The sequence below is a fragment of the Ruegeria sp. CDSC045 genome (assembly GCF_059610725.1).
This window is the reverse complement of sequence record NZ_JBXWOE010000007.1, coordinates 171,297-228,967: the sequence shown is the minus strand read 5'-3', so window position 1 is coordinate 228,967 and position 57,671 is coordinate 171,297. Positions and strand designations below refer to the sequence as shown.

The 57,671-nt window shown below is 55.4% G+C and carries 50 protein-coding genes and 1 tRNA gene (1 of these 51 only partly in view); 31 read left to right on the top strand and 20 right to left on the bottom strand.

Annotated features, from left to right (window positions below; translation table 11 throughout):
• The first annotated feature begins 69 nt into the window (after nt 1-69).
• Nucleotides 70-804, top strand: coding sequence for a helix-turn-helix transcriptional regulator (locus AC2FH6_RS14085; protein ID WP_496703219.1), 735 nt, complete (start codon nt 70-72; stop codon nt 802-804).
• Between the two features lie 74 nt (nt 805-878).
• Here the strand turns inward: AC2FH6_RS14085 and AC2FH6_RS14080 are convergent, their stop codons facing one another.
• Both AC2FH6_RS14080 and AC2FH6_RS14075 read right to left on the bottom strand, forming a co-directional pair.
• Complete coding sequence (locus AC2FH6_RS14080; RefSeq protein WP_496689313.1) at nt 879-1,226, bottom strand: hypothetical protein; 348 nt, start codon at nt 1,224-1,226, stop codon at nt 879-881.
• Nucleotides 1,227-1,236: 10 nt separating this feature from the next.
• Nucleotides 1,237-1,998 carry a DUF6478 family protein gene (locus AC2FH6_RS14075; RefSeq protein ID WP_496703217.1) on the bottom strand — a complete coding sequence of 254 codons (762 nt, stop codon included), beginning with the start codon at nt 1,996-1,998 and terminating at the stop codon, nt 1,237-1,239.
• A 246-nt stretch (nt 1,999-2,244) separates the two neighbouring features.
• Between AC2FH6_RS14075 and AC2FH6_RS14070 the strand changes: the two genes are divergently transcribed.
• Genes AC2FH6_RS14070 through AC2FH6_RS14055 form a run of 4 tightly spaced genes read left to right on the top strand, consistent with a single transcriptional unit; the run spans nt 2,245 to nt 8,480 of the window.
• Entirely contained in the window at nt 2,245-5,343 is a 3,099-nt protein-coding gene (locus tag AC2FH6_RS14070; protein WP_496703215.1) for an ABC transporter transmembrane domain-containing protein, read from the top strand.
• Complete coding sequence (locus AC2FH6_RS14065) at nt 5,336-6,232, top strand: CPBP family intramembrane glutamic endopeptidase (protein WP_496703213.1); 897 nt, start codon at nt 5,336-5,338, stop codon at nt 6,230-6,232. The genes AC2FH6_RS14070 and AC2FH6_RS14065 overlap by 8 nt, the downstream gene beginning before the upstream one ends.
• A 59-nt stretch (nt 6,233-6,291) precedes the next feature.
• Nucleotides 6,292-7,209, top strand: a complete 918-nt coding sequence (gene accD / locus AC2FH6_RS14060; protein WP_142636339.1) for an acetyl-CoA carboxylase, carboxyltransferase subunit beta — start codon at nt 6,292-6,294, stop codon at nt 7,207-7,209.
• A complete protein-coding gene (locus AC2FH6_RS14055; RefSeq protein WP_496703211.1) occupies nt 7,206-8,480 on the top strand; it encodes a bifunctional folylpolyglutamate synthase/dihydrofolate synthase in 1,275 nt (424 codons plus the stop codon). Before accD ends, AC2FH6_RS14055 begins: the two co-directional genes overlap by 4 nt.
• 59 nt (nt 8,481-8,539) lie before the next feature.
• On the opposite strand, the gene zapE is transcribed toward AC2FH6_RS14055, so the two are convergent.
• A complete protein-coding gene (gene zapE, locus AC2FH6_RS14050) occupies nt 8,540-9,598 on the bottom strand; it encodes a cell division protein ZapE (protein WP_496703209.1) in 1,059 nt (352 codons plus the stop codon).
• Nucleotides 9,599-9,744: 146 nt separating this feature from the next.
• On the opposite strand from zapE, the gene AC2FH6_RS14045 reads away from it, so the two are divergent.
• Entirely contained in the window at nt 9,745-10,983 is a 1,239-nt protein-coding gene (locus AC2FH6_RS14045; protein ID WP_496703207.1) for an MFS transporter, read from the top strand.
• 1 nt (nt 10,984) lies between these two features.
• Here AC2FH6_RS14045 and AC2FH6_RS14040 read toward each other — a convergent pair whose 3' ends face one another.
• The 5 genes from AC2FH6_RS14040 to AC2FH6_RS14020 form a co-directional block, all read right to left on the bottom strand.
• A complete protein-coding gene (locus AC2FH6_RS14040) occupies nt 10,985-11,605 on the bottom strand; it encodes an HAD family hydrolase (protein WP_496703206.1) in 621 nt (206 codons plus the stop codon).
• A 142-nt stretch (nt 11,606-11,747) separates the two neighbouring features.
• Nucleotides 11,748-12,203, bottom strand: a complete 456-nt coding sequence (locus AC2FH6_RS14035) for a YaiI/YqxD family protein (RefSeq protein WP_281972917.1) — start codon at nt 12,201-12,203, stop codon at nt 11,748-11,750.
• Nucleotides 12,200-13,648: a Si-specific NAD(P)(+) transhydrogenase gene (sthA, locus tag AC2FH6_RS14030; RefSeq protein WP_142636327.1), complete on the bottom strand. Its 1,449-nt coding sequence runs from the start codon at nt 13,646-13,648 to the stop codon at nt 12,200-12,202. Before sthA ends, AC2FH6_RS14035 begins: the two co-directional genes overlap by 4 nt.
• Before the next feature lie 3 nt (nt 13,649-13,651).
• Nucleotides 13,652-14,485, bottom strand: coding sequence for an S-formylglutathione hydrolase (gene fghA, locus AC2FH6_RS14025; RefSeq protein ID WP_142636325.1), 834 nt, complete (start codon nt 14,483-14,485; stop codon nt 13,652-13,654).
• A 103-nt stretch (nt 14,486-14,588) separates the two neighbouring features.
• Nucleotides 14,589-15,518, bottom strand: coding sequence for an AEC family transporter (locus AC2FH6_RS14020; protein WP_496703204.1), 930 nt, complete (start codon nt 15,516-15,518; stop codon nt 14,589-14,591).
• A gap of 193 nt (nt 15,519-15,711) precedes the next feature.
• On the opposite strand from AC2FH6_RS14020, the gene AC2FH6_RS14015 reads away from it, so the two are divergent.
• The 7 genes from AC2FH6_RS14015 (at nt 15,712) to AC2FH6_RS13985 (ending at nt 23,285) form a co-directional block, all read left to right on the top strand.
• Nucleotides 15,712-16,329 carry a TetR/AcrR family transcriptional regulator gene (locus AC2FH6_RS14015; RefSeq protein WP_142636321.1) on the top strand — a complete coding sequence of 206 codons (618 nt, stop codon included), beginning with the start codon at nt 15,712-15,714 and terminating at the stop codon, nt 16,327-16,329.
• Nucleotides 16,330-16,697: 368 nt separating this feature from the next.
• Nucleotides 16,698-18,281, top strand: a complete 1,584-nt coding sequence (locus tag AC2FH6_RS14010; protein ID WP_142636319.1) for an ABC transporter substrate-binding protein — start codon at nt 16,698-16,700, stop codon at nt 18,279-18,281.
• A gap of 65 nt (nt 18,282-18,346) precedes the next feature.
• Nucleotides 18,347-19,441 carry a M24 family metallopeptidase gene (locus tag AC2FH6_RS14005; RefSeq protein WP_496703202.1) on the top strand — a complete coding sequence of 365 codons (1,095 nt, stop codon included), beginning with the start codon at nt 18,347-18,349 and terminating at the stop codon, nt 19,439-19,441.
• Nucleotides 19,441-20,448 carry an ABC transporter permease subunit gene (locus AC2FH6_RS14000; protein WP_142636316.1) on the top strand — a complete coding sequence of 336 codons (1,008 nt, stop codon included), beginning with the start codon at nt 19,441-19,443 and terminating at the stop codon, nt 20,446-20,448. The genes AC2FH6_RS14005 and AC2FH6_RS14000 overlap by 1 nt, the downstream gene beginning before the upstream one ends.
• On the top strand, nt 20,448-21,350 hold the full coding sequence (locus AC2FH6_RS13995) for an ABC transporter permease subunit (RefSeq protein ID WP_185956667.1): 903 nt from the start codon (nt 20,448-20,450) through the stop codon (nt 21,348-21,350). The genes AC2FH6_RS14000 and AC2FH6_RS13995 overlap by 1 nt, the downstream gene beginning before the upstream one ends.
• Before the next feature lie 4 nt (nt 21,351-21,354).
• Nucleotides 21,355-22,332 (top strand): ABC transporter ATP-binding protein, encoded by a 978-nt coding sequence (locus AC2FH6_RS13990; protein ID WP_496701864.1) that lies wholly within the window; start codon nt 21,355-21,357, stop codon nt 22,330-22,332.
• On the top strand, nt 22,329-23,285 hold the full coding sequence (locus AC2FH6_RS13985) for an ABC transporter ATP-binding protein (protein ID WP_496703199.1): 957 nt from the start codon (nt 22,329-22,331) through the stop codon (nt 23,283-23,285). The genes AC2FH6_RS13990 and AC2FH6_RS13985 overlap by 4 nt, the downstream gene beginning before the upstream one ends.
• A 1-nt stretch (nt 23,286) precedes the next feature.
• Here AC2FH6_RS13985 and AC2FH6_RS13980 read toward each other — a convergent pair whose 3' ends face one another.
• Nucleotides 23,287-23,964 (bottom strand): GntR family transcriptional regulator, encoded by a 678-nt coding sequence (locus tag AC2FH6_RS13980; RefSeq protein WP_496701866.1) that lies wholly within the window; start codon nt 23,962-23,964, stop codon nt 23,287-23,289.
• Between the two features lie 157 nt (nt 23,965-24,121).
• Here AC2FH6_RS13980 and AC2FH6_RS13975 point away from each other — a divergent pair, with 157 nt between their 5' ends.
• Nucleotides 24,122-25,159 carry a GlxA family transcriptional regulator gene (locus AC2FH6_RS13975; RefSeq protein WP_246097212.1) on the top strand — a complete coding sequence of 346 codons (1,038 nt, stop codon included), beginning with the start codon at nt 24,122-24,124 and terminating at the stop codon, nt 25,157-25,159.
• A gap of 32 nt (nt 25,160-25,191) precedes the next feature.
• Here the strand turns inward: AC2FH6_RS13975 and AC2FH6_RS13970 are convergent, their stop codons facing one another.
• From AC2FH6_RS13970 to AC2FH6_RS13945, 6 genes are all read right to left on the bottom strand, one after another.
• Nucleotides 25,192-26,034, bottom strand: a complete 843-nt coding sequence (locus tag AC2FH6_RS13970; protein ID WP_496693755.1) for a fumarylacetoacetate hydrolase family protein — start codon at nt 26,032-26,034, stop codon at nt 25,192-25,194.
• A 19-nt stretch (nt 26,035-26,053) separates the two neighbouring features.
• Entirely contained in the window at nt 26,054-26,812 is a 759-nt protein-coding gene (locus AC2FH6_RS13965; RefSeq protein WP_496701870.1) for an SDR family oxidoreductase, read from the bottom strand.
• A gap of 84 nt (nt 26,813-26,896) precedes the next feature.
• The gene (locus AC2FH6_RS13960) at nt 26,897-27,727 is read right to left on the bottom strand and encodes an amidohydrolase family protein (RefSeq protein ID WP_496703197.1); all 831 of its coding nucleotides are present in this window, start codon (nt 27,725-27,727) and stop codon (nt 26,897-26,899) included.
• Nucleotides 27,724-28,152 carry an RbsD/FucU family protein gene (locus AC2FH6_RS13955; protein WP_142636301.1) on the bottom strand — a complete coding sequence of 143 codons (429 nt, stop codon included), beginning with the start codon at nt 28,150-28,152 and terminating at the stop codon, nt 27,724-27,726. The genes AC2FH6_RS13960 and AC2FH6_RS13955 overlap by 4 nt, the downstream gene beginning before the upstream one ends.
• Nucleotides 28,142-29,194 (bottom strand): aldo/keto reductase, encoded by a 1,053-nt coding sequence (locus tag AC2FH6_RS13950; protein WP_496703195.1) that lies wholly within the window; start codon nt 29,192-29,194, stop codon nt 28,142-28,144. The genes AC2FH6_RS13955 and AC2FH6_RS13950 overlap by 11 nt, the downstream gene beginning before the upstream one ends.
• Nucleotides 29,191-29,928, bottom strand: a complete 738-nt coding sequence (locus AC2FH6_RS13945) for a GntR family transcriptional regulator (protein ID WP_281995093.1) — start codon at nt 29,926-29,928, stop codon at nt 29,191-29,193. Before AC2FH6_RS13945 ends, AC2FH6_RS13950 begins: the two co-directional genes overlap by 4 nt.
• 83 nt (nt 29,929-30,011) lie before the next feature.
• Between AC2FH6_RS13945 and AC2FH6_RS13940 the strand changes: the two genes are divergently transcribed.
• The 6 genes from AC2FH6_RS13940 (at nt 30,012) to AC2FH6_RS13915 (ending at nt 37,785) form a co-directional block, all read left to right on the top strand.
• Complete coding sequence (locus tag AC2FH6_RS13940; RefSeq protein ID WP_496703234.1) at nt 30,012-31,565, top strand: UxaA family hydrolase; 1,554 nt, start codon at nt 30,012-30,014, stop codon at nt 31,563-31,565.
• Between the two features lie 40 nt (nt 31,566-31,605).
• Nucleotides 31,606-33,132, top strand: a complete 1,527-nt coding sequence (locus tag AC2FH6_RS13935) for a sugar ABC transporter ATP-binding protein (RefSeq protein WP_496703194.1) — start codon at nt 31,606-31,608, stop codon at nt 33,130-33,132.
• Nucleotides 33,129-34,136, top strand: a complete 1,008-nt coding sequence (locus tag AC2FH6_RS13930; protein WP_496697017.1) for an ABC transporter permease — start codon at nt 33,129-33,131, stop codon at nt 34,134-34,136. Before AC2FH6_RS13935 ends, AC2FH6_RS13930 begins: the two co-directional genes overlap by 4 nt.
• A gap of 48 nt (nt 34,137-34,184) precedes the next feature.
• Complete coding sequence (locus AC2FH6_RS13925; protein ID WP_271948847.1) at nt 34,185-35,129, top strand: ABC transporter substrate-binding protein; 945 nt, start codon at nt 34,185-34,187, stop codon at nt 35,127-35,129.
• 153 nt (nt 35,130-35,282) lie between these two features.
• Complete coding sequence (locus AC2FH6_RS13920; protein WP_246097210.1) at nt 35,283-35,930, top strand: GNAT family N-acetyltransferase; 648 nt, start codon at nt 35,283-35,285, stop codon at nt 35,928-35,930.
• Between the two features lie 85 nt (nt 35,931-36,015).
• Entirely contained in the window at nt 36,016-37,785 is a 1,770-nt protein-coding gene (locus AC2FH6_RS13915) for an adenylate/guanylate cyclase domain-containing protein (RefSeq protein ID WP_281286267.1), read from the top strand.
• A 52-nt stretch (nt 37,786-37,837) separates the two neighbouring features.
• Here the strand turns inward: AC2FH6_RS13915 and AC2FH6_RS13910 are convergent, their stop codons facing one another.
• The 5 genes from AC2FH6_RS13910 to AC2FH6_RS13890 form a co-directional block, all read right to left on the bottom strand.
• The gene (locus AC2FH6_RS13910) at nt 37,838-38,443 is read right to left on the bottom strand and encodes a hypothetical protein (protein WP_496691609.1); all 606 of its coding nucleotides are present in this window, start codon (nt 38,441-38,443) and stop codon (nt 37,838-37,840) included.
• Nucleotides 38,444-38,556: 113 nt separating this feature from the next.
• Complete coding sequence (locus tag AC2FH6_RS13905) at nt 38,557-39,852, bottom strand: gluzincin family metallopeptidase (RefSeq protein WP_496691610.1); 1,296 nt, start codon at nt 39,850-39,852, stop codon at nt 38,557-38,559.
• 44 nt (nt 39,853-39,896) lie between these two features.
• Entirely contained in the window at nt 39,897-41,219 is a 1,323-nt protein-coding gene (locus AC2FH6_RS13900; protein WP_496703192.1) for a TfuA-like protein, read from the bottom strand.
• Nucleotides 41,216-42,421, bottom strand: coding sequence for a YcaO-like family protein (locus AC2FH6_RS13895; RefSeq protein WP_496703190.1), 1,206 nt, complete (start codon nt 42,419-42,421; stop codon nt 41,216-41,218). The genes AC2FH6_RS13900 and AC2FH6_RS13895 overlap by 4 nt, the downstream gene beginning before the upstream one ends.
• 404 nt (nt 42,422-42,825) lie before the next feature.
• Nucleotides 42,826-42,910 (bottom strand) — tRNA-Leu (locus AC2FH6_RS13890).
• 664 nt (nt 42,911-43,574) lie between these two features.
• On the opposite strand from AC2FH6_RS13890, the gene AC2FH6_RS13885 reads away from it, so the two are divergent.
• The 11 genes from AC2FH6_RS13885 to AC2FH6_RS13835 form a co-directional block, all read left to right on the top strand.
• Entirely contained in the window at nt 43,575-44,057 is a 483-nt protein-coding gene (locus AC2FH6_RS13885) for a hypothetical protein (RefSeq protein WP_246097206.1), read from the top strand.
• Between the two features lie 2 nt (nt 44,058-44,059).
• The gene (locus AC2FH6_RS13880) at nt 44,060-46,072 is read left to right on the top strand and encodes a dynamin family protein (RefSeq protein ID WP_142636261.1); all 2,013 of its coding nucleotides are present in this window, start codon (nt 44,060-44,062) and stop codon (nt 46,070-46,072) included.
• Nucleotides 46,073-46,080: 8 nt separating this feature from the next.
• The gene (locus AC2FH6_RS13875; RefSeq protein ID WP_496703188.1) at nt 46,081-47,796 is read left to right on the top strand and encodes a dynamin family protein; all 1,716 of its coding nucleotides are present in this window, start codon (nt 46,081-46,083) and stop codon (nt 47,794-47,796) included.
• 30 nt (nt 47,797-47,826) lie between these two features.
• On the top strand, nt 47,827-48,228 hold the full coding sequence (locus AC2FH6_RS13870) for a hypothetical protein (protein ID WP_496691615.1): 402 nt from the start codon (nt 47,827-47,829) through the stop codon (nt 48,226-48,228).
• 22 nt (nt 48,229-48,250) lie between these two features.
• A complete protein-coding gene (locus tag AC2FH6_RS13865; RefSeq protein WP_496703186.1) occupies nt 48,251-49,123 on the top strand; it encodes a hypothetical protein in 873 nt (290 codons plus the stop codon).
• Nucleotides 49,124-49,190: 67 nt separating this feature from the next.
• Entirely contained in the window at nt 49,191-51,233 is a 2,043-nt protein-coding gene (locus AC2FH6_RS13860; RefSeq protein ID WP_496701886.1) for a dynamin family protein, read from the top strand.
• Nucleotides 51,230-52,516, top strand: a complete 1,287-nt coding sequence (locus tag AC2FH6_RS13855) for a dynamin family protein (RefSeq protein ID WP_271948831.1) — start codon at nt 51,230-51,232, stop codon at nt 52,514-52,516. Before AC2FH6_RS13860 ends, AC2FH6_RS13855 begins: the two co-directional genes overlap by 4 nt.
• Nucleotides 52,517-52,850: 334 nt before the next feature.
• Entirely contained in the window at nt 52,851-55,010 is a 2,160-nt protein-coding gene (locus AC2FH6_RS13850) for a serine/threonine protein kinase (protein WP_496703185.1), read from the top strand.
• A 202-nt stretch (nt 55,011-55,212) separates the two neighbouring features.
• Nucleotides 55,213-56,184, top strand: a complete 972-nt coding sequence (locus AC2FH6_RS13845; protein WP_496703183.1) for an FHA domain-containing protein — start codon at nt 55,213-55,215, stop codon at nt 56,182-56,184.
• A 3-nt stretch (nt 56,185-56,187) separates the two neighbouring features.
• Nucleotides 56,188-56,976 (top strand): PP2C family protein-serine/threonine phosphatase, encoded by a 789-nt coding sequence (locus AC2FH6_RS13840; RefSeq protein WP_281995081.1) that lies wholly within the window; start codon nt 56,188-56,190, stop codon nt 56,974-56,976.
• A 19-nt stretch (nt 56,977-56,995) separates the two neighbouring features.
• Nucleotides 56,996-57,671, top strand: partial view of a transporter substrate-binding domain-containing protein gene (locus AC2FH6_RS13835; protein WP_142636243.1) — the 5' portion only. Its footprint extends 566 nt past the window's final position; 676 of the gene's 1,242 nt are visible here — the first part of the coding sequence; its start codon is at nt 56,996-56,998; the stop codon falls past the right edge of the window.

Below are 57,671 nucleotides of genomic sequence, written 5' to 3'. Positions count from 1 at the left end.
GCGTCAGGCATTGGTTTCAGTGATCCAAGCTATATCGACTAATGTGCCATTTTATGTCTTATTTGATTCATGGCACGGGCTAATACACACAACAGACTGAGGCGATTGGAATTGCTTGCGGTTCAACTCAAGCAAGATGCCCATTGTACGGTTAGAGACTTGGCGCAACAGCATGGTGTCAGTATGCGCACGATAGCCCGCGACCTTGTGCTTATGCGGGACCAAGGCATGCAGATAGACGCTGATCGCGGTCGTGGAGGAGGTGTGCGCCTCGACCGCAACTGGGGCGTTGGTCGCATGAACCTGACATACGCTGAGGCGGTCGATCTGCTAATCAGCATTGCTGTCGCAGAGCAGATGAAATCACCAATGTTGCTTGCGAACTTGGCTTCGGTAAGGCGGCAGCTTGTGGCCTCGTTTTCACCCGAGAAACGCAACAAGGTGAACCAGCTCAAGTCCCGTATTATCATAGGCGTCACGGCTTCGACTTATGTTCAAGCCAGCGCGAGCGCCCCACCAAAAAGGATTGTGCAAGCGGTTCATCAGGCTTTCGTCGATCAGAAGGTCTTGGAGCTGCGATATCAAAGAGAAGACGGTGTTATTTCCAACCGGCAAATTGAGCCTCAGTATCTCTTGTTGAAGTATCCCATTTGGTACGTCGTTGCGATCGACCGTCTGAGAAACGAACCAAGGACATTTCGGTGCGACCGGATGCTTGGGGCCTCAATGGGCGAAATGCGCTTCAAGCTCCTGCCGAAAGAAAAATTTCAACCCTCATTGGTAATTGATGATTCTTCGATGTGATCGGGTCATGGCCAACAGTAAGCGGACAATGACACCTGAATTATAGGCACGCACTTCGTCCGCCCTTCTAACGCCTACTGAGACCGGCGAAAGACTCGTTTTAGCATATCAAGCTCTGCTCGCATCAGGTCCAGTTCGGCGCGCAGGTCATCGGCGGCGGCGTTTCCTGCAATGATCGAGAACCCGCCCAGTTTAAGCCCTGAAACGGAATCTGAGATTACAAAACTGTGGACCCCGTCAGACAGGGCCACATCAGGCACCTGTACACGAAGCTCCCATCCGGTGTCGGCTGGTGACAGGTGAACCTCATCCAGCGCGTCACCACGGTAGGACACGCTGATCTCGGGCTGCGTATCGGCCTGCAGGTGGCCCATCCAGGTACCATTTTCCAGGCCCAGAGATGTGAGTATCAGATCGGTCATGGCAGGGTTCTCATAAATCGGCGCGATGGTGACGACAGACGGTCAGGTCCTGCAACACTATCCGGTTCATCCAAGGATTATCCAGAATGATATCCAGCCAGACTTTGTCCATGCGGCGTTCATTCAGTGGTAAATGTGCAAGATCAAAATCCACGCTGTTTGAAGGACCAGTAGGATCAAGTTTGCGCAGAACCTGTTCGGCGTTTGGGCCGTGTCGAATATTGAGCCGCGCGAACAATTCCTGTGGGCGTTCGGCCTCAATATGGCAATCGACTCGGATCAGATGCTGCCGCGTCAGCCCTTGCACAGCCTCTTGTGGAAGCTCGATAGAGAGAGAGAGAAATGATCCCTCGAACCCGAAAACCTCGACCGCCAAGCTGAACGGTGACAAATCATGTTTGCGCGTGTTTCTGATCTGGCGCGTGCTGATTTCCTGGCGCGGACAGTCGTGAAACAGCGTTGCCTCATCGTTGATACGTGCTTTACGCGGGGCCGAGGCGACACCGGGGCGGGGCTGAGGATAGCGCCACAGCTCGGGCCTCCAGCTCCAGTCGGTGCCCAACGGTTTCGGAAAATGGGCTGATCCCGCCACAGGCCGTGTAAGGCGGCTGTTGGCCTGGAGAATCAGCGCATCGAGCTCGGATCGCAAGCGACGTGCATCATCACGCTGCAGCCGCAATTCAGAAAGCACAGCCTCGGGCGCTGCCCGGGCGTCCCGCTGCCAGCGCGTCAGTGCTTTGCGGTGAATATAGCGATCCAGTAGCTTGCCCATGATCCCAATCTATTGCTCCACACATCTTTTGTCGGATATCCACCCGAGGATAAAGCCGATTTGCATCATAGCGTCGGTAAATTACCGAAAATGTGAACACGCTTTTGGCTAGGCAGCAAAGTTGTGACCTGTTACGGAGGGCGCCGTTCTTGCAATCGACCCGGTCAGTGCGTACCGTCTGACACCTGATTGCAGTGGACCATCCGTTACAACCCTATAGCAATATTTCCGAGGCAAAGACGGGGCATGGAACCCACTCTATTCGCATTCATCTGGAAGCATTCCAAGAAACAGCAACTGGTATTGTTGCTGCTGACATTGTTTTCTTTTCCCTTCCTCTATGCATCATTGGAGCTGCCCAAGCAGATCATTAACGATGCGATTGGTGCTCCAGGCAGCTCGGTAACTTTCTTAGGAGTTACGGTGACGCAGGTGCAGTATTTGTTGATTCTGTGTCTGGCCTTTCTGGCGACGGTCATCGCCAGCGGTCTGATGAAAATGCGGATCAACACGATGAAAGGTGTGTTGGCCGAACGCATGTTACGCCGACTGAGGTACACGCTGATCCACCGAACTCTGCGGTTCCCGAAATCCTATTTTGCCACCACCAGTCAGGGCGAGTTGGTGTCAATGATCACGTCCGAGGCTGAACCGATGGGCGGCCTGATGGGAGATGCGATCGCACAACCCGTATTCCAGTTTGGTCAGATGATGACCATTGTGACGTTTCTGTTCATGCAAAGCGTGTGGTTTGGTCTTGCAAGTATTGCGCTGATCCCGCTGCAGGCTTGGTTGATCCCAAAATTGCAGCGCCAGATCAACCTGTTGAACAAAGACCGAATCCAGGAAGTTAGACGCTTGAGCTCAGAAATCGGCGAAAGCGCAGCCGGGATTAGTGATCTGCGCACCAACGGAGGCTGGCGGCACAGATTGGCCCAGTTCAGCCATCGTTTGGGAACTTTGTTCGAGATCCGATTCAAGATCTATAACAAAAAGTTCTTCATGAAGTTTCTCAACAATCTGATCACTCAGATGACCCCGTTTCTGTTTTATTCGGTGGGCGGATACCTGGCGATCACGGGCGAGGTAACAGTGGGCGCGCTGGTGGCGGCACTGGGAGCATATAAGGATCTTAGCGGACCTTGGAAGGATCTGCTGACCTATTACAATCAGGTTCAGGACATGTCGTTGCGGTGGGAAATCGTGACCGAACGCTTCGCACCCGACAACATGGTGCCCGAAGAGCTGTTCGAGGGCGAGCCTGATTCCATTCCGCATCTGACTGGCGAGATCAAGCTGCAGAATATTACCGTTCGGGATAACGATGGGAAAACTGTTCTCGAGGATATAGACCTCGTCATACCCAAAGGGGCCCGCGTGGCCATCAAATCCTCGAATGCGGCCGAAAGAGGGGCATTGGCTCAGCTGCTGACCCGCGAATTGCTGCCGGTTCAGGGCGACGTCACGATTGCCGGCCATGACATCCAATCTTTGCACCAATCCGTCATCGCGGCGCGGATCGGATATGCCTATTCTCGACCATATCTGTTTGATGGGTCGATTGGGGACAACTTGATGATGCCCCTGAAAACACGCCCTCAGCATGAAGCCGACGCCGCCAGGGCCCCTAGCCGCCGCCAGATCGAGGCCGCGCGAGCGGGGAACTCGGTGGATTCGCTGTCAGATGAATGGATTGATCCCGGTCTGGCCGGGCTCAACAACACTGACGACATCCAGGATTGGTGGTTCAAGCTGGTCGAGGCGATGGGAACGGATGAATTCATGTTCCGCCGCACCCTGCGCAGCCAGTTGAATCCGGATCAGCATCCCGAGTTTGTGCAAAATATCATCGACCTCCGTGGCCCCATCCATGACAAGTTGGTGGAAAAAGATCTGGACCGCTTTGTCTACCGGTTCGATCCGGACAGGTTCAACCCAACTGTGCCTTTGGGTGGCAACCTTCTTTATGCAGCACCGTCGCAGGAAATCTCGCCGGACATTCTGGCCGGCGATAATCGGTTCATGCAAATGCTGCGTACACATGAGCTTGATGACGACGCGCTGAGTATCTCAAGCGCTGTTCTGGAAACGCTGAGCCATGCTTTTGGGCGGGACGGAACCGACCATCCGCTGTTCCTGCGCCTGGGCTTGAGCAAGGATATGTTCCACCGGCTGCTGGCAATCGAAGACAAGCGCAAGGCAAAAGGAGTGGACGAGCTGTCGCAGCGCGAACACGCCTTTCTTCTGACCGTTCCGTTCCTGCTGACCGCCGAACAGATTGGCCCTGATTTCCCGGATGAATACAAACAGAAGATTCTGAAAATCCGCACTGAACAGGGCGAGAGGCTACGTGGAAGCCTGCAAGAGATATTTGTACCGGTCACACCGGACACATACATCGCGCGCATGACGGTTATGGAAAATGCGCTTTTCGGGCGGGTATCTGTGACTGCGGGAGCTCATGCTGACGAGATAGAGGATGTGGTTGCCGAAGTGATCAATGCCGCAGGTCTGCGCAGACAGGCAGCGGCCATCGTCTATGATCTGTCCGCAGGGCTGGGTGGGAACAATCTGACAACCGTCTTTCAGGAACGAATTGCCTTCTCGCGCGCCGGGATTAAACGGCCGGATTTGCTAATCCTGGATAAAGCGTTGGCCAGCCATGACTCTGAGAGCCGTTTACGCACCCGGTTGAAACTGCGCGAACTGCTGCCCGATTCCATCATGATTTTCATGGAGGACAGTTTCGCCCATCCCGAGGCCTATGATCTGTTTGTTGAAATCAAGGATGGCCGCATTGACGGTGTCTCGAAAACGCAGCTCGAACAAGAATCCGGCACCACCGCTGACCTCAGCCGCAAGCTGAAGATTATCTCATCAACTCCGCTTTTTGCCAATATCGACGGTCGCAACCAGAGATTGCTGGCGTTTTCGGCGCAGTGGTATGATGCTGCCGCTGGTCAGGTCATTTTCTCTCGTGGGCAGGCGCCGGATGCGGCCTATCTGTGCATTTCGGGTCATGCGAAGCTTATGTGGCACGAAGAAGACGGTTCGACCCGGTCCATATCTGTCATTGAACCCGGGCGCCTGATCGGTGACCTGTCTGTTATCACCGGTGAGACCAGGCAGTTGGATCTTGTGGCAGGCGAAAACTGTTCATTCCTGCGGATTGGTGCAGTGGAACTGCGCGCGGTGATCGAAAGCGATGCAAGCGTTGCGGTTCAGTTGCTTGAAACAGTTGCCGGATACCTGACAACCATTTCGGAAAAGATTAACGCCACCAAAGCATCGACCTTGTTCTTCGATGATGAGGACCAGGCCGAAAGTTCCCACCAGAATGTCTGAAATCCGCGCGCCCTCTTACGCCCCGCATGAGCAACTGGTCGCCGACGCACGCGACAAACCACAGCTGTGGCGTCTGCTGGCCGGCCTGGCAACGATCGTGGTCGTTGCAACCGTCTTCAATCTGATCCTGTTTGCAGTCGTAACCGTGGCCGGACCGCAGGAATGGGCCAGCGGGTTGATGAACGGCTCGACCCCGATCTCGATGGTGATCCTGCTGTCAAGCTTTGGGTTTGTCACATTTGGTGTGTGGACCGCAGCGCGACAGTTTCAGAAGCGGTCCCTGGGTTCTATTTTAGGGACTAGGGGCAAAGCGGCCAGACAGTTCTGGCTTGTGCTGCGCGCCCTGATGGTGCTTGGCGTGGTTATCGTAACCGTGCCGCACCTCATTATGGGCGCGCCGCTTGTTCAAAACCTGTCCTTTTCGGTTTGGCTGGTATTCCTGCCTCTGTCGCTATTGGCTGTGTTTGTCCAAATCAGTGCGGAGGAGCTGCTTTTCCGCGGATATATGCAGCAAAGCCTGGCGGCGCGATTCCGTTCTCCGATCATCTGGATGGGGGTACCGTCGCTTCTATTCGCGGTGGGGCACTATTCGCCCGATGCGGCGGGCGGCAATGCAGAGTTGCTGGTGCTGTGGACTGGTCTGTTTGGACTTTTGGCTGCGGATTTGACCGCGCGGGCGGGAACCCTGGGCCCGGCCATAGCGCTGCATTTTTTCAACAATGTCATAGCGCTCTTGTTTGTCTCGCTCCCTGACACCCTCAGCGGTCTTGCCTTATTTGTACTGCCCTTTGATATGACCGATACTCTGACATTGCGGCAATGGTTATATGTGGATTTTGCCGTGATGATTGTCAGCTGGTTTATCGCGCGCCTTGCGCTCAGGCGCTGATTGCAATTCTTTCCGTAGCGTCTTATGTGACGTCAACGCCGTACTAGCAAGGTTCCGACATGAACTGGATCACAAACTACGTCCGTCCCCGGATTAATTCGATCTTCTCACGCCGGGAAGTCCCGGAAAACCTTTGGCACAAGTGTGACGAATGCGGCACGATGCTGTTCCACCGCGAATTGGCGGAAAACCAGAATGTCTGCACCCAATGTGATCATCATATGGCGATCACTCCGCGCGACCGGTTCGGGCACCTGTTTGACGGTGGTATATTTACCGAGGTCGATGTTCCCGCTCCCAAAGATGATCCGCTGCAGTTCCGGGACCAGAAGAGATACCCCGACCGGATGAAAGCAGCGCAGAAGAAAACTGGCGAGCAAGAGGCGATGCTGGTCGCCAAAGGTGATATCGGACGTACGCCGATCGTGGCAGCAGCCCAAGATTTCTCGTTCATGGGCGGCTCGATGGGTATGTATGTCGGCAATGCCATCATTGCGGCGGCGCAAGAGGCAGTGAAGTTGAAACGCCCGCTGATCCTGTTCTCGGCAGCGGGTGGCGCTCGAATGCAGGAAGGCATCCTGAGCTTGATGCAGATGCCGCGAACCACCGTGGCGGTTGAGATGCTGAAAGAGGCAAAACTGCCCTATATCGTTGTACTCACCCATCCTACCACCGGAGGCGTGACCGCTTCTTATGCGATGCTGGGCGACGTCCATATCTCGGAACCCAATGCGCTAATCTGCTTTGCAGGCCCGCGCGTGATCGAACAGACCATTCGGGAAAAGCTGCCCGAAGGATTTCAGCGCGCAGAATACCTGCTGGACCACGGAATGCTGGACCGGGTAACGAAGCGTACCGAAATGCGTGACGAATTGATCACGATTACCCGCATGCTGATGAATCAGCCTCCTGCGGTCAAAGGTGATTTGCCCGCGCCCACCCCCGAAGCCCCAGAGAAAGACGCGGATCAGGAATGACTTCGCCATCGTCAGACGTCATCCTTGATCGGATGATGGCGCTGCATCCCAAGATCATTGACCTGACGCTGGATCGGGTGTGGCGTTTGCTTGCCACACTGGAAAGCCCTCAGACCAAATTGCCTCCGGTCGTGCATATCGCAGGGACAAACGGCAAGGGGTCTACGCAGGCCATGATCCGCGCCGGTATGGAAGGGGCGGGGAAAACGATTCACGCCTATACCTCTCCGCATCTTGCCCGGTTTCACGAGCGTATTCGGCTGGCAGGTGAGTTGATTTCGGAAGCCGAACTGACAAACGTCCTTGATGAGTGCTATGCCGCCAATGGTGGTGAGAACATCACGTATTTCGAGATTACGACCTGTGCGGCCCTGCTGGCCTTTGCTCGCAAACAGGCTGATTATACCTTGCTTGAGGTCGGCCTTGGCGGGCGCCTGGATGCAACAAACGTGGTGCACGAACCCGCCGTGACGGTTATCACGCCGGTTTCCATCGACCATGAACAGTTTCTAGGCGACACGTTGGGCAAGATCGCTGCCGAAAAAGCCGGGATCATCAAGCCGGGCGTCCCTTGTATCGTCGGCCCACAGCAGGACGAAGCGCTTGAGGTCATCGAATATACAGCGGCCCGTCTGGGCGCCCCATTGCTGGTACACGGTCAGCACTGGCATGTGACCGAGGAAAACGGACGTCTTGTGTATCAGGACGAAATCGGGCTGCGGGATCTGCCGCTGCCCAACCTGCTTGGCGCACATCAAGTTCAGAATGCCGGTGCGGCAATAGCGGTATTGCGCCATCTCGAACTTGGTGATCAGGCCTATGAGGCCGCCGTTACCAAGGCCGAGTGGCCAGCACGGATGCAGCGTCTGAAATCCGGCCCGCTTGTTGAACAGGCCGCACAGGCCGAGCTGTGGCTGGATGGTGGGCACAATGCCGCCGCGGGAATTGCGCTTGCTGAAGTGCTGAGAAAATTACCGCAATCTCCGACACATTTGATCTGCGGAATGCTCAACACCAAAGATGTCGCTGGCTATCTTGCACCGCTTGCCACGCAGGCTCAAAGCTTGACCGCAGTGTCGATACCGGGTGAGGCCGCGACGCTTAGCGCTGAAGATACGGCGCAGGCTGCTGACCAGGTTGGCATGAAAGCCGACACAGCAGAGAGTGTATCCGCGGCCCTGCAGAAAATCACAGACCAAGACCCTCAGGCCCGTATCCTGATTTGCGGATCACTCTATTTGGCGGGCAACATCCTACGCGAAAACGGATAGGTCTTCACCCGGCGGAAATACCCTGGGGGAGGCGCGCAAAACGTGACAGGGCAGCGCCCCTATGCCCCCCAATCCTCAGCCTGCATCTCGCGCAGTCGCGAGGCAGTGCGTTCGAACTCGAACGTCCCTTCACCCTCGACATACAACATCTCGGGCTCTGCTGCCGCCGAACAGATCAGGCGAACCCGCGCCTCATACAAGGCGTCAATCAACGTCACAAAGCGCTTGGCCTCATTGAAATTATTCCGGGAAAGGCGCGGGATGTCCTCCAGAACCAGAACTTTGACTGCCTCGGCAACGGCCAGATAATCTGCAGGGCCCAGCATCCGTCCGCACAGGTCATAAAAGCTTGCTCGGGCTATCCCGTTCCGAAAGGCCGGCAATTCGACAGCACGGCCATTCACCTGCAACATCAGCGGTTCCGCCGCACCGCCCGCGAGATCGTTCCAGACGGATCGGATATTCTGTCGAGCCTCGGGGCCGATCGGCGTGAAATAGACTGGCGCACCTTCAAGACGGTTCTGTCGGTAATCAGTGGGCGAGACCAGTTCCCATATCTGAAGTTGTTCCTTGATATGCGCGATGAATGGCAAAAAGAGCTGGCGGTTCAAGCCGTTCTTGTACAATTCGTCCGGGTGCCGGTTGGATGTGGTGATGACCACGACCCCGCCAGCATGCAAAAGATCAAACAACCGCCCGACGATCATCGCATCGGTGATATCGGTGATCTGCATCTCGTCAAATGCCAGCAGTTTTACGGATTTGACAACCGAGTCCGCGACCGGTGCAAGCGCATCCTCAACTCCGTCCTTACGAGCTTTGTGCATCCCCGCGTGGATTTCCTGCATGAAAGCATGAAAATGGACGCGACGGGCAGGGATGTCGCCAAGCGCGTCGACAAACATATCCATCAACATCGACTTGCCACGACCAACTCCGCCCCACAGATAAAGTCCCTGGGGCGGCGGGGGTGCCTTGCGAAAGAAACCACGCCTGACCGGGGTAGCCAAGGCCGCGCGAATGCGTTCGAAATGCGGAAGGACAGCCTCTTGCGCATCGTCCCGCGTCAAAGTGCCATCGGCGATGCGTGCCTCGTAAAGCGATATCAAATCTGACATATCCCGAGGGATACCTTCACCTCAGGGCGTTGAAAAGAAGGCATTTGGAAGATGCATCAATTTTGCTTATCCGCGGCGCCAAAACTCCTGAATTGACCACGGTACAAATTTGCGTACCGTCGCGGCTCGGCCATTCCGAGGATTCAATGCCCCAACACGCGCGCCTGCTAAACCCGATCTTGATCGTCGGCTGCATAATTATCGCCGTCAGTTTTGCCGTGCGGGCATCCTTTGGCGTGTTCCAGATCCCCATTGCGACTGAATTCGGCTGGCTGCGCACCGATTTTTCGATGGCGATTGCGATCCAGAATCTCGCTTGGGGAATTGGACAACCCATTTTTGCCGCCATCGCCGAGAAGGTGGGGGATCGCTGTGCGATTGTGCTCGGGGCATTGACCTATGCAGCGGGCATGGTGTTGTCGGCGTGGTCCGTTACCCCGTTCGAGCATCAGATGTACGCCTGGCTTGTGGGCTTTGGGATTGCCGGCACGGGGTTTGGTGTCGTGCTTGCCGTAGTTGGGCGGGCGTCCTCTGATCATAACCGCTCTATGTCTCTGGCCGTCGTGACAGCGGCAGGAAGCTTTGGCCAGGTTTTGGGTGCTCCAACGGCGGAATGGCTTTTGTCTTTTATGCCCTGGCAACAGGTTTTCATCGTGTTTGCCGTTGCCATCCTGGCACTGGTCATGACTCTGCCCTTCATGCGCGCGCCCCAAGCCGCAACCAAAGCCGAAATCGAAGAAAGCATGGGGCAAATTCTGGGCAAGGCCTTCCGGGACCCGTCTTATACCCTGATTTTCCTGGGATTTTTCAGCTGTGGTTATCAGCTTGGCTTTATCACAGCGCATTTTCCCGCTTTCGTTACCGAAATGTGCGGCCCGATTCAGCCGGGTGGAATACTGGATTCCATTGGTATAACGACAACTTCCGCATTAGGGGCTGTGTCGATTTCATTGATCGGGTTGGCCAATATCGGAGGGACATTGCTGGCGGGGTGGGCCGGAATGCACTTTCCCAAGAAATACCTTCTGGCCTCTATTTATGCCGCCCGCACGCTTACAGCGGCGGCTTTCATAATCCTGCCGATCACGCCAATCACGGTCGTTGTATTCTCATTGGTCATGGGTTCGCTCTGGCTTGCAACGGTTCCACTGACCTCGGGGCTCGTCGCACATTTGTATGGGTTGCGCTACATGGGTACGCTTTACGGCATCATCTTCTTCAGCCATCAGGTCGGCAGTTTTCTTGGCGTCTGGCTTGGCGGCCGCATGTATGACCAGTACGGAGATTACACCTTTGTCTGGTGGATCGGCGTGGCCATCGGCGCCTTCAGCGCCATCGTTCACCTTCCCATCCGCGAGAACCGGCCGCTACCCGTCGCAGCCTAATCTAGCGGGCCTCTTCGCGGGTCAAAAGCCCCTCTGCCACCAACCGGTCTGCCCATCCTAGCGGGCCCTCAAAATGATGCGTTTGCCAGCCTCGCGCCTGCGCCGTTTCGATATTGTCGATCCGGTCGTCGGTGAACAACAACGTCTCGGGCGCCAGACCACAATCGGCTTCGACCATCTCGTAAATCGGGACATGCGGTTTCACTGTCTGCATGCGACCTGAAACATACAGCCGGTCGAACTCGTTGAGGAATGGATAGACCGTGGTTGCATACTCAAAATTCTGCACCCCGAAATTTGTGAGCGCAAAGACCGAGATGCCTTTGGCGCGCAGCGCACGTTGCAGTCGTACCGAGTGGGGAATTTCTGGCGTGGCCAATTCGATCCATTTGTCGTGCCACATCCGAATTTCATCCCGCCATTGGGGATATTTATCAGCCCAGCCATAGATGGTGTCCGTGAAGTGATGCCCCTGATCAACCAGATCATTCATTCCATGCAGGTCAACCTCGGCAAACATGGCCCGGCGACGGTCTTCACCAATAACCGCGTCGTAGTACCGTTCTGGCTGCCATTCTATCAGGACATTCCCGATGTCGAAAACCACCGCTTCTATTGGCATGAACAAACCTTCTTAGAATCTCTGCTGGGGCTGACTGAATCAATCCTTGCTGCGCTTTTCAAGACAGGAACTGCAGCGCGCAGCGCTGCCCGGCCCAACCGGAGGGGACGCATCTCTGATGCGTCTGTGACGGGCGGGAGGGTCACGCCCTTAGTGCCGCCCGCAATTCCCGTTCCAACGCATCCAAAAACCGGGACCTATCGGCCTTGCCAAAAGGCTTGCCACCGCCCCCGGCGCCCAGAGGGTTTGCCGAACGCAGGTCTGCCATCAGGTCGCGCATCGCCAGTTGCTGACCAATATTGGCGGCGGTAAAGGCCTCGCCGTTGTGACGTAATACACGCGCACCTGCTTCAACACATTTCGCGGCTAAAGGAATGTCTGAGGTCACAACCACGTCCCCTGTACCACAACGCTCTGCGATCCATTTATCGGCCTCATCCGCACCTGCGGACACGATCACAACCTGTACCAGAGGATTGGCCGAAGGCCTCAGGCCACCGTTCGAAACCAGAGCCATCGGAATCTTATGTCGGGTCGCTACACGCTCGGCCTCGGCCTTCACTGGACAGGCATCTGCGTCTATGTACAGGGTTGTCACGCTTTCTTTGCCTGTTTCTCGGCAGGCTTCTTCTTGACCTTGAATTCCTCGGGGATGGGCATCCGGTTGAACGCATCCAGACCAGCGATCTTATAAGCCTCGGCCAAGGTCGGGTAGTTGAATGTGTTTTGAACGAAATAATCCACTGTGCCTTTCAGGTTCAATACAGCCTGTGCGATATGGATCAGCTCAGTCGCGCCTTCGCCTACGATCTGCACACCAAGAACCCGGCGGGTTTTCAGCGAAAACAGCATCTTCAACATGCCATGTTCCAACCCCATGATATGCCCGCGAGAAGTTTCGCGGAATCGCGCGACGCCAACCTCGTAAGGGATATCGCGCTCCTGTAACTCTTCTTCGGACATGCCGCAGGTGGATATCTCGGGCACCGAATAGATGCCGTAAGGGTACCAGGGGCTTTCCGGCAGGGTCGGGGTCTCCAACGCGTGACATGCCGCCACGCGCCCCTGCTGCAGCGAGGTTGATGCCAGCGAGGGATGTCCGATTACATCTCCGGTCGCATAGATATGCGGTACCGCTGTCTGATAGGTCTTGCGATCGACCTCAATCCGGTTGCGGTGATCGGTTGTCAGCCCGACCGCATCCAGATTCAAGGCCGAGGTCGCGCCCATCCGCCCGGCGGCAAACAGCAACATCTCGGCCCGGACATGTCGTCCATTCTCGAGCGTCACTTCTACGTGGCTACCTCCATCTTCGATCTTTTCAACGGCAGAGCCCAGCCGCAAATCCACGCCGTTTTCGCGGATTTGGTGGGTAAAGTCGTGGATCAGCCGGCTGTCGATGAAATCCAGAAACGTCTCGCGGGGTTCAATCAGGGTGACACGTACATCAAGCGCGGAAAACATCGTGGCATATTCCACACCGATTACACCGGCCCCGATCACGCATAGCGAACGCGGTATCTCGGCCATCTCCAGAAAATCATCGCCATCGACGATGGTCTTCCCGTTGAAGGGCACATAATCGGGACGATAGGTCTTGGTTCCGGTGGCGATCAGGAACTTTGCGGCGGACAGACGTGTGGTTTCGCCTGCGTCGGTTGCAACCTCAATCTCGTGGGGACCGACAAATCTTGCCAGACCATTTAAGGTTTCCACGTGGTTCCGGTTGAACTGATGTTCCAGCACGTCGACCTCATGGTCCAGCGTCATGTGCAACCGAGCCTTGAGGTCTTCGGCCCGGATCTGATCCTTTACCCGGTACGAGCGCCCGTAAAAGCTGCGCTCGCGCCAGCCAGACAGGTTCAGCACTGTCTCGCGGAGAGTTTTTGACGGGATGGTCCCGGTATGGACCGAGACCCCACCCAATCGATCCTTGCGGTCGATAACCAGCACCCGGCGTTTCAACTTGCCTGCCTGAATCGCCGCCGAACGACCGGAAGGGCCGGACCCGACAATGATCAGGTCATAGTCGTATTTGCTCATGCCTCAGTCTCCATACAGTGCTTCGGCGTGGAAAGTGATGTGGTCTTCCATGAAGGTCGACACAAAGAAGTAAGAATGGTCATAGCCGGGCTGCAGACGGAAAACTGCCTGTTGGCGACGTTCGGCTATCGCCTGGGCCAGCGCCTCGGGGCGCAACAGGTCGATGAACTGGTCATTGTCGCCGGTGTCGATCAGGACAGGGCCGTCGAAACCGGTGTTCTTCATCATCAGCGATGCGTCGTGCTTGGCCCATTGGGCCGCGTCATCGCCCAGATATGCCTTCAGTTGTTTGCGGCCCCAATCGGCGCTTGTTGGGTTTGAAATCGGTGCAAATGCCGAAACCGATCGGAACCGGCCCGGTAAGTTCATTGCCAATGTCAGGGCGCCATGGCCGCCCATGGAATGGCCGGTAATGGCCTGGCGGTCTGCGTCGATTGCAAAGGTTTCAACCAGCAGAGCGGGCAATTCCTCGGCCACATAGTCCCACATGTTGAAGTGCGGTGCCCAGGGTGATTGCGTGGCATTCACATAAAACCCCGCGCCCTGGCCCAGATCGTAGTCCTCGTGATCGGCAACGCCTTCGCCGCGCGGGGATGTGTCAGGGAAAACAAGGGCGATACCCTGTTCCGCGGCCCAGGCCTGCGCCCCGGCCTTGGTCATGGCGTTTTCATGGGTACAGGTCAGACCAGACAGATACCATAGAACCGGAACCGGGCCGTCCTTTGCCTCGGCGGGCAGGAACAGTCCAAAAGTCATGTCGCATTGGCAGGCAGCCGAGGCGTGGCGATAGACGCCCTGGACGCCTCCGAAACAAGCGTTTTCCGAAAGGGTTTCCATTTGGTTCCGTCCTTACGTTAGGTTCGCGCCATGGCTATCGTTACTCGGTCCGTGCGTAAAGTCTGTGTTCCTGCGGCCAGCGAGTATTTTCCCTATCTGTGGCTTAGAATGTTCCGGCTATGGCAATCACCAGTGGCAGTGTCAGGATGCTGACCACGGTAGACAAGAGAATTGCGGCCGAAGCCCGATGGGGTGCGACCCCGTAATAGGCCGCCAGCATATAGACATTCCCAGCGACCGGCAGTGCTGCCGCTGCAATGGCAACCGAAGCCGAGAAGCTTTCCGCCGGGATCAGCCAGATTAAGAAGACAGCAACGCAGAGCGGATGAATGATCAGCTTGCAAAAACTCAGCCAGGCAGCAATCTGAACACGCTCGGCGGATTTGCTGGCGAGCGATGCCCCTATCGCAAACAAGGCTCCCGGAGTGGCTGCCCCGCCCAGGATTGTCAGAAAATCGTTCAGTGGAACGGGCACGGGAATTTGGAAGGCTGACCACAAAAGCCCCGCTGAAATAGATACGATCATCGGGTTTTTGATCAAACCGAGGCCAATCAACCGAAATGTTGCCGGCGTCAGCCGCCCATCGCGTCCGGCATTGATCAAAATCACGATCAGCGAGGAAAACACCACAAGGTCGACAGTCAATACCAGCATGACCGGGCCGATTGCTGCTTCGGTGAACAAAAGCGCAAGCATCGGCAGCCCCAGAAAGCCCACATTGCCGATCGCAGCGCATTGGGCTTCGACGGCAGAGGTTGGTATGTCAAGGCCGCGCATCCACGCGATCAGACTGGCCAGAGCATAAACCGTAAGCGTTCCCAGCAGATAGCCCGCGACCAATCTGCCGTCGAATATCTCGGCAAAGGGCAGGGTGGCGGCAAAGCGGAACAACATTGCCGAAAGTGCGAAATAGAACACGAATTTCGTCAGATAGGCCGTGGCTTCTTCCGAGAAGAACCGACTGCGCCCAGCCCAATACCCCAGTCCGATAATCGCAAAGAACGGCAGCGTACGCAGAAAAATATCAGCCATGGCCAGAGTGTTAGCACGGTTTTCTCTGGCGGCAACCCCTGGCCAATCAGGCCCCGCCGAACGAACTTCGCGGACTGACCTAACGGAAAAATTACCATAATCCCGCCTGCCCATGGCCGAAATCCTATGCGAATCGTTGTATCTGAACTGATCAGTTTATAGATTCGACGAATCCACCCCTGAAGGAGAGCGCATGTCCGAAGCAACTGCCATTTTGCGAACAGGCCGAAAATTTGATCAGGTCCTGCAAGGAGCCCGATCAGTGTTCATGGCAGATGGTTTCGAAGGAGCTAGTGTAGATGACATTGCGCGCGCAGCGGGTGTTTCCAAGGCGACTTTGTACAGCTATTTCCCGGATAAGCGTCTTCTTTTCATGGAGGTTGCTCAGAACGAATGCTGCCGTATGGCTGAGAATGTCGTTTCGATGGTTGACGATACAAAACCCGCACGCGAGGTGCTGACCATCGCTGCGACCCAGCTGGCCGCATTTCTGGTGTCGGATTTTGCGCAGCAGGTGTTCCGAATCTGCGTGGCCGAGCAAGATCGGTTCCCCGAACTTGGCCGCGCCTTCTATGAGGCGGGGCCGCAAAATGGCACCCGGCAACTTGCAGAATATCTGCAAAAAGCGGTGAATAAAGGCGAATTGGTTATCGAGGACCTTCAATTTGCCGCTGAACAGTTTTCGGAATTGTGCAAGGTCCGCCTTTGGCCCCGATCCACATTCGGCATTCAAAGCAGCTTTTCAGAGGCTGAGATTGAAGAGGTCGCGCTGCAGGCTGTCGACATGTTCATGGCCCGTTACGGCGCCTGACATTTGGGTCGGATCGACTCGATTCAAGATATGGATGTGGAGGTCGATCCCTGAAGCCCGCGGCATTTAGGATTGATGGCATTCAAGAGTTCGGACGCTCCTGCCCGGTGGCTTCGCCACTGCTTGGCTCTAATCGCCAAAGAACCGAAATCAGTTAGAAAACAGGCCCGACCAGGCAAATCATAACGCTGTACCTGCCCTCTTTTTTACTTCCTGATCGCTGGGCGGTGAACTCAGTTGACAATGGATTTTGTATTTTGGATACATTGGGCAGGGATTTCGCGGCGGTGACAGTCATCAAAGATTGTTCTGACTAGAAATTAGAACAACGCGAAAATCTGAAGAAAAAACATTTCTGGGAGAAACTCATGAAACTTAGATTGATGGCCGCAACTGCAGCGATTGCGTTGTCCAGTGCTGCGGCCCAAGCAAATACTTTGGTATATTGCTCGGAAGGATCACCCGAAGGCTTTGACCCGGCGCTATTTACCGCAGGGACAACCTTTGATGCCTCGTCACACCCGATTTACAACCGTCTGCTCGAGTTTGAGACCGGTACTACCAATGTTATCCCCGGTCTGGCGGAAAGCGTTGAGGCCAGCGATGATGGTCTGGAATATACCTTCAAATTGCGTCAGGGCGTCAAATTCCATTCGAATGACGAATTCACGCCGACGCGTGATTTCAATGCTGATGACGTGATCTTCTCGTTCATGCGCCAGAAGGATGAAGGCCATGCCTATAATCAGGTATCTGGTGGTACCTGGGAATATTTCCAGGGCATGGGTATGCCGGACCTGGTCGAGTCGATTGAAAAAGTCGACGACTACACAGTGAAGTTCACCCTGTCCAAGCCTGAAGCGCCTTTTGTGGCCAACATGGCGATGGACTTCGCCTCGATCCTGTCTGCGGAATATGCGGATGCGATGATGGCCGCGGGTACGCCTGAGAAGCTGAACACAGCACCGATCGGGACTGGTCCGTTCTCGTTTGTAGCCTACCAGAAAGACGCGGTGATCCGCTATGCGCAGAATGCCGACTACTGGAAGGCCCCTGCGGATGTGGAGAACCTGATCTTCGCTATCACGCCGGATGCATCGGTTCGCTATCAAAAGCTGAAAGCGGGCGAATGTCATATCATGCCTTATCCGAACCCGGCCGACATTCAAGCGATGCAGGACGATGCAGATATCAACATGTTGGAGCAGGAAGGCCTGAACGTCGGCTACCTCGCCTACAACACCACCATGGCACCGTTCGACAATCCGAAGGTCCGCAAGGCGCTGAACATGGCGATCGACAAGAATGCGATCATCGACGTCGTGTTCCAGGGCTCGGGCCAAGTTGCCAAGAACCCGATCCCGCCAACCATGTGGGGCTATAACGACGCCATCACCGATGACGCGTATGATCCCGAAGCGGCCAAGGCGATGCTGGAAGCCGAAGGCGTATCCGACCTGTCGATGAAGGTTTGGGCTATGCCGGTACAGCGTCCCTATAACCCGAATGCACGCCGTATGGCCGAGCTGATCCAAGCGGATTTTGCCAAGGTTGGTGTCGACGTCGAAATCGTGTCCTATGAATGGGGTGAATACCTGTCGCGTTCGAAAGATCTGGACCGTGACGGAGCCGTTCTGCTGGGTTGGACCGGTGACAATGGCGATCCAGACAACTTCTTGGCGGTTCTGCTGGGTTGTGACGGACGCGAAGCCTCGAACCGGGCGCAGTGGTGCCACGAGCCCTTCGAAGAGCTGATCCTCAAGGCCAAGCAGTCCACTGATCAGGCCGAACGCACCAAGCTGTACGAAGACGCTCAGGTGGTCTTCAAAGAGCAGGCGCCTTGGGCAACGATCGCACACTCGGTGGTCTTTATGCCGATGCGCAACGAAGTGCAGGGCTATAAAGTGCACCCGCTGGGCGGCCACATCTTCTACGGTGTGAGCGTCGAATAATTCATCACTTACCGACCGGAGCCGCCCGCGTGGCGGCTCCGGTTTCTTATTGGAGGTCGGCCCTGATGCCGAATTTGTCCGAGTACCGTCAACTGGCAAAGGACATGTCAGTTGATGCCGTGGCCCTTGTGCCCGGCCCGAATTTCACCCGTGCATTGGGAAAACCTTTCATGAGCCACGAGCGGCCCTTTGTGGTCGTGGTCCCCGGCGAAGGTTCTCCTGCGGCCATCGTTCCCAACCTTGAGCTCGGCAGTTGGGACCTGGTTGAATTTGAAGGCGCCGTTTTCGACTGGTTCGACCAGACCGGATATGATGACGCCTTTGCAGCCCTCGCCAAGCATATGCCGCTGACATCGCTGGCTGTGGAAGGGCAGGTGATGCGAGTCTTTGTGTCGAAAGCGCTTACCAACGCGTTACCGGACCTGCGGATTGTCGATGCCGAGCGTGAAATTTCTGACTTGCGCATTATCAAGACAGAAGACGATATCGCGGCGCTTCAAGCCGCGATCGACATCTCTGAGCGCGCGTTAGAGCGCGTGATTGCGGATGTGCGCGTCGGTCAGACCGAATTGCAGATTGAACAGGCCTTGATTCAGGCGCTGTTTGCGGAAGGCGCCGCCTCGCTGGCATTTTCGCCGATTGTTGCCGCCGGGGATAACTCGGCGCGGCCCCATGGTAAGGCGCGGGCGGATTACCAGATCAAACCGGGCGATGCGCTTTTGTTTGATTTCGGAGCCCGCAAACATGGGTTTGCCGCCGACATCACCCGGACATTCTTTGTCGAAGAGGTCTCGGACGAGGGCAGGGCGGTCTATGACACCGTTCTGCGCGCCAATCTGGCAGGGTTCAAAGCCTGCCGTCCCGGTGTCACGGCGCATGATATCGACGATGCCGTGATCAGCGTGCTCGAAGCGTCACCCTATGCCGATCGGATCCGCACTAAAACGGGCCACGGGCTGGGCCGCGACGTTCACGAAGCGCCGTATATCATGCGTGGAAACGACCAGAAAATCCTTCCGGGCATGGTTTGGACAAACGAGCCGGGCCTATACGCGCTGGACAATTTCGGCGTGCGCATAGAAGATGACGTGCTTGTTACAGGGGATGGCTGTCGGTCGCTGACCCACTTTCCCAAAGATCTCACAATCATAGGTCGCTGATGTTTGGCTACTTTCTTTCTCGTCTCGGTATGTTCATTCCGACATTCCTGGGTGTAACGCTTATCTCCTTCATGTTCATTCGGGTTTTGCCCGGTGATCCGATCATCGTCATGGCCGGTGAACGCGGAATGTCCGAGGAACGCTATCAGGAAATGGTGGTCAAACTGGGCTTCGACAAGCCGGTCCTCCAACAATATTGGGACTATCTGACCGGCGTTATGCAGGGCGATCTGGGCGAAAGCTTTGTCACCAAGAAACCGGTCTGGGACGAGTTTTTTGCCCTGTTCCCAGCGACGCTGGAATTGTCGATCTGCGCGATGATCTTCGCGGTGGCCCTTGGGTTGCCCGCCGGTGTCATTGCCGCAGTCAACCGGGGCAAATTCTTTGATCGGGCGCTGATGTCATCTGCGCTGGTGGGATATTCGATGCCGATCTTCTGGTGGGCGCTGCTGCTGATCATCGTGTTCTCGGGCAACCTGGGCTGGACGCCTGTTTCGGGTCGGATCGACCTTCTGTATTACTTCCCCAGCGTGACCGGCTTTATGCTGATCGACAGTCTTTTGTCGGGGCAACCCGGGGCATTCACGTCGGCTGTTCGGCATTTGATTCTGCCAACGATTGTTCTGGGGACGATCCCGCTGGCTGTCATTGCGCGTCAGACGCGCTCGGCGATGCTTGAGGTTTTGGGCGAGGACTACATTCGTACCGCGCGGGCAAAAGGCCTGTCACCCACTCGGATCAACGGGCTGCATGCTCTGCGTAATGCGTTGATCCCCGTGATTACGGTGATCGGCCTGTCGGTTGGAACTTTGCTGGCTGGTGCAATTCTGACCGAGACGATCTTTAGCTGGCCGGGCATCGGCAAGTGGATGGTCGACAGCATCTTCCGGCGCGATTACCCGGTGGTGCAGGGCGGTCTTCTGATGATCGCCGTGATCGTGATGCTGGTGAACCTACTGGTCGATGTCCTTTATGGCATCATCAATCCAAAAATCCGGAGGCGGTGATGGCTGAACTATCCGCAAACGCACCCAAAACCGAAGACCGCCCAAGCGCCTTGCGCGAATTCTGGTTTTATTTCAGTGAAAACCGCGGCGCGGTGATTGGCCTGTGGGTATTCGCCGCCTTTGTCTTTTGCGCTGCCTTCGCACCTTTGCTGGCCCCCTACGATCCAACCGAACAGTTCCGCGAGCATATCCTGCAGCCTCCGGCATGGCAGGAAGGCGGCAGTTGGGCCTTCCCGCTGGGGACTGATCCACTGGGCCGGGATATGCTGTCGCGGCTGATTATGGGATCTCGCTATTCCTTCTTTGTCGGGATCGTCGTGGTTTGTGTGGCCGTGTCAGGCGGTGTGGTTCTTGGCCTGCTATCCGGGTTTGCACCCAAATGGGTCGATACGATGATCATGCGCGTGATGGATATTATCTTGTCCTTTCCGTCACTGCTGCTGGCACTGGTTCTGGTCGCCATTCTGGGCCCGTCTCTGACCAATGCAATGATCGCCATCGCCATTGTGTTTCAACCACATTACGTGCGCCTCACCCGCGCCTCGGTTCTGGCCGAACGGCAAAAAGATTATGTGACCTCGGCCCGTGTGGCCGGTGCAAGCAAGGCACGCCTGATGTTCAAAACCGTGCTGCCGAACTGTCTGGCGCCGATCATTGTCCAGGCGGCGCTGTCCTTCTCGACCGCGATTCTGGATGCTGCGGCACTTGGCTTTCTGGGCATGGGGGCGCAGCCGCCAACGCCTGAATGGGGCACGATGCTGGCCGAAGCGCGCGAATTCATTCTGCGCGCCTGGTGGGTGGTAACTTTCCCGGGCCTGGCCATTCTGGTCACGGTGCTGGCAATCAACCTGATGGGCGACGGTCTGCGCGACGCGCTGGACCCCAAGCTGAAACGGAGCTGACGACATGAGCCTGTTGGAAATCCGAAATCTTTCGGTCGAGTTTGCTACTGCGTCGGGTGAGTTCCGCGCTGTGGATGGCGTTGATCTGTCTGTCAACAAGGGCGAGTTGATGGCCATTGTCGGGGAAAGCGGCTCGGGGAAATCCGTTTCAATGCTGGCGCTGATGGGGTTGCTGCCATGGACGGCGACAATCACTGCAGATGAAATGAGCTTTGAGGGTCGCGACCTGACTAAAATCTCGGCACGGGATCGGCGCAAGATCATCGGCAAAGATATTGCCATGATCTTTCAAGAGCCGATGTCTTCGCTAAACCCCTGTTTCACGGTCGGTTTCCAGATCAAGGAAGCACTGCGTATCCATTTGGGGCTAAACCGCAAAGACCGTCATCACCGCGCGATTGAGCTGTTTGACCTGGTGGGTATCCCGGCACCTGAGAGCCGTCTGAATACGTTCCCTCATCAGATGTCGGGCGGCATGAATCAACGGGTCATGATCGCGATGGCGATTGCCTGCACCCCGAAACTTCTGATCGCGGACGAACCCACTACCGCGCTTGATGTAACAATTCAGGCGCAGATTCTGGATCTGTTGGTCCGATTGCGCGATGAGCAGGGGATGGGCCTTGTTCTGATTACCCATGACATGGGTGTTGTGGCAGAAACCGCCGAGCGGGTTCAGGTCCAATATGCCGGTCAAAAGGTCGAGGAACAGCCGGTACGCGATCTATTCCGCACACCGCGCCATCCTTATACCTCAGCTTTGCTGAACGCTTTGCCTGAACGGGCAACTTCGAAATTGCTGCCGACGATTCCAGGTGTTGTTCCTGGTCAATTTGACCGTCCCAAAGGTTGCTTGTTCAGCCCGCGATGCCAATTCGCCGATGACCTGTGCCGGAACACACCACCCGCTCCGCATGGAGCAGATTTCGGCAAGGCCCGCTGTCACCACGTCAAGGAAATCACCGCTGGAGAATTGGCATGACCGCCCCGATCGTTCAGGCAAACGCGTTGGCCCGGCACTATGAGGTCAAAGGGGGATTGCTGTCGAAATCGGCAACGGTCAAAGCCCTTTCCGGTGTGGATTTTGCCCTAGAGCCTGGCAAGACGCTGGCCATTGTAGGAGAGTCCGGGTGCGGTAAATCCACCCTCGCTCGCGTCGTAACGATGATTGAAGAGCCCACTTCTGGAACACTGACCATCGACGGCGTCGATATCACCCCGTCAAAATGGGCTGAGATGCGCGAAAACGTGCAGATCGTGTTTCAGGATCCCTATGGTTCGCTTAATCCGCGACAACGGATCGGTCAGATCCTGCAGGAACCTCTGATCATCAACCGGCCCGATATGACCGCTGCGGAACGGGAAACTCGCGCACGCGAAATGATTGATCTTGTCGGTCTGCGCCCCGAGCATTATGATCGCTACCCCCACATGTTTTCGGGTGGCCAACGGCAGCGGATTGCGATTGCCCGAGCCCTGATGCTGAACCCCAAGGTTCTGGTTTTGGATGAGCCGGTATCGGCGCTGGATGTTTCGATCCAGTCACAAATCCTGAACCTGCTGGTTGAACTGCAAGAGCGTCTGAACCTGGCCTACCTGTTCATCTCGCATGACCTGTCTGTGGTGAAGCATTTCGCTGATGACGTAATTGTCATGTATCTGGGACGCGCAGTCGAGAAAGCTCCGAAAGAACAGTTGTTCGCGGCGCCCCGGCATCCTTACACCAAAGCGTTGTTGTCGACGACACCGCGTGCCGACCCCGAGGCGCGTAAGGAACGGATCAAGCTGGAAGGTGAGTTGCCCTCACCGATGAATATCCCCAAGGGATGTGCCTTTGCTCAGCGATGCTGGCTGGCAACTGACGAATGCCGTGCGGCACCACCCGATCTGCAAGGAACAACCCATCAGGCTGCATGCCTGCATCCGCTGGGTTAGGTTAGCTCTCGGAACTGCGCGTTGCGGTGACCATCGCAAGCAAATGGTCTTTTGTACGCCCAATATGTTGGGTCAACAGCGCGCAGGCTTCCTCAACTTGCCCATTCTCGGCCAGCGTCAGCAGTTGGCGATGGTCCTTTTTCGCGGGCTCGCGTTGTTCCATAACGCTCAGGTGCATACGGACATAGCGATCGGACTGTAGATTGATCCGTTGTAGTATATCATTGGTGATCCCACGGCCTGCTGCAGCGTAAAGCGCATTGTGGTATTCGTAGTTCAAACCACCCCACCGCCCGACATCATAGGCTTCGTAGGACGTTTCCATTTCTTCCAGAAACCTTTCGCATTCGGCAAAATTTGCTTCGGTCATCTGTGGAATTGCACGCCTGAACAGGTCGACCTCCAACATTATCCGCAGGTCAAATATCTCACCGATTTCTGACAGCGAATGTCTTGTCACCGCAGCGCCGCGATTGTTGGTCAGCTGCACAAGACCCTCTGCATCAAGCCGTTTTAACGCTTCTCGTATGGGCATGCGTGACACGTCATAGTCTTCTGCCAAGGCTTCTTGACGGATGGCTTCACCTTCTGCCATCTCACCGCTTAGAATACGCTCGCGCAGGTCATTTGTGATGACATCGGGCAAACTTTGCCTGGGAATTGCGCGGGTTCTTGGCATTGTTACAGTCTCTGCTGGTGTAATTTTGTATCCAAAATACAAAATAGACACCGATTTTCCAAGAGCCTTGCATTCACTAATGAATATAAAGTGTTGATTGATTTCAAGCCGCCTCGGCTGCCACAATAAAAATGGTCACGTTCTATAAGGATTAAACATGAAAGAGGATCGTATGGATAATCCGCGCTTTTTGCCAAAAGGCGCAATTTCCGTGGACGTTTCCTATGACGGGCCGCCCAAGGCCTTCTATTTTCTGCTTTTACCCAACACGACGATGCTGGCTTTCAGTGCCGCGATTGAGCCTCTGCGCATATCAAATCAACTGTCCAGAAAGCAGCTGTTCGAATGGTACGTGCTCTCCACCGACGGAGAACCCGTGACCTGTTCCAACGGCATACGTGTTCAGGCGGATCACTCGGTTCATGACCTGGAGAAGGGAGCGTTTGTCTTTGTGTGTTCCGGAACGCAACCGATGAGGTCTTTCAACACAAATGTCCTGAACTGGATTCGGCGCCAAAAGGCGCATGGATGTGAGTTCGGTGGGATTTGTACCGGTGCATTTGCCTTAGCAAAGGCGGGCGTGATCGGAACCAGAAACTTTACCGTCCATTGGGAAAACCGGCCTGGCTTTTGTGAGAACTTCCCAACAATGGAGCCGACCCAGAACCTCTATGAAATTGACGGGAAACTTAGAACATGCGGGGGCGGGCACGCCAGCACTGACATGATGCTTGAAGTTATCGAGGAATTGTTTGGAAACGCCTTGGCAAACAATGTTTCGGAAATGTGCCTGCACAGAAGGCTGGGAGAAGGCGGCAGCAAACAGGTATCGCCGGTTTCGGCGCTTTTGGGCACGCGAAATGCCAAATTGATCGAAGCGGTGCAAATCATGCGCGAAAATATTGAAACGCAGCTTAGCCTCGAGGCAATAGCGGATCAGGCGTCCCTGTCCCGGCGGCATATGGAGCGGCTGTTCAGGCAGCACACTAACATGTCGCCGGGACGGTTCTACAATGAACTCAGGCTGGACCGGGCTTTTGCCCTGTTGAATGAAACAAACCTGAGCGTTTCTGAGATAGCCTTTGCATCCGGGTTTTCCAGTACGGATAGGCTTTCTGTGCATTTCCGGAACCGATTCAGAATATCACCGCATAATTTCCGGCGATCCTGGTCCGAGGAAACCCACCCAGAATAACTGGATGAGCACCACTTGATAGGTCCCAGGGGCTATCCCTGTATAACGTTCTGACGTTGGACCCCCAGACCTTCGATCCCCAGTTCCATCTTGTCTCCAGGTTTGAGGTAAACCTGCGGATTTTGCCCCAGACCCACACCGGGGGGTGTCCCGGTCGAGATCACGTCGCCGGGTTGCAGTGACATGAATTGCGACAGGTGCGAGATCACCGCTGTGACACTGAAATGCATCGTTCTGGTCGAGCCATCCTGATACCGATGCCCGTTCACCTCAAGATACATTGGCAGGTCTTGGGGATCAGGGATTTCGTCCCGTGTCACCAGCCAGGGACCGATTGGGCCGAACGTATCTGCGGATTTACCTTTGACCCACTGACCTGAACGGTGCAGTTGAAAATCCCGTTCTGACAGGTCATTGATCACACAATATCCTGCCACATGGGCCAGTGCTTCATCCTCCGAGATGTATTTTGCTTCTTTTCCGATGACGACGCCCAGTTCCACCTCCCAGTCGGTCTTGACTGACCCGCGGGGGATTTCAACCGTGTCATCGGGGCCTATGATGGCGGATGTCGCTTTGAAAAAGACCACCGGCTCAGCAGGTAGGTCCATGCCGCTTTCGGCCGCGTGATCGGCAAAGTTTAAACCGATGCAGATGAACTTGCCGACACGTCCAACACAGGCGCCTATACGGCTGTCGGCATCGACGGGTGGCAGCGTTTCAAGATCCAGCGCGCGCAGCCGTGCAAGGGTTTCATCGCTAAGCGCTTCCCCAGCAATATCGGCGACGATCCCCGACAGGTCCCGGATAGTGCCGTCTTTATCAACTATGCCCGGCTTTTCCGCGCCTGCTGGGCCGTATCGTAGCAATTTCATTTCACATTCCTCATTTGCTTCAGATCGTCCAGCCGCCATCAATGGCAAAGGGCTGTCCGGTTGTGTATTTGCTGGCATCGCTGGCCAGATAGAGCGCAAGTTCCGCGATCTCATCTGCGGTTCCGATGCGGCCCATGGGTTGCCGCGCAATAAAATCAGTCATTGCTTTCTCGTAATCCCCAGTTGCGCGCAACCGGTCGTGCAAGCTGGGGCTGTCGACAGTGCCGGGGCAGATCGCATTGCACCGGATGCCTTGTGTGACGAAATCGGCTGCGATCGATTTCGTCAGTCCGATTACGGCGGCTTTCGAGGCGCAGTATGCAAACCTGTTTGGAACGCCCTTCAACGAAGAGGCGACCGAAGACATGTTGATGATAGACCCGCCACCATGTTCCAGCATGGTTGGCAGGGCACATTGGATCAGCTGGTACATCGATTTGACGTTCAGCTCAAAACTGAAATCCCAGTCACGTTCATCACATTCCAGAATGGACCCGCCAGCCACATATCCTGCGCAGTTGAACAAAACATCCAACGGGGGCGTGTCCGCGACGAAGGCCTGCAATGCCGCCGCATCGGTTACGTCAAGTTTTACCGACGTAACGCCTTGGATATTCTGCAACTCTGCCAGAGAGGTATCATTGATGTCGCTGGCAAAAACCTGTGCACCTTCGGCGGCGAACAATTCGGCTGTTGCACGCCCTATGCCCTGTCCCGCAGCGGTGATCAGAGCAGTTTTTCCAGCCAGACGGCCAAGGTTTTCGGATGATGTCATCATCTATTTCACTCTCCTTCTAAAATCCAAGCTTCGGGGAACCACGACGGCAAAATCCCATCGGCATACAGCCTCGGAAAGATCAATCTAGTTCCTGAGGTCATAGGCCTGGGCAGCATTACCGCCCCGTATCGCCTGATGCTCGTGTGGTGACAGACCGGTTAACAGCGTATCGGTCGCCTCGAGCCATCGTTCATAACTGCTGTTTAATGTGCAAACCGGCCAGTCGCTGCCCCAGATCAGGCGATAGGGCCCGAATGTGTTCAGCAGGTGATCCACATAGGGCTTCAAATCTTCTACCGTCCAATTCGCCCCGGCCTCGGTCACCAACCCGGAAAGCTTGCACCAGGCATTTGTATTTCGGGCCAATGTCGACATGTCTTCTTGCCAGCCCTCCATGACTCCCTCCCGGATCAGGGGCTTGGCACCGTGATCAATCACCGTGCGCATATGTGGGTGCCGTTCCAGCAGCTGTTGAAGCGGCCCCAGATGTCGCGGCAGGGTCAGCGCATCAAAGGTAAGGTTTGACTGTTGCAGAGCGTCAAAAGCCGGTGTCAACCCATCCTTAAGCATCCATAATGGGTCGGGAATGTCCTGAACCATGGGGCGCAAACCGACAAAAACCGGGTGGGCAGCCAGTCGTGCGATTTGTTCCGGTGCGTCGGCGGCCTCAAAATCAACCCATCCGACAACGCCTTTTATGAACGGGGCCTGCTCGGCGAGTGACAGCAGATATTCGGTCTCAGCAGCTGTCGGCGCAGCCTGTACTAAGACCGTACCGTCAATTCCCGCTCCTTTCAGCAATGGGGCCAGATCCGCGGGCGCGAAATCCGCGTAAATCGGCCCCAGATCCGGTGTCAGCCAGCCATAGTCTTCGCGCGCCAATGTCCAAAAATGCTGATGGGCGTCGATCTTCATCCAAGAACACCCTTTTTCAGGATGATGTTGCCATACAGCCGACGTTCGCCGGTTTGCACGATCGCAAAAGCTGTGGCCGCCCGGTCGTAAAAGGCGAAACGTTCAAGGCCCTGTATCGTGGCCGGGTGGTCCGCTATTTCGCTGATAATGGTCTGAAAATCGGCTATGGCCTCAGGTATAGCATCCGGATCGCCAACAACCTGCATGGTCAGGGCCGGGTCAGGCACAAATGTGTCCAACGGCATGACAGACAAAATAGCTCTTAGGATTTCGCTGGCGCTTGACCCGTCGGCACGTATGCAGCCCGGCCCAGAGCTGGAGCCGGGGAAATTCGCATCCGCAATCACGATTTCATCGCCATGCCCCATAGCGCGCAGGGTGTACAACAGGTCAGGCGACAGGATGGGATCAATATTACGCAGCATAGGCAGCCTCTCCGGGAAGGGGGGCGTCGGAACGGATCAATCCTTCCGAACACAGATCAGACCAAAGCGCAGCGGGGATTTGACGTTCGAGCAGGGCCGCATTGGCCTGCACCTCGGCAGCATTCACCGCGCCGGGGACAACGGTTTTGACGCAGGGATGGCCAAGGACAAATTGTAAGGCAGCAGCGATCAGTGGTGTATCATGGGCTGAGCAGACAGCCTCGATCTGGCGAACTCGGGCAAGGATGTCTTCGGGTGCATCAGCATAATTGTATTTCGCACCGGGAACAGCGCCGGTTGCGAGGATACCCGAGTTGTACGGCCCGCCAAGAATTATGCCCACGTCCCGCTTTTCGCAAAGGGGTAGAAAGCTGTCTAAAGCGTCTTGTTCCAAGAGGGTATAACGGCCTGCCAGAAGAAACCCGTCAAAGTCGCCCAAGCCCAATAATCTTTCGCAGACCTGCCATTCATTTACACCGGCTCCAATGGCGGAGATTTCACCGGCTTCACGAAGTTCAACCAGAGCTTTGTATCCGCCGCCATCGAACAGTTCCCGGATCTTGGCATCAGATGCCTCCTGACTGCCCTGACTGAACGCACAGACGTCATGCACAAGCAGGATATCGGCGCATGAGACACCCAACCGGTCGCGGCTGGCGTCGTAGGATCGCATGACCCCGTCATAGGTATAGTCGAAAACGATACGTTTCTGCGGCACATCAACAAAGGCTTCGGGTGTGACATGATGCGGTGCGCAATCCAGCAGCAGACGCCCGATCTTGGTCGAAAGTTGAATCTCTTCGCGTCCGAACCGGGCAATAGCCTGGCCAAATCGTTGCTCGGAGCGGCCCAACCCATATTGCGGTGCGGTGTCAAAAAATCGGATACCCAAATCAAAGGCTGCCTGCAGCGCAGCCTGCGCATCCTCGTCTGATACTTTGCGATAGAGATTCCCCAAAGGCGCGCCACCAAAACCCATCCGAGTCAGCGGAACGGGTCGCGCCGTGCGGCCATTTAGAAGCTCTGTTGCGGTAACTGTCATCCTGCCTCGCGTATTGGATGAGGGGAGTCCGTGAAAAGGTGGGACTGTTCCTGCTGCAAGCGTTGAATCCGAGGCATCAACTGCCCCAGATGACGTTGCATGGCGTCCTGTGCAGCTTTTTCATCTCTCTCAAGAACCGCGTTGAAAATGGCGCGGTGTTCGGCCAGCGTTTCCACCACCCGGCCCGGGGTGGGCAGCAGCAGCATTCGCGCTCTGGTCACTTGCAGTGAAACGGTTTGCGCGACGTCGCTTAACCTGTTGAATCCTGTGAATTTCATTAGCAGGCCGTGGAATTCTTCATCCGCCTCGTAAAAGCCGGGGACATCTTCATCTTCGATCAGCAGCTCTTGCAGACGCATGTTGCGGCCCAGTATCTTGCGCTGATCCTCGGTCAAATCGCGCGCGACTTTGGCGACCGTCGCAAGTTCAAGTGCTTCACGCAGGAACATGCCCTCGCGAATTTCGGACATCGAGAAATAGGATACGCGCGTGCCGGATTGGGGCACGACATCCACCAGACCCTCGGAAGCAAGTCGGGCAATCGCCTCGGTCACGGGCGCACGCGAAACGCCAAGGCGTTCGCATATCGGCGCCTTCCTGAGGTTGTCGCCCGGCGCGAAGTCCAACGACAGGATTGCATGCTTGATTGAGAGGTAAACGCGCTGAGACAACGAGCCCTCAGACGTAGAAATATCGCGCAGGTGCAGAGCGTTTATGTCCTGTGGTTTATTCATATTTGGTGACCTAGCATACTAACATGTTAGTTGACAAGTGCGTGCCCGACGATTAGCAGTCGGGATCAGCAAACAGGAAAATGATGCAACCAGATCAGAAAATAAAGGCTTCTCAGCCCGCAGCGCGCGATACAGTCAGGTTGAACCCGGACGACAATATCGTCATTGCACTCCGAGACCTGAAGATCGGCACGCAGCCTTGCGGGCTGAATGTCCCGCTTCGGGATCAGGTTCTGCGTGGGCATAAGATTGCTATTGCCCCAATTTCTGCCGGAGAAAACGTCATTCGCTATGGTCAGATCATTGGTCAGGCAAAGGCAGATATCGCAGCCGGAGATCACGTCCATGTCCACAATCTTGGTATGGGGGCCCATCAGCAGGACTATGCTCATGCGACCGCAAATACCCCTTTGCCGCATATCGACGAAGAGCGGAGTTTTCTTGGGTATCACCGGTCCGATGGGAAGGTTGGCACGCGCAATTATATCGGAATTCTGACGACAGTGAATTGTTCGGGTTCAGTAGCCCGGTTCATCGCCGAAGCGGCCTTAAAACGTGGGTTGCTTGATCCATATCCCAACGTGGACGGGGTGGTGCCCATCGTGCATGGCACGGGCTGCGGTATGTCGGCCAAGGATGACGGCTATGCTACGTTGATGCGCACCCTGGCCGGGTACGCCCAGCACCCGAACTTTGCCGGCATTCTGCTGATTGGGCTGGGATGTGAGGTCATGCAAGTGGCCAGTCTGGTTGATGGCCGCCCCATCCGCGAGGACGGTGCCTTGCGCTATATGACCATCCAAAACGAAGGCGGTACGCGCCGCACGATCGAGCGCGGGCTTGCCGAGCTGGAGGGGATCGCGCGGCTGGCCGATCAGGCGGTGCGCAAGCCCGCTCCGATCAGTGCGATTACGGTCGGGATGCAATGCGGTGGCTCGGATGGTTATTCCGGCATCACTGCCAATCCGGCGCTTGGATATGCCTCTGATCTGCTTGTGCGCCATGGCGGAACAACAGTCCTATCGGAAACCTCTGAAATTTATGGCGCCGAGCATCTTTTGACCCGGCGCGCAGAAACGCCGGAAATCGGCGAAAAACTGATCGACCGCATTCATTGGTGGGAAGATTACACCAAGCGCAATGGTGGCGAGATGGACAACAATCCAAGCCCCGGAAACAAGCGCGGTGGACTGACGACCATTCTTGAAAAGTCTCTGGGTGCAGTGGCCAAAGGGGGCACCGCCCCAATGCGCGACGTCTACAGGTTTGGCGAAATTATCGACAAAAAGGGCTTTGTCTTCATGGACAGCCCCGGGTTCGATCCTTGCTCAGTCACGGGTCAGGTCGCAGCGGGTGCCAATTTGATCGTGTTCACGACGGGCAGGGGGTCAGTTTCCGGATATCAACCCACGCCCTGCATCAAGCTGGCGACAAATTCGGAAATGTTCGCCCGCATGTCCGAAGACATGGATCTGAATTGCGGCGACATCGTCACTGACGGGGTCAGTATCGAGGCCAAGGGCGAAGAGTTGTTCGAAATGTTGATCCGTGTTGCATCGGGCGAACAAACAAAAAGCGAAGAGCTTGGTTTTGGGGGCGTTGAATTTGTCCCCTGGCAAATCGGCGCTGTTATGTAGCCGCAGATTCGTCAGAGGTAGGGGCAAAATGGGAGGAGAGATGGAAAAACTGGTCGAAATGAAGGGGATCGAAAAGTATTTCCCCGGTGTGCACGCGCTGAAATCCGTGCAGTTCGATCTGTTTTCGGGCGAAGTCCACGCGCTTATGGGGGAAAACGGGGCGGGTAAGAGTACGTTGATGAAAATCCTGTCCGGGATCTATCAGCGCGATGGCGGCGACATGGCCATTCAAGGCAAATCAGCCAGTCCCACATCCCCGCGTGAGGCTCAGAACCTCGGGATCGGGATCATCCATCAGGAACTGAGTCTGATGAATGATCTTACCGTAGCGCAGAACATCTTTATCGGACGCGAGCCCCGGAAACGTTTTGGTCGCCTGGACGAGGCCGCGCTGAACGCTCAAACCGCCGAAATCTTCGGGGCGATGAACCTGAATCTCGATCCCAAAGCGCTGGTCGGCGGGTTGACCATTGCCAAGCAGCAGATGGTCGAAATTGCCAAGGCGCTGTCCTATCGCTCCAAGGTTCTGGTCATGGACGAACCGACCGCGGCCCTGAACGACGCCGAGATTGCCGAGCTGTTCGTCATCATCCGCCGCCTGAGGGCCGAGGGGGTGGGGATTGTCTATATCAGCCACAAAATGGACGAGCTGAAACAAATCGCCGACCGTGTGACTGTCATGCGCGACGGTGAATATGTTGGCACTGTCGGTGCCAGTGACACGCCGATCAGCAAGATCATTGCGATGATGGTTGGGCGCGAAGTATCCGAAGACCCTCTGGATGTGCCGGACCTGAGCGATGCCGAGGTTTCTCTGGAAGTCGCAGGACTGTCGCGAGGCACGGATCTGAAAGATGTCAGCTTTTCGGTCCGGAAGGGTGAAATCTTGGGGTTTGCCGGGCTGATGGGGGCAGGGCGGACCGAGGTGGCCCGAGCAATCTTTGGCGCTGATCCCTTAGATGGCGGCGAAATCCGCGTGCATGGGCACCGCGTTCCCATCCGCTCACCCCAGGACGCGGTGCGCGCCGGGATCGGGTACCTGTCCGAGGATCGCAAGCATTTCGGCCTCGCCACCGGGATGAATGTCCGCGACAATATCGCTCTCGCTTCGATGGATATGTTCACCAGTGCTGCCGGGGTACTAAACGACGGCGAAATCAGCTCGACCGCCAAGGGCTATATCGCCCAGCTTGGCATTCGCACACCCTCGGATGTGCAAGAAGTGCGCCTGTTGTCCGGCGGCAATCAGCAAAAGGTAGTCATCGCAAAATGGCTTCTGCGAGATTGCGACATCCTGATATTTGACGAACCCACGCGCGGTATTGATGTCGGTGCAAAATCGGAAATCTACAAACTGCTCGAAGAACTGGCCGCGCAGGGAAAGACGATCATCGTGATCTCATCCGAATTGCCGGAAATCATGCGCCTCAGCCACCGCATCGCCGTCATGTGCGAAGGCCGGCTGACCGGAATTCTGCCCGGCGGAAACAACACCACTCAGGAAGACATCATGCATCTGGCCACCCAACGCACGGCGGCGATGCAGGTCACAGGGACAGCAACATGACCACAGCAACGGAAATAGACAAGAAAAAGCCCCTGGCGGGCCTGTCGGAAAGCGGCGCGTATCAAAAGCTGCTGGCCTTTGCCAGTCTCATCGCCCTGTTGATCGGCTTTTCGATCGCATCGCCGAACTTCATGCAAACCTCGAACATGATTGCCATTCTGCAGGCAACTTCGGTCAACGGCGTACTGGCCGTTGCCGCAACTCTGGTGATCATCACGGGCGGAATCGACCTGTCTGTTGGCACTTTGATGACCTTCTGTGCCGTGATTGCGGGCGTGGCCCTGACTTATCTCGGCATGCCCCTGCTTTTGGGTGTTGCTGCAGCCATTGCAGCGGGTGCGTTTTGTGGTCTGTGTTCGGGCACATTTGTGGCCAAAATGAAAATCCCGCCCTTCATCGCGACGCTGGGCATGATGCTGATCCTCAAGGGTCTATCGCTGGTTATCTCGGGCACACGACCGATCTATTTCAATGACACGCCTGGTTTCGATCAGATCTCGCGCGGGTCTCTGATTGGAGAAATCGTCCCCTCGGTACCTATCCCGAACGGCGTGCTGATCTTGTTTTTGGTCGCGATTGCAGCATCCTATATCCTCAGCCGCACTGTTTTGGGCCGCTATACGTTCGCTTTGGGATCAAACGAAGAGGCGGTCCGCTTGTCGGGTGTCAACACCGACGCCTGGAAGATGCGAATCTACGCGCTGGCCGGGGGAATTTGCGGCATCGGCGGCATCCTGATCGCCTCGCGCCTGAACTCGGCACAACCCGCTTTGGGGCTGGGATACGAACTTGAGGCCATCGCGGCTGTGGTCATTGGCGGAACCTCTCTGTCCGGCGGGCGCGGCACGATCCTGGGAACACTCATCGGCGCGCTTATCATGGCTGTCCTGACCAATGGGCTGCGCGTTCTGTCTGTCGCGCAGGAATGGCAGACCGTTGTCACCGGCGCGATCATCATTCTGGCCGTCTATGCAGACATGGCGCGGCGCAAAAAGACCGGGTGAACAATTTTTAGGACCAAAGAAGATAACGACCAACTGGAGGAGAATATCATGTTAACACGTCGTTTCGTTCTGGGGGTGCTCAGCGCAGCCACCCTCGCAGCTCCGGCCTCGATGGCCATGGCGGAAGAAATCTATATTCCGCTGGTATCCAAAGGGTTCCAGCACCAATTCTGGCAGGCGGTAAAGCAGGGCGCCGAACAGGCAGCCGAAGAGTTTGACGTCACAATCACATTCGAAGGACCGGACAACGAAACGATGGTCGACCGTCAGATCGACATGCTGGCCGCAGCACTGGCAAACAATCCAAAAGCCATCGGCTTTGCCGCACTCGACAGTCAGGCCGCCATTCCGTTGCTGAAGCAAGCAAATGACAAGGGTATCCCGATCATCGCTTTTGACAGCGGTGTCGACAGTGATATTCCTGTTTCTACTGCCACAACTGATAACCTAGCTGCAGCGGGGCTTGCCGCTGACAAAATGGCCGAAAAGATTGGTGGAAAAGGCAAAGTTGCAGTGGTAGCCCACGACCAGACCAGCCGCACTGGCATTGACCGCCGCGATGGATTTGTGAACCGCATTGCGGAAAAATACCCTGATATCGAGGTTGTCACCGTTCAGTACGGGCAGGGAGACCATCTGAAATCAACCGAGGTGACAAAAGCGATCCTCACTGCAAACCCCGATCTGGATGGTATTTTTGGCACCAATGAAGGCTCTGCCATTGGTGTCGTGAACGGGGTACAGGAATTGGGCACCGAAGGCCTTGTCATCATTGGCTATGACAGCGGCAAAGCCCAAAAAGACGCGATCAAAAGCGGTCTGATGACCGGGGCAATCACCCAGAACCCGGTTGGTATCGGCTATGAAACGGTTAAGGCGGCCGTCGCGGCGATGAAAGGCGAAGAAGTCCCGGCCCTAATCGACACCGGCTTTTACTATTACGATGCTTCCAATATTGACGACCCGAAGATCGCGGCGGTTCTTTACGACTAAGAGCCTGACAGCTTAATACGGACCGGTTCGCCCGATCGGCGGGCCGGTTTTTTTGTTTTACTGGGTTGCAACAATCATCTTTTCTGTTTGTGGCATTTTCATGCTATCCTCTACGGGTTATTTTTTTGATGTTTATTGAAGGTTGAAATTCCGGTGAAAAAAAAGCCCAGCAACAAGACCTATGTCCTGCGTCCCCTGGAAAAATCCGATCTTGAGACAATTCTGCCCTGGTTTCAAAATGTAGAGGATTTAGCCAAATTCGAACGCGTGTCCCGCATCCCTCTTAATCTTGCACAGACAGAGGAAAGCTGGAGCGACATGTTCACCGGCTCAGCCATCGGCCGCAGGTGTTGGTTCGTTGTTGAGAATTCGGCGGGAAAACTGGTCGGCATGAGCGGCCTCGAGGGGATATCGCCGATCAATCGCGATGCTGTCGTTGCGATGTTCGTCGATCATTCGGTGCGCCGCCATGGAGTTGGTATCAGGGCGACGGCTTTGGTCGCCGATTTCGCCTTCCGACAACTGGGGCTGAACCGGCTGACTTCGTATTATAGGGCGGATAATGTCAGCAGCAGAGACCTGGTTGCCAGACTGGGGTGCCAGATCGAGGGGTCGATGCGTCAGGCCTGGTTTGCAGATGGTCAATTTCACGATATGGTTGTGGTCGGGTTGCTGAGCAGCGATTGGTTCGAAAACCGAAATTCACTGGCGAAAGAATTGGGCGGTGAAACCATCGTTAAGCTTGGCAATAATGCCTCGGATTGCTGGTGTTGGCCCCCGCAAGAGACTGGGTCGGACTAAGAGACGTTATTACCAATCATTTCAAATCTTTTTTTGTTATACAAAAGTTAGGGTTCGTTCAGAACTCAGGAATCGAGTACCGCCAGTGAATACAGTTAACCCGAATTCATCAATCACTCAGAAGCTGGGTGCAGTCTTATTTGCAGATGTCGTCGGCTATTCTCGCCTGATGAGTGAGAACGAACTCGACACCTACAACGCTTTGAAGACACTTCTATCGCAGATCGAAGCCGCATGCGCCCGTTATCAGGGGCGTGTTGTCGAAGTGCGCGGTGACGGCATCCTGGCCCTATTTGAAACAGCGACCAGCGCGGTCGAATTTGGTGTTGAGCTGCACCAAATTTCTGCCCAGCACAACGATTCAGGATCAGATCAACAGCAAATCAAGTTTCGCGTTGGCATCCATCTTGGAGAGATCCTGATAGATGAGCGTGGAATTCATGGCGACAACGTCAACATTGCAGCGCGATTGCAAGAAATTGCGGAACCCGAGCGGGTCTATGTCAGCTCTGCGGTGTATGATCAGGTTTGTAACCGGTTGCGGTATGGGTACGAATTTCTTGGTCCGCAGCATCTGAAGAACATTCTTTCGCCGGTTTCAACCTACTGTGTCCGCAGCGAGGTTGCCGGTGCTACTTTGGCGGGCACTATGCGTCCCGACGCTATTGTCGATCTGTTGGAACGCCCGGACACTCCGTCGGTCGCTGTGCTACCGTTCAGCATCAGCGGTGGGGATGAGTCTGACGGCTGGATTGCCGATGGTCTGACCGACGACATCATTCTGAACCTTTCCAAATTCAGAAACCTTTTCGTCATCGCCCGAAACTCATCATTCTTCTTCAGGGCGCAGTCCATGCCACCGAAGGAAGCCGCAAGAAAGCTGAATGTCCGGTATATCGCCCGTGGCAGTGTGCGTCGCTCTTCCAGTCGAATCCGCATTACTGCGGAACTGGTCGATGCAAACACTGAACGCACGATTTGGGGTGAGCGGTTTGATCGAAACATTGACGATATATTTGATATTCTGGACGAGGTGACTGAATGTATCGTCGCGGCCACGGCCGTAATGATCGAATCCCATGAGCGCCAAGTTATGGTTCAGGCCGTTCCTTCAGATCTAGAGGCATATGGCTCTGTCCTGCAGGGGCAGCAGCACATCTTCAAATACACGCGCAACGACAACCGCAAGGCACAGAATTTCTATCAATCTGCGCTGGAACGGGACGGCAACTATGCCCGTGCCGCCGCCGCCTTGTCCCGAACGTTGAATCTGGATTGGCGATACTCGTGGACCGAAGATCCAGGCAGTGCTTTCGAGCAGGCGCTGTCTTTGGCACAGCGGTCGATCGAATTGGACCCAACAGACGCACGGGGATTTGGCGAGCTGGGATTTGTCCATCTGTATCGCAAGGAACATAGTGCGGCGCTACAGTCTTACCAACGTGCTTTGGCTCTCAACCCCAATGATGCGGATATGCATTCGGATTTCGCCGATGCGCTTGCACATTCGGGAGAAAATGAGACCGCCATCACGCATCTGCAACAGGCCATGCGTCTGAACCCGTACTTTCCGGATCAGTATCTCTGGCACCTCGGCGGCGCCTATTACAATCTCAGGCGCTATGAAGATGTTATCGAAACCGTCAACAAGATGAACAATCCGACCGAGGGTCAACGGATGCTGGCCGCCAGCCATGCGCAGCTGGGCAACATGGATATGGCACGTATGATTGCTGAAAAGCACCGCGCCGCACACCCGAACTTTTCTTTGTCACGCTGGGCCAAGGTGCTGCCCGACCGTCTGGAAGACGACACGCAGCACTTTGTCGAAGGGCTGAAAAAAGCGGGATTTTAGAACGGAAAAAGGCGCGAGAACCCGCGCCTTCTTTGCTGACTTTGTCCGAAGATCAGTCGCCGCCGCGTACTTTGGCTCCGCTAACCTTGGCGCCACTGACCTTGGCTCCGCTGACTTTCGCGCCACTGACCTTGGCGCCACTTACTTTGGCACCGCTGACCTTTGCACCGCTGATAGCAGGGCTGTCAAAGCCAAAATAGAGGTCTAGAAGAACCTGTTCGAACTGGCCTGTCGTGACATCCATTCGCATGGTCTGATCGGACTTATCATAACTCCAGAACTTGATACCGTCAGCGACCTGATAGTCCGCCGCCGCAACACCGCCGATCGAAGGATCCGTGGGCGCGCGCGAGGCCTGGTTTGGTGGCTCGCCCTTCTTGGCGACGTCTTGACCATTGCCGTGAACCAGGAAAATCACCGGCTCGGGCAGGTCGTAATAGGTGCCTTCATAGGCAAACCCGTAAATCTTGGCAAATTTTGCTTCGTCATTTCCTGAACTCGCGAGTTGCTCATCAAGATGTTTGTTGTTGCCTTTGCCTCTGCTTTTCTTTTTCGCAGGGTCGTAATCCAAATCGTCGATAACTCTGCCGTAAATCAACACTTCCGAAAAACTGAGCAAGGATTCCGCCATAAACTCATCTCCCAAATATGGGTTCATCACCCGAACCCCCTTCGATTAAATCCCGAGGATGACCGCATCGGTGTCTCCTCAAAAATCACCCCGCCTCTAAATGCCATAAATCTGCCGAAAAAAAAAGAATTTTGCTGTCATCAGTCTGGAACCTGCGTGCGGACGGAGTGTGCGTGACTGTCTTCATCGGGATCCGGCAGCCGCGGACCGGCAGTTGCCACCCCGATATCACGCATCCGAAAGTTTCCTTCGATGATCCGCCGGAAGGCACCCCCGGTAATTTCCTGATCCACCGCCAGCATGGCCTTTTCGACACCGAAATAGCTGAGCATATCGGCGTCCAACATGCTCCAGGCGTCGGCCAGATAGGTGCCCAGGAAATCGCGCGCCTCAAGAAGTGCTACGCGGAATCCATCAGGGTTTTCGGCATATCGCTTGTCAAAAATACCCTGCATGACCGCGCTGTAATCGGGTGAATCCTCTAGCTGATCGGACAGATCTTCCTCGGCCTGTGTGATAAGGTCATGAACCAACAGGCGCTCATGATAGATGTCCACCAAAATGTCGAACATTGCACCTGTCAGTGGCTCGGAAAGTGCATGTTCACTGGACCATCCGGCAGCGAATTCCGATAGTGACCGGTTGTTTGCGGCCGTTCTAATCTGTGCATTTTCCGAAAGCTCGGCAAAGCGATTCAGCCGGTTGAAGCTGTAGAGATTGCCTTTGGTGTTTTCCAACAGCGCCTCTACCACCGAGCCAAAATGCAAAGAGGCCAGAAGCGCCACCATATCGGCGGCTGATTCATGGAACCCGTAATATTCACCCGAGACATCTCCGTCGGTGGGCATGCCCACGACGCTGTAAATGATTGAGTGGCCGATTTCATGTGCGACCACGTCGAAATTCAGGCTGTAGGGGCGATATTCGTCCCCGTGTTCGTGGGTGCCCCCGGTTTCAAGGAAACCCCAACCGATATGCGCATTGTCCAGGCTTGGCAGCAGCGACAGTTCCAGTCGGTCAAAATCGCGGGAGAAATGCCATGGGATTGGTCGGTCAAAATAGCCCTGCCAGACATCCATCGTGAAATGCGCCGAGCCAAACAGATGCGCTGCCTCAAAAGCCGGGTCCGACGGGCCAATATGGATAAAGTTACCGAACTCATCAGGCATTGCCGGGGGATGGATATATCCGTTCCAGGGCGGCAGATACATTCCCGGACCATCCGGTCCGGGCACGATGGCCCCATAGGGTGTAGTCTTTCCGACAGGGTTAACCGTGTACATGCGCGGACCCGATGGACCTGGGCCGATACTGCCCTGCGGGGCCGATATTTCGACTAGCTCAAGCTGTGGGTCCTCTTCCAGAAAAGGGGATTGCGGATACAGCAGAAATCGCGTTCCAGGCTCTTCTTCATCAAGGTGATCTGGTAAGTTCACAATACCCCCCTTTCAGGCCACGCCTCGGATCCGCCTTGGGGCGGCTAGTCAACGGTACTATTTAATCCGGCATCCGCGTGACAAAACAAATACTCTGCTTCTATCAAATCAAAAAATGCTTCCCGCCCGGCCAATCCAAGTGAAACTGCATATGATTCAAGATCATCCGGCACTGGTTGGTCAAGCTGTGTTTCAAAATACCACATAACCATAGGTAGGCGCCTGCTTGCGGGACCGCCTCGGGCAGTCAATGATTCAGCTCCCCTTTGTGCCTTGCGATGGGCACGATCCCGCAATTCGGCATAGCTCCCGTCACGGCGCAACTCGCGCAAAAGCGATGTCTCAAGGACCGAAGCCCGAGAGGTAATATGGCCGTGCACCCGAGCGGCATCGGCCAGCATCGCCTCGTATTCCTCGACACTCAGATCATTCTCGTCCAGCCATGCCATCAAAGCGGCGCGGCGCGACAGGCCGGCTTTTTGCCGGTGCGCATCCATTTGTGCCATCAGGGCAGGGCGGTCAGGCTCTTCATCCCGCCGATCAGCCTCTTCCCGCGCCAGCAGAGTCAGCGCGGCCCGTTCACGCAGCCGCGTATACATGTCCGGGTTCAGCCTGACTTCGTCGATAACCGCCTGATCGGCCTTCTGATTGGCATCCACTCGGGCACGCAGCCCTTTCCACATCAGCGTTTCTTCGGTCGGTTGCTGCGTCGCCGGGAAGGGTAGGTCGTTTGCCAGATCTTCGGCCATACGCCCAAGCATCTCAACGGCATCACGCGCTTTTGCATCGACCTTGCCGTTTGGCAGCCAGTCCACAAAACTCTGGATATCAGAAAGCCCGTTCAACGCGTCAATTATGTTGGGCCAACTGCGCTGACGATAGTTCATGCCTTTGGCAATCCGCAGAACCTCTGCGGCACGTTCAGCGACCAACATGCCTAGATTTTGCGCCTCCTCAACCGTTGCTCGGACCGAGACCATGGGCTCGCTCAATGGCAAATAGCCCAATTCTGCTGGGCTGTGCAGGACCGCAACTTCGTCGTCATCCTGCAGGGTTTGGCTGTAGAAATCCTCAAAGATTCGACCCACGCCGATCATACCGAAATCAGCCAACTCTGCCGCGCGCAAAGCACCCATGCTGGCACTGCCATAAACGGGGATTCCCTGATCCATGGCCCAAAGAATTTCTTTGTGCCAGACCGACGGGACGCCCTCAAAAAAGCCGTCTATTATCCCGATCGCACGCGGACGATCACGTGCCACGCGATATACGTCCCCCTGCCGGACCGGGGGCAAGATCACAGGGTCCAAGCATTGGGCCACAGCATCGGCTGTCAACGTCGGGCCCACAAAAATAACGACACTCATCCGTATGTTTCCATTACACGCTGCGCGCGTTCCCCGGCGATATAATCGGGGTCGTCATGAGGCGCTTCAAGCCCAGGTATGACAGCTCGGACAACGGCGATCTCATATTCCGGGCGCGATAGATCGACCGTGATCACCTGCGAAATACCTACAGTTTCGAGGCGGGTAGTCAGCAAGTTCAAATCCTCTTGGAATGATCCGGTGGCATATGTCGGAGCATTCGAAAAATCCTGCGTCGCGTCCGAGCTGTCAATCTGATTGCTAATATAGGCACATCTTTCGGTCTGCGCCTGGTCAGTAAACTCTTCTGGGTCCAGATCATCACGCGCGCCAGAGATATAGGTGAGGCGGGTTTGTGCCGCTTCGGTCAGGGCCCGCAACAAAGCAATGGCGCGATCTGGATGGCAGCCATCACCGATACCGATGTGGCCGTTCTGCCCGTCCGGCTCGCAGATCGTACAGCGGAAACAGGCGATTCCGATGTCCGAGGTGGTGTCCCAGATGCCCAGGTTCAGGCCCGCTGCCTCAATCATGCTTATTGCGTCCTTGCACCTGTCATCATCGATAGTGTCTGGGTGGATCCGTGCTGGCGCGGACTGAAATTGCCACAGTGTGGTGGCATCGCGTTCGATGAGTTCAAAGATCGCATGGCAACTGGCTTCAAACAGGTTGTTGCCGGATGCCAAACCATTTGTCGTTCTGGGAAAGGCTACCTGCCCAGCCATCGGCAAAGACGTATAATCGGTATCGACCATCTCCATTGGAACCCAACGGGCGCAAGCGGAATTCAAATCCCGACCCTCTACCCACAATCTGTTCGCATCAGGATCAAATCGGCCACCAGTTACCCGAGGTAGCTTATCAACATCCACCACCGGCGCATCGCGCGCTATATCGGTAAATCGTGCCAGACGTTGAGGCGCCGTTACCCGTTCCGCGTGCCAGCTTTCGATCGCTTCCATAACCCCCGACGCTTGCGCGGCCGGGACTGACAATCCCTTGCCGAGCGACACCGAAACCGATCGGGAATTCGGGCGCGCAACCATGACCGTGGGCAATCCGATACGATCCAGGCCGGTTAAGTTCGCAATTCGAGTAATGCCCATTTCACGCAAATAGGGCGTTACGATTTCCAATGTTTGGCTGGGGCTTCGCAGGCGATGAGTATCAAGCACATATTGCTTTTCCGATACGTCAGACATGATGCAACCTTGCCAAAAACAAAAGAAATTGGCCACCAGGCGAAAATACTTGCCGGTGACCGGATCAGCTCAGGATGGGGGATGATTTCATATGGGTCAACTCTGCCGCCCATAATTGTCTCAACACGACAATCTACTTGCTGGACAATGATAAGCGCGGGCTGAACCAACTGTGTCCAGCAGCCAGCACCTAGAATCGAATTGCAGCAACGATATTCAAAGGATGTCGCATTATTTTAACATAATCTTCATTCTGCGGTATTTATTGCGAGACCGGAAACCCAAAATGTCTCGAAAAGCTGTCAGAAGCGCGCCTTCTTTCGTGCGAAGGTCCCAGAGCAATCGGGAAAGTTGCTCTATTGGGTCTAATTTATAAAATATAATCAATGCAATACACTGAACTATGGTGCGGGTGGAGGGACTTGAACCCCCACGCCTTGCGGCGCCAGAACCTAAATCTGGTGCGTCTACCAATTTCGCCACACCCGCACGACCAGCAGCAGCTGCCGGAATGCCGCTCAATAGCAAAGCTTTTGAACGAGTGCGAGAGGGAAATTGTAGTTTACACGAAGAATATTGATGCCCGTTTCAGAACAAACCCAACCTCTGCTCAGAGGCACCACACAACCCGAAAACATATGAAAGACCGCACGAGCACATCGACCGGAAAGGCCAATGGGCTTGCAGCTGGCCAAGCTTTGCCTGACGCCGCCTAAAACAGAAATCTCGTAGACCAGGCAGACCCAAAATAAGACTATGTGAAACCTAGCGTCCTGTTAAAATTCACCATTGATGAACCTGCCAAATCTAAACACCCTCACGTTGTGCCGTGTTGTTGTTGCCTTTCCCGAAAGCGCACTTTGTTTGGGCGATGGATTCTGTCTCATGACAAGATTTTGCCGAATATGGAGCTGACCACATGTATGTAAAACTATAATTTAATAAATAGTTACACCCCATTTGGGGGCCAGTTATCAAATTCGGCTCGCTGTGAACTTCAGCTGATATGCTCATATTTCTATACGCTTTTTAGTTTAGTAGTGGGCCCGGGCAAGTCCGCAGCCATACTTGCGCCACAATTCAAACGCCAAAAAATCTTATTCGCGTCAAAATAAGACCGCCTTGCCAGTAGTTGATGGGTGGAAAGGAGTTAATGAGTCTTTTGCCTTCGGGCGTCTTACCAGTTCGTTCGCTCAACTCCAGTACAAGGGTCTTTACCGTGACCAACATGATGAACTCTGCATCTGCCGAGCAAGACGCGATTGGTCTTGCACGCGAAAGTTTTCTTGGTGAACTCAAAACCCTGAATCGCGAACACCCGAATACCGGGTTTGGCATCTCGCTGCGCACGCATTCTGGCGGGCATTATTTGCTTGCCAATTCTCGAATGCCTCTGCCCGAGGTCAAATCCCAGGGTTTCCCAACAGGGCGCAGTGTTGCGTGCCTGGAAAATAGCGACTGCTTCAGCTCGATCGAAGTGCTGGCCGATGCCCGCGCATATGAATCGATCACACCAAGCGCCGAAGCCGCAATTTTGGGCAACGCCCTGAACCTGATCGCCCGGATCGATACGCTGACCAGCGCACCTCACGGGCAGATCGAACCTCATATCGCCGCTACAGGAACCGGAGGCTAACCATGGCGCGTAACGATCATCTTTTGTCTGTTGGAAACGAAGCGCTGACCCCAATGACTTCGGCCATGTCGGCATTGACGACACAGATTGACCAACTGACAGAGGTGGCGGACGCGCGCTCCTCGGCACGTCTTGCGACGCTCAAGACACGCATGGAGAATTTCACTGCCAGCGTCACGCTGGTCGGTCAGGTCAAGGCAGGAAAATCTTCGCTTGTGAACATTCTGTCCGCACGCCCTGCCCTGCTGCCTTCGGATGTGAACCCCTGGACCTCTGTGGTTACCACGCTGAACATCAACACCAGAACCCAGGGTGATACAAAATCCCGGTTCACTTTCTTCGAACAAGAGGAATGGGACAATCTGATGGTTGGCGGCGGCCGGCTGGGAGAGCTGGCCAATCGGGCCGGCGCCGACGATGAAATGGACGATATCCGCCGTCAGATCGGCGAAATGAAAGCTAAGTCCGAGGAACGACTGGGTAAGCATTTCGACTTGATTCTGGGGCAAAGCCATCAATACGACTATTTCGATGAGGAACTGATCCAAAGGTATGTGTGTCTGGGTGATGAAGACGACCCGGACATCAACCCCAAGACCGGTCGTTTTGCGGATGTGACAAAGTCGGCTGAGCTGTACATGGACATCCCCCAGTACCCAATTTCCCTCAAGCTGTGCGACACACCGGGTGTAAACGATACGTTTATGGTGCGTGAACAGATCACCCTGCGCAGCCTGCGCGGGTCCGAAGTCTGCATTGTGGTTCTTGCAGCCAGTCAGGCTCTGACCACAATGGACATGGCGCTGATGCGGATCATCGCTCAGTTCGAAAATCGTCAGATTATCCTGTTCGTTAACCGAATTGACGAACTTGCAGATCCGGTCACCCAGGTTCCTGAGATTCGGGATCGGATTCTGGACACGCTGAAACAGAACAATATCGACACCAAGGCAAGTGTCGTGTTCGGCAGCGCTCTGTGGGCCGAGGCCGCGATAACTGGCAATCCCGATATTCTGTCTGAGGAATCCCGGAAAGCCCTTAACACGTTCTATCTGGCGGCCGGGTTTGGCGATCAAGCCCCGTCACTGGACAAGATTTGGGCGTTGTCCGGTTTGCCCGACCTATTGCTGGCGATGAATGAACGCATTGCCGAAGGCGCAGGAACTCGACTTCTGGACCGTGTACGCCACCGGGCGCGTAACATCGCCAGTCAGATCCGGGCGACCGCCGTGGCCAAAAAACTATCCGACAGCGAAGGGATCGTGCGAGAGCTGAACGGGGTAGCACCCGAAGACGCCGTGGCCGAGGTCAACGCAGAATATGAAAAGAAGGCCGCTGAGCTTACTGCTTCCTTGCGCGCGAAAGTGCTTGAGCGTCTAAACTCGGCCGAAGCCAACTTTGTCAAACGTGCCACCGATTCTCTGATCGCGCATCTTGAGCAAAATGGCGAGCAAGGAACGTGGCAGTACGATCCTGCCGGGCTGCGGACCTTGCAAAAAGCGGCCTATTTTAGCTTTGCCCGGTCGATGCGCAAAGAAGTTGGTGCGTTGTATTCAGCGGCAGCCGCTGACATCGAAGCGTTGTATCAAAGCCTGCTGGGCAACCATCTGGGAGAGTTCAGCATCGAGGCACCAATCGTCCCGCGGGTACCACCTCCACTGGGTATCGGACGCACGATTGCCCTGGACTTGCAAAGCACATGGTGGCGCCGCTGGTGGCAACGCCGCAATGGTTTCGAGGCCTATGCGGCGGATTATACGCGCCTGATCACATCAGAGGCGAATTCGATCACCAAGGATATCGAAGAAAACCAGATTGCAGCAGTTCTTGAAAATGTCCGCGCCGCCCTTTCCGACTTTATGCGCGAGCAAAAGGAGACTCTGTTGAACATTTCGGCCTCGGCCGAAAAGGACCCCGGTCGCAGTGCAGCGCTGATGGAGGGGCTGGCCCCTCAGAAATCCCGCGACGATATCCTCGGCGATATCCTGAAAGATCTTAGTAACGAGGCAGCATAAGTAGCGATATGGCAAAAGATTCACAAACCCGCTTCGTCTCTTCAAAAGCATGGGACCGCATTGAGAAATGGTCCCGCAGGAAACCTGTTTTCGCACTTATGGGGGAATTCAGCGCCGGCAAATCAACCTTGATGAACTTTCTGCTGCGCTCGGAGGCACTGCCCACACAGGTTACAGCCACACAGCTGCCACCAGTTTGGTTCAGTTGGGGTAGAAGGTCGGCCTATGTACAACGCCCTGACGGAACTCGCGAAAACATCAACCTGGACCAGTTGGAACAAGTCGGGGTGAATGATGCCCAGTTTATTCGCATATTTCTGGAATCCGACATTCTCGAAGCCGTCGACCTGATTGACACTCCGGGTATTTCCGACCCCAAGATTTCTACTGATGTCTGGCGACGGGCTGTCGGTCAGGCAAATGGCGTTATTTGGTGTACGCACGCCACGCAGGCATGGCGCGAAACGGAACGGGCAACCTGGGTTTCCCTGCCCGAACGGTTGCAACACAATTCATTGCTGCTGGTCACACGTGCAGACGTTTTGGATGTCAAGGATCGCCAAAAGGTCCTTCGTCGTGTGAACCGCGAAGCAGGTCACCTGTTCAACCGTTCGATCCTGTTTTCAGCCCGTGATGCCATCATGGCCCGCGACAAAAGCGGGGACGCCGAATTGTGGACCCGCAGTGGCGGTGGCAAGATGGTCGACAGCTTCCTGGAAATCACAGAACTGATCATGGACAGCCGCGCTCATCAGCTGGCGCGTTATCAAATTGACACCAGCTTGTCCGATGCTCCTCAGGTACACCCGCTGCGCCCGCGGCGCAATTTCTCGAATGTACAGGGAACCGCTCCGCTGAAGCTGGTAAATCCGCTGCATGAGGGAACAGAGCCCGAGGTGGTGACACAATTCCCCGTGCGCCCTGCCCGGGTCGAACTGCGCCCCGATGAGGTTGAACGTGCCCCGCGCATTGACCCACAAGAGGCCGAACGTCTGCGCGCCGACATGACCTCGGGCGCCGAGATCGTAAAAGAAGAAAAAGAAGACGAATTGCGGGCGTTCTTCCGGGAGACCACTCCCGAGGACTCGGACGTTGCCGATCTGTCCGTTGCTCCTGCCGAGGATGATGAAACAGACCCACAGGCCGTATCCGTCATTGATGAAACTGATATTGTTGAAGTTCAGTCACTTTCTGCGGAAGTCGAAGTTGCTGAAGAAGAAAACCTGTTCAGTGACGAAGACGAAGCTGACACATTCATGGCCTCTTTGGAGGACCAGCTTACAGATGTTCCGGAGCCCGAAGAGACCACTCAGGCAGAGCCGGAAGAAACCCCGGTCGAACTTTCCGTATCCTCGATCACAGCGTTGATGGCTGAACAATCGGATGATGCCGAGGATGAGTTCGAACCAGAGCCGGAAACCAATGGCCTGGTGAACACTCAGGTTGTCGCCCTGCCAGAGAGCAGACCGGAAATCGCGGGCTCGTTTGAAGACATTGTGAACGTGTCCGTCGACACCCCGCTTAGCGCGGCGGCGATGTGGCGCGAGGTCACGGATGGCGAAGACATGCCCACCAACCCAGAAGCGTTGAAGAAGGTATTTCAAGCATTTCTTGAGGAGTTTGACCAAATCACGGCCGAACACAATGCGCGAAAATCAGATAACGCGGTAAGGCCCATGGCCAATACCTCTGAAGACACGGGTGTTGAACGACATGTACTTTAGCGGTGAGAAACCTAGGAGACAGGGCAACCGATGTCTATCGAAACAGCATTAAACGATGCGATGGCGACCATACCCGACTGCATAGCAGCCGGGTATGTCGACATGAAGACAGGTATGTTGCTAGGCACCCATGTCACAGACTCGGAAAGTGCCGAAGCCTTGGATACTCTGGCCATTGCGGTGGCCAACCTTTTTCAGGGGCACGGTGTGATCGCGTTTGAGAATCTGCTGCGTTCGACCGACGCCGACGATACGGAAAATCCTGGGTTTGGCGAAATCGCAGTGTTTTCAAAGGATCGGCTGAATATTTTCCTGCGGACCCCGGACTACCCGGACCATGTGGTCTGCTACATCTGTCGCGACAGTGCCAATGTGGGGCTGGCGCTTACTAAATCGCACATAAGCCTGGGGCCGGTTACGGCCGCTGTATAACGGGACCAGAGGGGGTCACGGCATGATGGATACTGACATACTGGACATGCTCGAAGACATCGGGCGGTTGTCGGTCGCCCGTTTGAATCCGACGGTTACATTAGCTGCTGAGACGGCTGAGATTCGTCGTGAAAAGATCCTGCGTACAATTCGCGGAACCATTTTGCCGCGTCGGCTGGAATTTACCGCGGCCAATGGTGATTGTCTGGCAATGGAGGTCAACAGCTCGCGGGTAACTGATGTTTTCCGGGTCCGCTCGGGCATGATACCGGATTTTGAAACTACTCCGCGTGAAGAGCTTGCGACCCGCTTGGCCGAATTGGTGTCCGATATTGCAGCAGCCCCTGCCCCGTTGGAGCTGCTTTCTCTGCAACCGGACACGGCGCTTGAGGTCGATGATGTCGGTGTGACTTTCAGCGAGATTGCAAAGGCTTGCGGCACTATCGAACTGCCGCCCGAGACGGTCGTTTCTTTGGTTCCCGACACGCCTGCCCCGCAAGAAACAGATATTCCAGCGCCCGCCGCCGAGGCGACAGCAGGAACCATTGCCAGCGCGTTTTTTGATGGCGCTGAACGGTTCGCATTGGGACGCGCCGAAGTCGCCTTGGACGGTGCAGCCATATCGCGGCTCGAAGGAGTATGCGACGTCGGGCAACCCATGCACGCCGATCAGGATCTGGTTCGTCAGTTTGCACAGGATCTTGTTGGGTGGGACGGTGACGCCGCCATCGCGCTGGATCATCCTCAGCTGATTGTAATGCGGCCTTCAGGGGGCAAAGGGGATGCGCTTGCCGTTCTGCATGACGGGTCTCAATTTGCGCTGGCCATTCATGAAGCGCGCAAACTGGGAGCCGTCGTAAACCTTTGGAAATCAGTTACGGGATCGGAAAAATGATCCGGTGCCAACAGTTCAATTTTTCAACGAATTCGATCCGTGAAATTAAGTAGTCAGGGTATGTGTTATGAGTGAGAATAATCGTCGCGAGTTACTTCGTATAGCCAACGAGATGAAAGGCGTCAGCAATGACGAAACCGGGCAGTTTATCTCTCGGATCATTGGTGATCTTTCGAACCTGAAGCCCTCGATTGCTTTTGTTGGTCAGATCAAGGCCGGCAAATCCCGACTGATCAATGGTTTTACCGGACAGGCCGAATATCTGCCGTCGGATGTGAACCCTTGGACAACCGTAATCACTGATATGCATTTCGGCCACCCGTCGGGCCGGACGCAAGGTGCCGAGTTCCATTTCTTCGACAACCGTCAGTGGCAGTCCCTGATTGCCGAAGGCGAAGAGCTGCGCAACATGTTCCCCGATGACGAGGACAGTTATAAGCGCGAGATGATCGAAGAACAGGTCGACGCAATGAAGACCCGCGCCAAGCTTCGGCTGGGCGATAGCTATGAACAGCTGCTGGGCCAACATCATGATCTGGAAGACCTGAATTCGGATGATTTGGCACGTTATGTTTGCGCAGGCGATGACCCGACCGAGGGTGGGACACATGATCCGGCATCGGACCGGGGCCTTTACAGCGACATCACCCGAAAGGCCGAGGTCTATTTTGACATCGGACATTTCCCATTTCCGCTTACGGTCACCGATACGCCCGGTGTAAATGACCCTCTGCTGATCCGCGAAGAGATCTCTCGTCAATACCTCAAAGAGTCCGACTTTTTTGTGGTTGTCCTGTCGGCGCATCAGGCGCTTTCTCGGGCGGACTTGAAACTGTTCCGCCTAATGCAAGCGCTCGAGCTGGGCCAGATCGTGGTTTTTATCAACCGCGTGGACGAATTGGGAAATGGTGCCGAAGATGCGTTCAAGGTGCGGGCCGATGTTCTGGACGGGCTTGAGAAGGCGCTTGGGAACTCGAACATTGACGTGTTGACCGGCAGTGCCCAATGGGCGCATTACGCCCTGACCGGTGACGAAGCCGGTATCAACCACGACGATGTCCTGGCCTGGCTGCGCGCGCACCCCGATCAGATGAAGCAATATCTGGACGGTGTCGAAGAGATCAAACAAGGCCCCGGCCCGATCAGCCGCGAAGGTGTTTTGCGCTTTGCCGCTATGATCGCCTCCGGGTTGCCCGATCTGCGCCGGCATGTGACCCGAGCGCTGACAGAAGGCCCGCGCGATGAACAACTGCGTATGGCCTGGCAGCATCTCAACAGCTTTGCCCAAGGTGAATTGGACCGGTCCAAAGCGCATCTGCGCGCGATCGAGAACGACACCACAACCTCGGCAGAAGACGCTGGTGAAAACAACAGGATATTGGCCGATCTGCGGAACTCGGTCAGCGACAAGACCACCAAGATCATTGACGAAATGGATGACGTCCTGGCCAACCTGAGGGGCGTAATGGATGACACCGTGGCCGAGGCCGTGTCGGGCGTTGTTCGCGGCCCGAACGGAGATTCTCCGCTGTTGTCGAAAACCGGAGAAACCGAGCTGAATTTCACTCCGCTGCGTGACCGCATGCGCGAACTTGTTCAGGGGGCCACCCAAGTTGTCCGCCAAAGAATGCTGAGCGAGCTCTACGCAATCGACATGCAAAGCAATGCCACGCTGCGGGCTCTGCCCGGCTGGCAGGACGCAACCGACAACCGGATGAATACCAGCGCAGTTCGCTGGTTCCGTCCGGACACGTCCGCTTTGACCCGTGGCATCACTGTCGAACTTCGGGTAAACTGGTTGTCCCGGCTGATTTCGCGTAAAAGTGTCGTGTCCCGTGCCGAACGCATGATCGTTCAGGAGTTTGAGATGATCGGAGATGATCTGGTGGATACCGCCCGCGGTGATTTGACCGAGCGGCTTAATACTGTGCTGGACCATTATCTGGCCCTGCTCGCCACACATCTTGAACATCGTGCCGGAACCGGCGAAACAAATGCCCGGGCCGAGGCGCAAGCCTCCTTCAACCACGCACAACATATTTCTGACGAGCTGGGCACCCTATTCAGCCAGCATCAAACAGATGAAAGACTAGCAGAGGCAGCGGAATGATCGAATTTCCCGGAACCGACAAGGAAGTGAGGCAGCTCGAGCGCTTTCTGACCGCGACCGAAAGCCTGCCGAGCGACGTGGCGCTCGAAGATATGCGCGCCCGTGCTTTGGCGCATGCCGAACGCTTGTCAAACGCGGTCAATATTGGATTCGCCGGAGAATTTGGCGCGGGAAAATCCAGCCTGGCCAACATGCTGGCCGGGGCAGATATTCTGCCTACCGGGCCGCAGCATCTGAAACTGCCGCTCGTTATTGTGGCATATTCCGAAACCCCCGAAACAACTGTCGGGTGGTGGGACCGTGAACCTAAAGTCTATTCTGGAATTGCACTTGAAAAAGCTGCCAAGGACGAACCCGACTTTATCTCTGTTGGATTGAACACCCCTGCCCTGCAAGAGATATCGCTCTACGATCTGCCTGGGTCAGGCGCTTTGGATGATACCTATAAACCGACGCTCGATCTGCTCAAATTTGTGGATTGCGCAATCTGGTGCACCAACGGCACAAATGCATGGCGCGAAACGGAACGCCATCTTTGGGCTAAGGTTCCGGAAGAGTTGCGAGCAAACAGCATATTGGCTGTGACACATACAGATTTGCCTCCGGTACGCGACGCGCTTGACCGGGTGTTGGCCCGCTTGAACAAAGAAAAGCGCAATATGTTCCGCTCGGTTGTGCCGATCGGCACCCCAGTGGCTGTCCGTGCCATGGCGCAAGAGCCAGAACCGGATTTCGCCCTTTGGGAAACCTGCGGTGGACAGGGGCTGGCCGAACAGGTGCTTGATATTGCTTCGAACCGGCGACAGGCAGACCTGAGTTCGGCGCGCGAAGATCTGGAACAGCACTTTCTACCCTATCTGAAATCGATTGACGTTCAGGTGCCGGACATAGCCGCCCTCGACGCGCCCTCTATGCAGGCTACGCTGGAAAACGTGCTACCCCCTATCGACAATCCGATCCTGGAAGACTGGCTTGCCGCAATTGCCAGTATCTATGAAGACCTGCGGGAAACCTCAAATATGGAGCCTGCGGCTTTCCTGCAAAGCTGTCAGGAAATCGTTGAGGATTTCGCCGAGCGCCTGGAAAACGATGGCGAGATTGACCCGACGGCGGATTGGATTCCGGGTGAGTTCGAAAAGGCCACGGACTTGTTGCTTTTGCTTCAGTTCGAAAGCGGCGTTGCGCCACTGAAGGATGCGATTAGCATCCTGGCACAGCTGAGTGACAACCTTGCTTGGGCCGGCAGCCGGGTTGAATCGGCACAGCCAAAGACCGGAACCTGAAATTTCCGCTCAAGGCTGAGCGGAAATTCCGCGAATCGTAGATGCGATTCCTACGAATCTATTGTTTCGAAATTGTAGACCAATCCTTAAGAATTTGTTTTTAGCTTTCGATTTTATCACAATATATTTCTATATGTAGTATAAATTGCCAAATATACACTACATATAGATCAATCGCAAAAACGATCCTTAGTGAAGCCATCAGGCGGCCCCAATAAAGTCAAATTTGAATCGTCTAACCGACTTGAGTGTCCTGCGGTTGTTTTTGGTTGTGTGTTTGCGGGCTATTTGCCCAGGTTTTTTGCCGCAAAACGATTAGAACGGGCGGAATGAAATGAGCCATAACCAGGCTGTCGGTGCAACGCACGACGAACCTAAGATTGAAGGACTTGAACCTGGCGCAAAGCTGTTGCGCGGGCAGTATGAGATTCTTCGTTTCCTCAGCAATGGCGGGTTTGGGATTACCTACCTGGCCCGCGACAGCCTAGAACGCGATGTCGTGATCAAAGAGTGCTATCCGGGCGCTCTGTGCCGTCGGAATGGTGACGCGGTTGAACCCATCAATCCCGACCACAAAGAAGATCTGCGCGCGATCATCGACCTGTTCATTCAGGAAGCCCGCAATCACGCCCGACTGGTTCATCCCAATATCGTTGACGTACATCAGGTCTTTGAAGACAACGACACGGCGTATATCGCAATGGACCTGATCCGGGGTTGCGATCTTCTGGATTATTCCGAGAGCCCCGAAAACGACGCGGGCCCGGATTTCATTGTCCAAGTCACCGAGAAAATGCTGTCGGCCGTTTCGTTCATCCACCAAAGCGGAATGCTGCATCGCGATATCTCACCGGACAATATTCTGATTGACCAAAACGGAGACCCGGTCCTCATCGACTTTGGTGCCGCGCGCGAACAGGCAGCCAATCAATCTGCTGCCCTGTTGACTTTGCGCGTTATCAAAGACGGCTATTCCCCGCACGAATTCTATGTACGCGGCGCAGATCAGGGACCCAGCAGCGACCTGTATGTTCTTGCGGCGACGCTTTACCACGCCATCAGTGGCGAACGTCCGATCGACGGGCAAACCCGACTGAATGCCTTCAACAATGGCCAGGATGATCCCTATACGCCCCTCGCAGGTCAGTACAGCGGCTATCCCGATGGGTTCCTTGAAGCGATCGACAAAGCGATGGAAGTTCACGCAACAGATCGTCTGCAAACGGCCCTGGATTGGCTGCGGATGTTCCGTGGTCCCGGCGTCATGTTTGACTCGTTCGCCTATCGTCCGGTCTCGGTCATCGTAGCGATGGACCGTAAGGACGAAGTCGAAGAGCAAGCCCGGATCAAAGCCGAAAGTGAAAATGCCGAGGCGGTGGTGACTGCCTTGTTGGCTGGGAACCCTGACATTGCCCTGGGTAATGAGGATAAGTCTGAGGGCGATCTGGCCAAGTTTGCACAAAAAGAAGAGGCCGCGGTTGCGGTCGATACGATCGTCAAGAACGGATCAGGCGGCAGCGGTAAAGTCATCGCAGGCGCTGCTGCGGTGGTGGTTGCCTTGGCTGCAGGCGGATTCGTTTTGTTCAGTGGCAGCGAAGAAACCCCCGAACCGACAGCAGCGCCGGTCCAAGTGACCGAGGCAGAGGCACCAGCCTCGGAACAGCCGGAAGAAGCCGTGGAAACGGCGGCACCGGCCGCTGCGGAAGAGGTCGTGGAAACGGCAGAACCGGCCGCTGCGGAAGCTGAAGCACCAGAACAAGAAGTCGCAAGCGTAGAACCTGTTGAGCAGACGGATACTTTCACGGCGCAAAACGCCGAAGCGCAACCTGTCGAGGCAGCCCCTGTTGCTGCCGACCCGGTAGAAATCAGCGCTGCTGCTGGCCAACCGGCAGAAACGCAGATTGCGTATTCTCATTGGGATGTGGAAATACCGTTCCAGACCTCGAAACGCCGCGCCTCGACTGGCAGCGTCGTTGTCGTGACCGGCATTGACCCCACGCTGGATACTTCCGTGATCGGAGAATGGGTGCAGCATGGGGCGTCAATTTATACTGTGAATGGAGTGCCGGTCCAGGCAGATGCAAGTTTTGCCGCCCAGATTTTGGATGACCTGAAGGTCGATCCGGATGGGTATATCCGCATCACTGCCCGTTATCGGGAACTCGGAAAAACCCGTGCGCAGAACGGATTGCTGGCCCTGCCCGCCATTCGCATGTTGGGTCTCGAGAATGGTTATGTGTTCACTATCAGGAACAGCAATGGAAACGGCTGGGCAACTGTTGTTGACACTGCACCAGACGCGCCCGCAGCAGGCAGCCTGCGCAAAGGCGATGTACTGATCTCGGAAAATCATACCGGTCAGAACATTACCAACCCTGAAGGGCTGGACGCGCTTTTGCAGCTCCTTGTTTCTGAAAACCAGTCCGAAGCCCGCTTTACAGTTCTGCGCAACGGTACTGAAACGGGTGCGGTTATGCCCCTGGTACAGGAGTAATGATCCGGTCTGATTGTGATCTGCCTGTGTGTGTTTGCTGAGAGTGAAGCGTAAGCCATCACTCTGACGGGGACCGGCCCGTCGCAGAAGGTAAATGAGTTTTTTGTTCTCAATCATCAGTGCCTGTGTACCGAACGTGCAGAGGTGAGTAGCAGCCCCATGGGACGTAGATCCTGTGCCAAGAAACAAAGGTGTCGACACCATGTTTAAATATAAAAGCCCCCTTAGCCGGCTTCTCGAAGGTGCCGGCAAACCTCAAGAGACCGAAACCGAGGAGGTCGCGGCACCTGAGTCTGATAACGCTGAACCGATTGCGGATTTCAACGCACTTCGTAATGCACTGGCAGGCGGCAACACTACCGCTGATAGCTACGATGAAAGCGAAGAACTATTACCAGAAGACAAGATGCCGGAGTTCTCCGAAGCAGAACAAGCCACTGCCGATGAGATTATCGTCGAGGAAGTGGTCGCCGAAGTGCAAAGCGCCACCGAGGTTACAGTTGATGCCGACCCAAAGGACGACGAACCGGTTGTGACACTGCATGTGTCAACCGAAGAACTGACAGCCACGATTGAAGATCCCGCGCCTGAAATGGCGATGGAAGAACCGGTCGTAGACGTAGTCGTCGAGACAGTTGATCCGGAACCAGAAGCGCCTTCTGCCCCAGAGGTCGAGGCACAACCTCAGCCTGCTCCTGCGGCAAAAGAAGACAGACGCAGCCGTGTGAAAACCACCTTCCTGGGCTTCGAGCGCGCGGATACGCATGTTCAGGACTTGATGGAAACAGCCGAGCCGGTGGCTATGGCCAAGACCGAGGCCGTGCAGGCGACATTCCCGGTAGGATGGCTTGTTGTAACTTCCGGCCCCGGCCGCGGTTCCAGCGTTACGCTGACAGAAGGCCTGATGCAGATTGGGCGTAATGATGACCAGGCGATCCAGCTGGACTTTGGCGACACTGGGATTTCCCGCAGCAACCATGCGGTAATTGCCTATGACCCGGAAGACCGCAAATGCTATCTGGGCCATGGCGGCAAGGCCAATCTGGTGCGCCTGAACGGCAAACCCGTTCTCAGCACAGTTCCACTCTCCACAGGCGATCTTATCCGGATCAGTGAAACCTCAATCCGGTTTGCAGCCTTCTGCGATGACGGCTTTGATTGGCGGGATGTTTAATTGATGCTGGCGACCCCGGCATATGATCTTGCGCTGATCCTGGATCAGGGTCAGCGCGACACGCAGGAAGACGCGGTCGCGTCGCGTATGTTCGACGCAGCAGATGCGGGCTATGTCATCGTCGCGGACGGAATGGGTGGGCATGCGGCAGGAGAAGTGGCATCTGAGCTGGTGGTCAAAGCCTGGCGTGATGCACTGGATACCGAACTTGAAGCAGACGCTCCGGCTGAGACTGCGCTGATCGACGCCTTACCCTTGGCAGCCATGCAGGCAAATGCCGCGATTTCGACTTACTGCGAGGAGCAGGGTGAAGATTTCAACATGGGATCAACCATGTTGGGAGTTTTGCTGCTGGAAAAGCGCGTCTTCTGGATTTCGATTGGCGACAGCCCCCTATATCTCTATCGCGACCGTACCCTCAGCCAAATCAACGAAGACCATTCGATGGCTCCGATGATTGATGCTCAGGTTGCTGCAGGTACCCTTACGCCAGACCAGGCGTCGTCTCACCCCGACCGAAACCAACTGACTTCGGTGATAATGGGCGCCGCAATTCCCAAGGTCGATTGCCCGGAAGAACCATTGGGTCTTAGCACCGCGGATGTGCTGATCGTGGGAAGTGATGGGCTGCAATATCTGAGCAACACAGAAATTCAGGCAATTCTTGAGGAAAACGAGGATGCGCTGGCTCAAGATATTGCGGATGCGCTGTTGCGGGCACTGAGAACCAGGAACGACCCGGATCAAGACAATACGTCGATTGGCGTCATCAAACTCAGAAGAAACGACTAGAGGCAAAGCAACCGGACCAATGAAACTCCATCTGATCATATCCAGCCTGGCACTAGCTGCCGCGACGGGCGCTGCTTCGGCACAAGAAGCATGCTCAACCTATGAAATCCAGCGAGGCGACAGCCTGCGGGAACTGACCATCGCAGTCTATTCAACCGAAGATTTTCGGATCATCTTCGAGGCAAACCGCGATGTAATCGGAAATAATCCCAATGTTATCCGCGTCGGCGACGTTTTGACCCTGCCGTGTTTGGAAGATATCGGGCGCGCGGCTGCCGTGCCGCAGACAGAGGCCGAAGCAATGGCCGCCGAAATGGCCGCCGAACTTGTCAAGGCTGCGGAAGATCGCGCTGCCAAAGCTATCGCCGAAGCCGAGTCCCGCGTGGCCGAAGCCAAAGCAGAGGCGGTCATCGCCGCCAAGGCTGCGGCCAAAGATGAGATCGAGGCCGCGCGTGCTGAAGGTGCTGCCCTAATTCGCAATGCAGGTACCGGTGAACGTCCTGAAATCCGGGATCGTCAGTTGATTTTGATCACTGGCGGCAACTATTCCCCGTTCACGGATGAAGCTCTGCCGCATCGTGGTCTATATACAAATCTTGTTGAAACCGCGATGTTGCGCGCAGCGCCGGAACAGTCCTACAAGATCCAGTTCGTCAATGACTGGTCTTCACATCTGGATCTGTTGATGCCGACGC

What these genes read in the sequence shown, in the direction of transcription:
- AC2FH6_RS13955 (WP_142636301.1), bottom strand. Translation starts at nt 28,152, where the DNA reads ATGCTGCGTAATATTGATCCCATCCTGTCGCCTGACCTGTTGTACACC.
- fghA (WP_142636325.1), bottom strand. Translation starts at nt 14,485, where the DNA reads ATGGAAACCCTTTCGGAAAACGCTTGTTTCGGAGGCGTCCAGGGCGTC.
- AC2FH6_RS13880 (WP_142636261.1), top strand. Translation starts at nt 44,060, where the DNA reads ATGGCGCGTAACGATCATCTTTTGTCTGTTGGAAACGAAGCGCTGACC.
- AC2FH6_RS13855 (WP_271948831.1), top strand. Translation starts at nt 51,230, where the DNA reads ATGATCGAATTTCCCGGAACCGACAAGGAAGTGAGGCAGCTCGAGCGC.
- AC2FH6_RS13990 (WP_496701864.1), top strand. Translation starts at nt 21,355, where the DNA reads ATGAGCCTGTTGGAAATCCGAAATCTTTCGGTCGAGTTTGCTACTGCG.
- AC2FH6_RS13870 (WP_496691615.1), top strand. Translation starts at nt 47,827, where the DNA reads ATGTCTATCGAAACAGCATTAAACGATGCGATGGCGACCATACCCGAC.
- sthA (WP_142636327.1), bottom strand. Translation starts at nt 13,648, where the DNA reads ATGAGCAAATACGACTATGACCTGATCATTGTCGGGTCCGGCCCTTCC.
- AC2FH6_RS13930 (WP_496697017.1), top strand. Translation starts at nt 33,129, where the DNA reads ATGACCACAGCAACGGAAATAGACAAGAAAAAGCCCCTGGCGGGCCTG.
- AC2FH6_RS13940 (WP_496703234.1), top strand. Translation starts at nt 30,012, where the DNA reads ATGCAACCAGATCAGAAAATAAAGGCTTCTCAGCCCGCAGCGCGCGAT.
- AC2FH6_RS13910 (WP_496691609.1), bottom strand. Translation starts at nt 38,443, where the DNA reads ATGAACCCATATTTGGGAGATGAGTTTATGGCGGAATCCTTGCTCAGT.
- AC2FH6_RS14070 (WP_496703215.1), top strand. Translation starts at nt 2,245, where the DNA reads ATGGAACCCACTCTATTCGCATTCATCTGGAAGCATTCCAAGAAACAG.
- AC2FH6_RS13895 (WP_496703190.1), bottom strand. Translation starts at nt 42,421, where the DNA reads ATGTCTGACGTATCGGAAAAGCAATATGTGCTTGATACTCATCGCCTG.
- AC2FH6_RS13965 (WP_496701870.1), bottom strand. Translation starts at nt 26,812, where the DNA reads ATGATGACATCATCCGAAAACCTTGGCCGTCTGGCTGGAAAAACTGCT.
- AC2FH6_RS13980 (WP_496701866.1), bottom strand. Translation starts at nt 23,964, where the DNA reads ATGCCAAGAACCCGCGCAATTCCCAGGCAAAGTTTGCCCGATGTCATC.
- AC2FH6_RS14065 (WP_496703213.1), top strand. Translation starts at nt 5,336, where the DNA reads ATGTCTGAAATCCGCGCGCCCTCTTACGCCCCGCATGAGCAACTGGTC.
- AC2FH6_RS14010 (WP_142636319.1), top strand. Translation starts at nt 16,698, where the DNA reads ATGAAACTTAGATTGATGGCCGCAACTGCAGCGATTGCGTTGTCCAGT.
- AC2FH6_RS14000 (WP_142636316.1), top strand. Translation starts at nt 19,441, where the DNA reads ATGTTTGGCTACTTTCTTTCTCGTCTCGGTATGTTCATTCCGACATTC.
- AC2FH6_RS14015 (WP_142636321.1), top strand. Translation starts at nt 15,712, where the DNA reads ATGTCCGAAGCAACTGCCATTTTGCGAACAGGCCGAAAATTTGATCAG.
- AC2FH6_RS13840 (WP_281995081.1), top strand. Translation starts at nt 56,188, where the DNA reads ATGCTGGCGACCCCGGCATATGATCTTGCGCTGATCCTGGATCAGGGT.
- AC2FH6_RS13985 (WP_496703199.1), top strand. Translation starts at nt 22,329, where the DNA reads ATGACCGCCCCGATCGTTCAGGCAAACGCGTTGGCCCGGCACTATGAG.
- AC2FH6_RS13995 (WP_185956667.1), top strand. Translation starts at nt 20,448, where the DNA reads ATGGCTGAACTATCCGCAAACGCACCCAAAACCGAAGACCGCCCAAGC.
- AC2FH6_RS14080 (WP_496689313.1), bottom strand. Translation starts at nt 1,226, where the DNA reads ATGACCGATCTGATACTCACATCTCTGGGCCTGGAAAATGGTACCTGG.
- AC2FH6_RS14045 (WP_496703207.1), top strand. Translation starts at nt 9,745, where the DNA reads ATGCCCCAACACGCGCGCCTGCTAAACCCGATCTTGATCGTCGGCTGC.
- AC2FH6_RS14085 (WP_496703219.1), top strand. Translation starts at nt 70, where the DNA reads ATGGCACGGGCTAATACACACAACAGACTGAGGCGATTGGAATTGCTT.
- AC2FH6_RS13850 (WP_496703185.1), top strand. Translation starts at nt 52,851, where the DNA reads ATGAGCCATAACCAGGCTGTCGGTGCAACGCACGACGAACCTAAGATT.
- accD (WP_142636339.1), top strand. Translation starts at nt 6,292, where the DNA reads ATGAACTGGATCACAAACTACGTCCGTCCCCGGATTAATTCGATCTTC.
- AC2FH6_RS13875 (WP_496703188.1), top strand. Translation starts at nt 46,081, where the DNA reads ATGGCAAAAGATTCACAAACCCGCTTCGTCTCTTCAAAAGCATGGGAC.
- AC2FH6_RS14020 (WP_496703204.1), bottom strand. Translation starts at nt 15,518, where the DNA reads ATGGCTGATATTTTTCTGCGTACGCTGCCGTTCTTTGCGATTATCGGA.
- AC2FH6_RS13975 (WP_246097212.1), top strand. Translation starts at nt 24,122, where the DNA reads ATGAAAGAGGATCGTATGGATAATCCGCGCTTTTTGCCAAAAGGCGCA.
- AC2FH6_RS14005 (WP_496703202.1), top strand. Translation starts at nt 18,347, where the DNA reads ATGCCGAATTTGTCCGAGTACCGTCAACTGGCAAAGGACATGTCAGTT.
- AC2FH6_RS13970 (WP_496693755.1), bottom strand. Translation starts at nt 26,034, where the DNA reads ATGAAATTGCTACGATACGGCCCAGCAGGCGCGGAAAAGCCGGGCATA.
- AC2FH6_RS13865 (WP_496703186.1), top strand. Translation starts at nt 48,251, where the DNA reads ATGATGGATACTGACATACTGGACATGCTCGAAGACATCGGGCGGTTG.
- AC2FH6_RS13925 (WP_271948847.1), top strand. Translation starts at nt 34,185, where the DNA reads ATGTTAACACGTCGTTTCGTTCTGGGGGTGCTCAGCGCAGCCACCCTC.
- zapE (WP_496703209.1), bottom strand. Translation starts at nt 9,598, where the DNA reads ATGTCAGATTTGATATCGCTTTACGAGGCACGCATCGCCGATGGCACT.
- AC2FH6_RS13950 (WP_496703195.1), bottom strand. Translation starts at nt 29,194, where the DNA reads ATGACAGTTACCGCAACAGAGCTTCTAAATGGCCGCACGGCGCGACCC.
- AC2FH6_RS13945 (WP_281995093.1), bottom strand. Translation starts at nt 29,928, where the DNA reads ATGAATAAACCACAGGACATAAACGCTCTGCACCTGCGCGATATTTCT.
- AC2FH6_RS13960 (WP_496703197.1), bottom strand. Translation starts at nt 27,727, where the DNA reads ATGAAGATCGACGCCCATCAGCATTTTTGGACATTGGCGCGCGAAGAC.
- AC2FH6_RS13885 (WP_246097206.1), top strand. Translation starts at nt 43,575, where the DNA reads ATGAGTCTTTTGCCTTCGGGCGTCTTACCAGTTCGTTCGCTCAACTCC.
- AC2FH6_RS13845 (WP_496703183.1), top strand. Translation starts at nt 55,213, where the DNA reads ATGTTTAAATATAAAAGCCCCCTTAGCCGGCTTCTCGAAGGTGCCGGC.
- AC2FH6_RS14055 (WP_496703211.1), top strand. Translation starts at nt 7,206, where the DNA reads ATGACTTCGCCATCGTCAGACGTCATCCTTGATCGGATGATGGCGCTG.
- AC2FH6_RS13860 (WP_496701886.1), top strand. Translation starts at nt 49,191, where the DNA reads ATGAGTGAGAATAATCGTCGCGAGTTACTTCGTATAGCCAACGAGATG.
- AC2FH6_RS13935 (WP_496703194.1), top strand. Translation starts at nt 31,606, where the DNA reads ATGGAAAAACTGGTCGAAATGAAGGGGATCGAAAAGTATTTCCCCGGT.
- AC2FH6_RS13900 (WP_496703192.1), bottom strand. Translation starts at nt 41,219, where the DNA reads ATGAGTGTCGTTATTTTTGTGGGCCCGACGTTGACAGCCGATGCTGTG.
- AC2FH6_RS14040 (WP_496703206.1), bottom strand. Translation starts at nt 11,605, where the DNA reads ATGCCAATAGAAGCGGTGGTTTTCGACATCGGGAATGTCCTGATAGAA.
- AC2FH6_RS14075 (WP_496703217.1), bottom strand. Translation starts at nt 1,998, where the DNA reads ATGGGCAAGCTACTGGATCGCTATATTCACCGCAAAGCACTGACGCGC.